The 55,095-nt window shown below is 57.3% G+C and carries 58 protein-coding genes and 1 pseudogene (2 of these 59 only partly in view); 34 read left to right on the forward strand and 25 right to left on the reverse strand.

Translation table 11 applies throughout. The features are described from left to right. Positions 1-934, forward strand: partial view of an aldehyde dehydrogenase family protein gene (locus KW829_RS10665; protein ID WP_218308184.1) — the 3' portion only. The gene continues 566 nt to the left of window position 1, outside the view; only the last 934 of its 1,500 coding nucleotides appear in the window; its start codon lies beyond the left edge, outside the window; its stop codon occupies positions 932-934. A gap of 100 nt (positions 935-1,034) precedes the next feature. Here KW829_RS10665 and KW829_RS10670 read toward each other — a convergent pair whose 3' ends face one another. The 4 genes from KW829_RS10670 to paaZ all read right to left on the reverse strand — a co-directional run bounded on the left by KW829_RS10670 (position 1,035) and on the right by paaZ (position 9,401). Next, positions 1,035-2,141, reverse strand: coding sequence for a GGDEF domain-containing protein (locus KW829_RS10670; RefSeq protein WP_218308185.1), 1,107 nt, complete (start codon positions 2,139-2,141; stop codon positions 1,035-1,037). 72 nt (positions 2,142-2,213) lie between these two features. Next, positions 2,214-4,187, reverse strand: coding sequence for an alkyl/aryl-sulfatase (locus tag KW829_RS10675; RefSeq protein WP_010430717.1), 1,974 nt, complete (start codon positions 4,185-4,187; stop codon positions 2,214-2,216). 168 nt (positions 4,188-4,355) lie between these two features. Then, positions 4,356-6,632 (reverse strand): primary-amine oxidase, encoded by a 2,277-nt coding sequence (gene tynA, locus KW829_RS10680; RefSeq protein ID WP_218308186.1) that lies wholly within the window; start codon positions 6,630-6,632, stop codon positions 4,356-4,358. A gap of 726 nt (positions 6,633-7,358) precedes the next feature. Further along, complete coding sequence (paaZ, locus tag KW829_RS10685) at positions 7,359-9,401, reverse strand: phenylacetic acid degradation bifunctional protein PaaZ (RefSeq protein ID WP_218308187.1); 2,043 nt, start codon at positions 9,399-9,401, stop codon at positions 7,359-7,361. A 284-nt stretch (positions 9,402-9,685) separates the two neighbouring features. Between paaZ and paaA the strand changes: the two genes are divergently transcribed. From paaA to paaY, 13 genes are all read left to right on the forward strand, one after another. Next, on the forward strand, positions 9,686-10,615 hold the full coding sequence (gene paaA, locus KW829_RS10690; protein WP_371317571.1) for a 1,2-phenylacetyl-CoA epoxidase subunit PaaA: 930 nt from the start codon (positions 9,686-9,688) through the stop codon (positions 10,613-10,615). Between the two features lie 12 nt (positions 10,616-10,627). Continuing rightward, on the forward strand, positions 10,628-10,915 hold the full coding sequence (gene paaB / locus KW829_RS10695) for a 1,2-phenylacetyl-CoA epoxidase subunit PaaB (protein WP_108416960.1): 288 nt from the start codon (positions 10,628-10,630) through the stop codon (positions 10,913-10,915). A gap of 8 nt (positions 10,916-10,923) precedes the next feature. Beyond that, positions 10,924-11,670, forward strand: coding sequence for a 1,2-phenylacetyl-CoA epoxidase subunit PaaC (gene paaC / locus KW829_RS10700; RefSeq protein ID WP_218308188.1), 747 nt, complete (start codon positions 10,924-10,926; stop codon positions 11,668-11,670). A gap of 11 nt (positions 11,671-11,681) precedes the next feature. Beyond that, entirely contained in the window at positions 11,682-12,179 is a 498-nt protein-coding gene (gene paaD, locus KW829_RS10705; protein WP_218308189.1) for a 1,2-phenylacetyl-CoA epoxidase subunit PaaD, read from the forward strand. A 7-nt stretch (positions 12,180-12,186) separates the two neighbouring features. Next, a complete protein-coding gene (gene paaE, locus KW829_RS10710) occupies positions 12,187-13,257 on the forward strand; it encodes a 1,2-phenylacetyl-CoA epoxidase subunit PaaE (RefSeq protein WP_218308190.1) in 1,071 nt (356 codons plus the stop codon). Next, a complete protein-coding gene (gene paaF / locus KW829_RS10715) occupies positions 13,254-14,021 on the forward strand; it encodes a 2,3-dehydroadipyl-CoA hydratase PaaF (RefSeq protein ID WP_218308191.1) in 768 nt (255 codons plus the stop codon). Before paaE ends, paaF begins: the two co-directional genes overlap by 4 nt. Next, positions 14,021-14,809, forward strand: a complete 789-nt coding sequence (gene paaG, locus KW829_RS10720) for a 2-(1,2-epoxy-1,2-dihydrophenyl)acetyl-CoA isomerase PaaG (protein ID WP_218308232.1) — start codon at positions 14,021-14,023, stop codon at positions 14,807-14,809. Before paaF ends, paaG begins: the two co-directional genes overlap by 1 nt. A 1-nt stretch (position 14,810) precedes the next feature. Beyond that, complete coding sequence (paaH, locus tag KW829_RS10725) at positions 14,811-16,235, forward strand: 3-hydroxyacyl-CoA dehydrogenase PaaH (protein ID WP_218308192.1); 1,425 nt, start codon at positions 14,811-14,813, stop codon at positions 16,233-16,235. Then, positions 16,225-16,653: a hydroxyphenylacetyl-CoA thioesterase PaaI gene (paaI, locus tag KW829_RS10730; protein WP_108416967.1), complete on the forward strand. Its 429-nt coding sequence runs from the start codon at positions 16,225-16,227 to the stop codon at positions 16,651-16,653. The genes paaH and paaI overlap by 11 nt, the downstream gene beginning before the upstream one ends. Next, on the forward strand, positions 16,646-17,851 hold the full coding sequence (gene pcaF / locus KW829_RS10735; RefSeq protein ID WP_218308193.1) for a 3-oxoadipyl-CoA thiolase: 1,206 nt from the start codon (positions 16,646-16,648) through the stop codon (positions 17,849-17,851). Before paaI ends, pcaF begins: the two co-directional genes overlap by 8 nt. Positions 17,852-17,878: 27 nt before the next feature. Further along, entirely contained in the window at positions 17,879-19,195 is a 1,317-nt protein-coding gene (gene paaK, locus KW829_RS10740) for a phenylacetate--CoA ligase PaaK (RefSeq protein ID WP_089598793.1), read from the forward strand. 133 nt (positions 19,196-19,328) lie between these two features. Then, positions 19,329-20,264, forward strand: coding sequence for a phenylacetic acid degradation operon negative regulatory protein PaaX (paaX, locus tag KW829_RS10745; protein WP_089598794.1), 936 nt, complete (start codon positions 19,329-19,331; stop codon positions 20,262-20,264). 9 nt (positions 20,265-20,273) lie between these two features. Further along, entirely contained in the window at positions 20,274-20,870 is a 597-nt protein-coding gene (gene paaY / locus KW829_RS10750) for a phenylacetic acid degradation protein PaaY (RefSeq protein WP_218308194.1), read from the forward strand. Here paaY and KW829_RS10755 read toward each other — a convergent pair. Further along, positions 20,868-21,134 (reverse strand): annotated as a pseudogene (locus KW829_RS10755) (LysE family translocator); the annotation flags it as partial. The gene paaY and the pseudogene KW829_RS10755 overlap by 3 nt on opposite strands. A 135-nt stretch (positions 21,135-21,269) precedes the next feature. Here KW829_RS10755 and KW829_RS10760 point away from each other — a divergent pair. From KW829_RS10760 to KW829_RS10770, 3 genes are all read left to right on the forward strand, one after another. Further along, positions 21,270-21,758, forward strand: a complete 489-nt coding sequence (locus KW829_RS10760) for a DinB family protein (protein WP_010430762.1) — start codon at positions 21,270-21,272, stop codon at positions 21,756-21,758. A 59-nt stretch (positions 21,759-21,817) separates the two neighbouring features. Continuing rightward, positions 21,818-22,300 carry a glutathione peroxidase gene (locus KW829_RS10765; protein ID WP_218308195.1) on the forward strand — a complete coding sequence of 161 codons (483 nt, stop codon included), beginning with the start codon at positions 21,818-21,820 and terminating at the stop codon, positions 22,298-22,300. A 134-nt stretch (positions 22,301-22,434) separates the two neighbouring features. Then, a complete protein-coding gene (locus KW829_RS10770) occupies positions 22,435-22,752 on the forward strand; it encodes a cupin domain-containing protein (RefSeq protein ID WP_218308196.1) in 318 nt (105 codons plus the stop codon). Between the two features lie 186 nt (positions 22,753-22,938). On the opposite strand, the gene KW829_RS10775 is transcribed toward KW829_RS10770, so the two are convergent. The 3 genes from KW829_RS10775 to KW829_RS10785 form a co-directional block, all read right to left on the reverse strand. Further along, complete coding sequence (locus KW829_RS10775; protein ID WP_218308197.1) at positions 22,939-23,877, reverse strand: omptin family outer membrane protease; 939 nt, start codon at positions 23,875-23,877, stop codon at positions 22,939-22,941. 228 nt (positions 23,878-24,105) lie between these two features. After that, the gene (locus KW829_RS10780; RefSeq protein ID WP_218308198.1) at positions 24,106-24,543 is read right to left on the reverse strand and encodes a VOC family protein; all 438 of its coding nucleotides are present in this window, start codon (positions 24,541-24,543) and stop codon (positions 24,106-24,108) included. Between the two features lie 64 nt (positions 24,544-24,607). Continuing rightward, on the reverse strand, positions 24,608-25,765 hold the full coding sequence (locus tag KW829_RS10785) for an MFS transporter (RefSeq protein ID WP_218308199.1): 1,158 nt from the start codon (positions 25,763-25,765) through the stop codon (positions 24,608-24,610). A 133-nt stretch (positions 25,766-25,898) separates the two neighbouring features. Here KW829_RS10785 and KW829_RS10790 point away from each other — a divergent pair, with 133 nt between their 5' ends. Both KW829_RS10790 and KW829_RS10795 read left to right on the forward strand, forming a co-directional pair. Next, on the forward strand, positions 25,899-26,435 hold the full coding sequence (locus KW829_RS10790; RefSeq protein ID WP_218308200.1) for a MarR family winged helix-turn-helix transcriptional regulator: 537 nt from the start codon (positions 25,899-25,901) through the stop codon (positions 26,433-26,435). A gap of 24 nt (positions 26,436-26,459) precedes the next feature. After that, the gene (locus KW829_RS10795) at positions 26,460-27,386 is read left to right on the forward strand and encodes a LysR substrate-binding domain-containing protein (RefSeq protein WP_218308201.1); all 927 of its coding nucleotides are present in this window, start codon (positions 26,460-26,462) and stop codon (positions 27,384-27,386) included. Between the two features lie 46 nt (positions 27,387-27,432). On the opposite strand, the gene KW829_RS10800 is transcribed toward KW829_RS10795, so the two are convergent. The 9 genes from KW829_RS10800 to KW829_RS10840 form a co-directional block, all read right to left on the reverse strand. Next, a complete protein-coding gene (locus tag KW829_RS10800) occupies positions 27,433-27,903 on the reverse strand; it encodes a hypothetical protein (RefSeq protein ID WP_089598803.1) in 471 nt (156 codons plus the stop codon). 330 nt (positions 27,904-28,233) lie between these two features. Beyond that, positions 28,234-28,776 (reverse strand): cysteine hydrolase family protein, encoded by a 543-nt coding sequence (locus tag KW829_RS10805; protein WP_218308202.1) that lies wholly within the window; start codon positions 28,774-28,776, stop codon positions 28,234-28,236. 336 nt (positions 28,777-29,112) lie between these two features. Further along, positions 29,113-29,712 carry an NAD(P)H-dependent oxidoreductase gene (locus KW829_RS10810; protein WP_218308203.1) on the reverse strand — a complete coding sequence of 200 codons (600 nt, stop codon included), beginning with the start codon at positions 29,710-29,712 and terminating at the stop codon, positions 29,113-29,115. 74 nt (positions 29,713-29,786) lie between these two features. Then, positions 29,787-30,380, reverse strand: a complete 594-nt coding sequence (locus KW829_RS10815; protein ID WP_042716852.1) for a TetR/AcrR family transcriptional regulator — start codon at positions 30,378-30,380, stop codon at positions 29,787-29,789. 35 nt (positions 30,381-30,415) lie between these two features. Beyond that, the gene (locus KW829_RS10820) at positions 30,416-33,505 is read right to left on the reverse strand and encodes an efflux RND transporter permease subunit (protein ID WP_218308204.1); all 3,090 of its coding nucleotides are present in this window, start codon (positions 33,503-33,505) and stop codon (positions 30,416-30,418) included. Beyond that, entirely contained in the window at positions 33,502-34,599 is a 1,098-nt protein-coding gene (locus KW829_RS10825; RefSeq protein ID WP_218308205.1) for an efflux RND transporter periplasmic adaptor subunit, read from the reverse strand. Before KW829_RS10825 ends, KW829_RS10820 begins: the two co-directional genes overlap by 4 nt. Positions 34,600-34,674: 75 nt before the next feature. Next, positions 34,675-35,289, reverse strand: a complete 615-nt coding sequence (locus tag KW829_RS10830) for a TetR/AcrR family transcriptional regulator (protein ID WP_010430809.1) — start codon at positions 35,287-35,289, stop codon at positions 34,675-34,677. A gap of 226 nt (positions 35,290-35,515) precedes the next feature. Then, complete coding sequence (locus KW829_RS10835) at positions 35,516-35,830, reverse strand: PTS sugar transporter subunit IIB (protein ID WP_010430812.1); 315 nt, start codon at positions 35,828-35,830, stop codon at positions 35,516-35,518. Positions 35,831-35,906: 76 nt separating this feature from the next. Continuing rightward, on the reverse strand, positions 35,907-36,374 hold the full coding sequence (locus KW829_RS10840) for a nuclear transport factor 2 family protein (RefSeq protein ID WP_010430814.1): 468 nt from the start codon (positions 36,372-36,374) through the stop codon (positions 35,907-35,909). Between the two features lie 104 nt (positions 36,375-36,478). On the opposite strand from KW829_RS10840, the gene KW829_RS10845 reads away from it, so the two are divergent. Then, positions 36,479-37,057: a TetR/AcrR family transcriptional regulator gene (locus tag KW829_RS10845; RefSeq protein ID WP_218308206.1), complete on the forward strand. Its 579-nt coding sequence runs from the start codon at positions 36,479-36,481 to the stop codon at positions 37,055-37,057. A gap of 51 nt (positions 37,058-37,108) precedes the next feature. On the opposite strand, the gene KW829_RS10850 is transcribed toward KW829_RS10845, so the two are convergent. After that, positions 37,109-37,888 (reverse strand): SDR family oxidoreductase, encoded by a 780-nt coding sequence (locus KW829_RS10850; protein WP_010430819.1) that lies wholly within the window; start codon positions 37,886-37,888, stop codon positions 37,109-37,111. Positions 37,889-37,978: 90 nt separating this feature from the next. On the opposite strand from KW829_RS10850, the gene KW829_RS10855 reads away from it, so the two are divergent. Beyond that, positions 37,979-38,317 carry a helix-turn-helix domain-containing protein gene (locus tag KW829_RS10855; RefSeq protein WP_218308207.1) on the forward strand — a complete coding sequence of 113 codons (339 nt, stop codon included), beginning with the start codon at positions 37,979-37,981 and terminating at the stop codon, positions 38,315-38,317. 62 nt (positions 38,318-38,379) lie between these two features. Here the strand turns inward: KW829_RS10855 and KW829_RS10860 are convergent, their stop codons facing one another. Both KW829_RS10860 and KW829_RS10865 read right to left on the reverse strand, forming a co-directional pair. After that, a complete protein-coding gene (locus KW829_RS10860; protein WP_218308208.1) occupies positions 38,380-39,150 on the reverse strand; it encodes a hypothetical protein in 771 nt (256 codons plus the stop codon). A gap of 1 nt (position 39,151) precedes the next feature. Then, a complete protein-coding gene (locus KW829_RS10865; protein WP_042715285.1) occupies positions 39,152-39,349 on the reverse strand; it encodes a hypothetical protein in 198 nt (65 codons plus the stop codon). A gap of 257 nt (positions 39,350-39,606) precedes the next feature. Between KW829_RS10865 and KW829_RS10870 the strand changes: the two genes are divergently transcribed. Genes KW829_RS10870 through KW829_RS10905 form a run of 8 tightly spaced genes read left to right on the forward strand, consistent with a single transcriptional unit; the run spans position 39,607 to position 45,487 of the window. Then, on the forward strand, positions 39,607-40,041 hold the full coding sequence (locus tag KW829_RS10870; RefSeq protein ID WP_010430831.1) for a nuclear transport factor 2 family protein: 435 nt from the start codon (positions 39,607-39,609) through the stop codon (positions 40,039-40,041). Further along, complete coding sequence (locus KW829_RS10875) at positions 40,038-40,757, forward strand: SDR family NAD(P)-dependent oxidoreductase (RefSeq protein WP_218308209.1); 720 nt, start codon at positions 40,038-40,040, stop codon at positions 40,755-40,757. The genes KW829_RS10870 and KW829_RS10875 overlap by 4 nt, the downstream gene beginning before the upstream one ends. Next, the gene (locus KW829_RS10880; RefSeq protein ID WP_218308210.1) at positions 40,754-42,013 is read left to right on the forward strand and encodes an NAD(P)/FAD-dependent oxidoreductase; all 1,260 of its coding nucleotides are present in this window, start codon (positions 40,754-40,756) and stop codon (positions 42,011-42,013) included. Before KW829_RS10875 ends, KW829_RS10880 begins: the two co-directional genes overlap by 4 nt. A 1-nt stretch (position 42,014) precedes the next feature. Further along, entirely contained in the window at positions 42,015-42,737 is a 723-nt protein-coding gene (locus tag KW829_RS10885; RefSeq protein WP_108416998.1) for a DUF1365 domain-containing protein, read from the forward strand. Next, positions 42,734-43,954, forward strand: a complete 1,221-nt coding sequence (locus tag KW829_RS10890; RefSeq protein WP_218308211.1) for a cyclopropane-fatty-acyl-phospholipid synthase family protein — start codon at positions 42,734-42,736, stop codon at positions 43,952-43,954. Before KW829_RS10885 ends, KW829_RS10890 begins: the two co-directional genes overlap by 4 nt. Then, a complete protein-coding gene (locus KW829_RS10895; protein ID WP_089598817.1) occupies positions 43,951-44,436 on the forward strand; it encodes a DUF2878 domain-containing protein in 486 nt (161 codons plus the stop codon). Before KW829_RS10890 ends, KW829_RS10895 begins: the two co-directional genes overlap by 4 nt. After that, complete coding sequence (locus KW829_RS10900; RefSeq protein ID WP_010430847.1) at positions 44,433-44,957, forward strand: hypothetical protein; 525 nt, start codon at positions 44,433-44,435, stop codon at positions 44,955-44,957. Before KW829_RS10895 ends, KW829_RS10900 begins: the two co-directional genes overlap by 4 nt. Beyond that, on the forward strand, positions 44,954-45,487 hold the full coding sequence (locus KW829_RS10905; protein ID WP_218308212.1) for a DUF3833 domain-containing protein: 534 nt from the start codon (positions 44,954-44,956) through the stop codon (positions 45,485-45,487). The genes KW829_RS10900 and KW829_RS10905 overlap by 4 nt, the downstream gene beginning before the upstream one ends. Here the strand turns inward: KW829_RS10905 and KW829_RS10910 are convergent. Together KW829_RS10910 and KW829_RS10915 are read right to left on the reverse strand one after the other, a co-directional pair. Next, entirely contained in the window at positions 45,484-45,942 is a 459-nt protein-coding gene (locus tag KW829_RS10910) for a DMT family transporter (RefSeq protein ID WP_010430853.1), read from the reverse strand. The genes KW829_RS10905 and KW829_RS10910 overlap by 4 nt on opposite strands. Positions 45,943-45,946: 4 nt before the next feature. Continuing rightward, positions 45,947-46,381 carry a DMT family transporter gene (locus tag KW829_RS10915; RefSeq protein ID WP_010430856.1) on the reverse strand — a complete coding sequence of 145 codons (435 nt, stop codon included), beginning with the start codon at positions 46,379-46,381 and terminating at the stop codon, positions 45,947-45,949. Between the two features lie 97 nt (positions 46,382-46,478). Between KW829_RS10915 and KW829_RS10920 the strand changes: the two genes are divergently transcribed. Both KW829_RS10920 and KW829_RS10925 read left to right on the forward strand, forming a co-directional pair. Further along, positions 46,479-47,411 carry a LysR family transcriptional regulator gene (locus KW829_RS10920; protein ID WP_218308213.1) on the forward strand — a complete coding sequence of 311 codons (933 nt, stop codon included), beginning with the start codon at positions 46,479-46,481 and terminating at the stop codon, positions 47,409-47,411. A gap of 68 nt (positions 47,412-47,479) precedes the next feature. Continuing rightward, entirely contained in the window at positions 47,480-48,424 is a 945-nt protein-coding gene (locus KW829_RS10925; protein WP_218308234.1) for a LysR family transcriptional regulator, read from the forward strand. On the opposite strand, the gene KW829_RS10930 is transcribed toward KW829_RS10925, so the two are convergent. Next, positions 48,421-49,479, reverse strand: coding sequence for an ABC transporter substrate-binding protein (locus KW829_RS10930; protein WP_218308214.1), 1,059 nt, complete (start codon positions 49,477-49,479; stop codon positions 48,421-48,423). The genes KW829_RS10925 and KW829_RS10930 overlap by 4 nt on opposite strands. Positions 49,480-49,700: 221 nt before the next feature. Here KW829_RS10930 and KW829_RS10935 point away from each other — a divergent pair, with 221 nt between their 5' ends. Genes KW829_RS10935 through KW829_RS10945 form a run of 3 tightly spaced genes read left to right on the forward strand, consistent with a single transcriptional unit; the run spans position 49,701 to position 53,820 of the window. Continuing rightward, a complete protein-coding gene (locus KW829_RS10935) occupies positions 49,701-51,269 on the forward strand; it encodes an ABC transporter permease (RefSeq protein WP_010430865.1) in 1,569 nt (522 codons plus the stop codon). Then, the gene (locus KW829_RS10940; RefSeq protein ID WP_218308215.1) at positions 51,266-52,009 is read left to right on the forward strand and encodes an ABC transporter ATP-binding protein; all 744 of its coding nucleotides are present in this window, start codon (positions 51,266-51,268) and stop codon (positions 52,007-52,009) included. Before KW829_RS10935 ends, KW829_RS10940 begins: the two co-directional genes overlap by 4 nt. Positions 52,010-52,032: 23 nt before the next feature. After that, positions 52,033-53,820: an aryl-sulfate sulfotransferase gene (locus KW829_RS10945; protein WP_010430870.1), complete on the forward strand. Its 1,788-nt coding sequence runs from the start codon at positions 52,033-52,035 to the stop codon at positions 53,818-53,820. A gap of 42 nt (positions 53,821-53,862) precedes the next feature. On the opposite strand, the gene KW829_RS10950 is transcribed toward KW829_RS10945, so the two are convergent. Both KW829_RS10950 and KW829_RS10955 read right to left on the reverse strand, forming a co-directional pair. Then, entirely contained in the window at positions 53,863-54,894 is a 1,032-nt protein-coding gene (locus KW829_RS10950) for a methionine synthase (RefSeq protein ID WP_042718542.1), read from the reverse strand. 26 nt (positions 54,895-54,920) lie between these two features. After that, on the reverse strand, positions 54,921-55,095 hold the final stretch of the coding sequence (locus tag KW829_RS10955) for a DUF1852 domain-containing protein (RefSeq protein WP_174339505.1). It continues 800 nt past the right edge of the window; only the last 175 of its 975 coding nucleotides appear in the window; the start codon falls outside the window, past its right edge — the gene reads right to left on this strand; its stop codon occupies positions 54,921-54,923.

Genomic DNA, 55,095 nt, shown 5'->3' on the forward strand with positions numbered 1-55,095 from the left:
GGCGGGCTGTTCCATCGTGATTAAACCTTCAGAGACCACGCCGCTCACCTTGCTGCGCGTTGCGGAGTTAGCGAGTGAGGCGGGTATTCCGGATGGCGTGTTCAACGTGGTGACCGGGAACGGTGCGGTATGTGGCGCCGCGTTAACCTCGCATCCGCATATTGCGAAAGTGAGTTTCACCGGCTCGACCGCGACGGGAAAACAGATTGCGCGCGCGGCGGCGGATACGTTGACGGGCGTTACCCTGGAGCTGGGCGGCAAAAACCCGGCAATCGTGTTGAAAGATGCGGACCCGGCGTGGGTGATCGAAGGCCTGATGACCGGCAGCTTCCTGAATCAGGGGCAGGTCTGCGCGGCAAGCTCGCGTATCTACATTGAAGCGCCGCTGTTCGACACGCTGGTGAGCGGGTTTGAGCAAGCGGTGAAATCCCTGAGCGTCGGCCCGGGCATGTCGCCTGAGGCATTTATTAACCCGCTGGTGTCGCGTGCGCACTGCGACAAGGTGCAGACCTTCCTGGATGAGGCGACAGCACGCAACGCAGAGCTGATCACCGGCAACCGCGGCCCGGATGGCAAAGGGTATTACGTATCGCCGACGCTGGTGGTGAACCCGGATGCCGCGCTGCGGCTAACCCGCGAAGAGGTGTTTGGCCCGGTGGTCAATCTGGTGCGCGTATCCGATGCAGAAGAGGCGCTGCAACTGGCCAACGACACCGAATATGGCCTGACGGCCAGCGTCTGGACGCAGAATATCAGCAAGGCGCTGGAATATACTGACAGGCTGCAGGCGGGCACCGTGTGGGTGAACAGCCATACGCTGATCGACGCCAACCTGCCATTCGGCGGCATGAAACAGTCCGGTACCGGACGTGACTTTGGCCCGGACTGGCTGGACGGCTGGTGTGAAACCAAGTCGGTGTGCGTGCGCTATTAAAAAACAAGCCGGGTGGCGGCTACGCCTTACCCGGCCTACAAATCCAACATATTCCTGAGATCCCGTAGGCCGGGTAAGCGCAGCGCCACCCGGCTTCTATTTAAAGCGACCACCGATCCCGCCCGGCCTCTTTTGCCCGGTACAGCGCGGCATCGGCACGAGCGATGATCTCGGTGCCGGCCAGCCCCTCCGCCATGCTCGCAATCCCCATGCTTACGGTTACATGGTCGCTGACCGTAGAGGCGCCGTGCGGTATGGCTTCCGTACACAGGCCGTCCTGAATACGCAGGGCAACCTTTTCCGCGATGTTTGCCGGGCAGTTAAACAGGATCACCACAAACTCCTCGCCACCATAGCGTGACACCACATCGTCAGGGGTTCGCACCGATTTCTTTAGCACCTCAGCCACGCGTGTGAGGCATTCGTCACCCGCCTGATGGCCATAAGTATCGTTGTAGAGCTTGAAGTAATCGATATCCAGCATAATCACCGAGAAGGTTTTTTTCTGCTCTACCGCGTTTTCCAGCACCACTTCCATTTTCCGGCGATTAGCAGTTTTGGTTAATGGATCCTGATGCGCCAGCGCATCCAGTCTGGAGATCAGCAGCTGGTTTTGCTGGTTACGTCGCCAGGCCTCGTCAAACCAGCTCAACAGGATGAAACGCCCGCAGATCAGGATCAGCGTAAAGACGGTCCAGATAATAATGAAGTGAAGGTTGAGGCCATCGTTTCGTACCCAGCTTGCTATCGGCAGGGTGATCCAGAGCGGCAGCACAAAGGCGAGCAACCCTTTAGGGTAAAAATAGAGCGCCGTTAAGCCGGAGAGTAATAAAATGACGCACAGCGGCCAGACGTGCGGGAGCAGCAGATGGGTGATAAACCAGAAACAGGAGACCGACCAGATGGCACTACAAATAAACAACACCACACTGATACCGGCGATGCGCCGCCAGGCCATGAGGATCAGCGCAGCTGAGAGGAGGGTTATGCCCAGCATGGAGGCATCGACTATTTTCGTCAGCTGCGGTGAGTGGGGATAAAGGGGATCGCCGGCCTTAAGCAGAACGTGTCGCAGCAGAATCATCACCGCGAAGCTGATATTGACGAAGGCCAGCCATGGCAGGTTCATCGCCAGTCCATGCATGACCATGGCATGGCGCGTTGGCCAGGTTGCCCGTTCAAGTGTCGGTTTTTTTCTTTTTTCCATTAACGCTTTTTACCCTTTCTGGCGAACACGTGAAGCAGGAAAGGGCGGACGAGCCGCCCTTTTGCGTGACCGTTACGGTGTCACAATGTTAAACCAGAAATCAAATTTATCCATATATCCAAGCATTGAATCCAGTTTAGCGCCGTCACCGGTGAGTTTCACGTCGCCGCTCTGTTCGGCCTGTTTGAGCGTCACCTCTTTGAGGATAATTTTGTTCAGCGTGTCGCGGTTAAGGGTGAGAGTAGCGTCTGCGTCCTTCGCCTCCGCGTTTGCCGTGTGGTTCAGCACGCCGTTTTCCAGCTCGAGTTTGTATTTCCCGCCATCGCTGCCAAGATCAATGTTAAACACTGATTTGGCGTCACCTGCTTTTTGTCCGTTGATGTGAACGGCAAGGTAGTCAAAGAACATCTCCGGCGTCATCGCCCGCACCGTATCCGGGCTGGCGGTATTCGGCGTTGGACCTTTCACCACACCGTTACGCAATTCCTGCGCGCCGGTCAGATAGAAGTTACGCCACGGGCCGGATTCAGCCTGATAGCCAAGCTGTTCCAGCGCATCCGCTTCCAGGTTGCGCGCCGCCTGGTTGTTCGGATCGGCAAAGACCACTTTGCTCACTACCTGCGCCACCCAGCGGTAGTTACCCTGGTCGAAGTCGGTTTTCGCTTTGCTCAGGATGGCATCCGCGCCGCCCATATACTCCACGAATTTCTTCGCGCCTTCTTCTGGCGGCAGTTCATCCAGCGTCGCCGGGTTGCCGTCAAACCAGCCCAGATACAGCACATAGGTGGCTTTTACGTCATGGCTCACCGAGCCGTAATAGCCGCGGTTAGCCCAGGTATGCGCCAGTGAATCCGGGAGCTTGAAGTTAGCGGCGATCTCGTCGCGCGTCAGCCCTTCATTCGCCATACGCAGCGTCTGGTCGTTGATGTAACGATAGAGGTCACGCTGGCTTTTCAGCAGCTTAACCACGTTTTCATTACCCCAGGTCGGCCAGTGGTGTTGTGCCATGATGATTTCGGCTTTGTCACCCCAGCGTACAATCGCCTGGTTGATGTATTTCGACCACGGCAGCGGCTCGCGGATTTTGGCCCCGCGCAGCGAGTAGGTGTTGTGCAGGGTATGGGTCACGTCCTCAGCGGATTCAATCAGTTTCTTCTCTTCGATATACCAGAGCATCTCGGATGGCGCTTCGGAGCCCGGCGCGAGCATAAAATCGTATGTCAGGCCGTCGATGACCTCTTTCTGCCCATCTTTTTCGATGATGTTGGTCGGGGCAATCAGCGTCACCGTTCCGGCGGAGGTGGTCGTGCCCAGGCCCGCGCCCACCTGACCTTTGGCATCTGGCTTCAGCAGGTTGCCATACATATAGCTAGCGCGGCGGCTCATTACGTTACCCGCCATGATGTTCTCAGCAACGGCCGCTTCCATAAACCCGGCAGGCGCGTAGATTTTCACTTTGCCGGACTTCACGTCGGCTTCATCCACCACGCCGCGCACGCCGCCATAGTGGTCAACGTGGCTGTGGGTATAAATAATGGCGACGACCGGTTTTTTGCCGCGATTTTTAAAATAGAGATCCATCCCGACCTTCGCCGTTTCTGCCGACACCAGCGGGTCAACCACGGTAATACCTTCTTTCCCTTCAATGATGGTCATATTTGACAGGTCAAGATTTCGTATCTGATATACGCCATCGGTCACTTCAAACAGGCCGCTAATATTAATCAGCTGAGATTGACGCCATAAGCTGGGATTAACGGAGTCTGGTGCTTTATCGCCTTCTTTAATAAACGAATATTGCTGTGGATCCCAGATAACATTTCCTTGTTCCCCTTTGATAATGTCCTGAGGAAGAGGCGCAATAAAGCCTTTATGGGCGTCCGTGAAATCGGTATTGTCGGAGAAGGGAAGCTGATTAAACAGGGCGTTATTGGCTTGTTGCGTGGCGGCCGTGGCATCTTTCGGCGCTTCTGCGGCATACGCGGAACTGACGGAAATAAAAAGTCCAGCCAGAGCTAGACTCCTGACGATCAAATTGAATTTCATCCTAAAACCTCTCAATGATGTATTACGTCGCTTGTGGAAAGTTCGCGTCCTGGCAGAAAGTGATTCAAAAAATGAAATGAAAAAAAGGAGGTAGAAATAACTATAATCGGGGAGATGTATTCAGCAAGTAAATAGATGAAAAACCGGGCATTGCGCCCGGTACGTTATTTATTTCTGTTCGTCTTTTTTCTTTCCGAGCGTTGGCGTCTCGTCGAAGAAGTTCCACGGTTTAAGTAGGGTATGCACCCATTCCGTCGGCATGATCGGCCACTCTTCCGCGCGGGCGACGTGGGTAGTCCCGGTGGTCATCCAGACCACGTCATCCTGGTCGTTGAGCGACTCGTTATCCTTGCTGTACTGCCCCAGCCCCGTATCGTGGATGGAGCGGTTCGGGAATTTGCCTTCCGGGTAAAGTTCATCCGGATGGTAGCGCGTCACCCACAGCTGTTTGTCCATAAAGCTCAGGCGATGGTAGATCCACTCGTCCGGGGCAAATTTCGCACCGCTTGCCACCGGGTGCGTACCGCCCGCGTAAGGGATAATCTGATACGAAACCGGGTTGCCCATGCGATTCTCTTTACTTGTGTTGCTCAGCAGCCGAATGGTGCCCGGGTCGAACTTCTGCGCCGCCTGCTGTTCGGTGTCAATGTCGTACTGATTCACCTGCATGGTGCTGGTGCGCGGGCCACCGGCGGTATTCGGCTTCACTTCCGGGTCCATCGCCACCAGCTTGTTGTTGATGCCGTCCACATCCATATCCAGGCGGAAGTTGTAGATGTGCTGGTGGGTGGTGCCGACGATGTTATGGTCGATCAGCGTGCCGTATTTTGTGTCGTCTTTGGCGGTGGCATCATGCATGGTTTTCGCCTGAACGCCTTTTACCGCCTCGATACCCGTTGCACCGGCGTCAATACCAATGGTGCCATTTTCATGGAACACCCAGTCGAAGATGTAATCGTAGTTGCCCACGGTACTTACCCAGCGTACCACCAGTTCACGACGTTCGGTGCTGACGTTCGGTTGGCCCATCTCCTGATGCTTATATTCCGGCCCCGCGTAGCGTTCGAAAATCGCAATCGCGCGCGGGATCTCCATCGGCGCACCGGTATAATCCGGGATGGTTTCATTGAGCATCACGGCGTTAGACGGCACGTCTTTACCGCGCACCAGCGGTGAGGTCAGGGTGCCCATACCGTAGTCGCCGGAGTCGAGATAGGCTTTAAAGTACCAGCCCACGTCCGGATCGCCGTAAGGGACGATCATGCCGCCGAGCGAACCCTGATACATCACCTGGCGTTTTTTGCCGTTGTCGTTATACGTAACGGTTGAAATCATCGGGCCCACGCGGGAGTCCAGGCTCAGGTGGAAATCCCAGTTCTGCCAGTGCACCATATCGCCGGTGATGATGTAGTTCTTGCCTTCCGGCTCGACGATCTCCAGAGGTTTTTTCACCGTTTCTACCCGGTCGCGGCCGTCATACGGGCGCGGGGTGAGCGGAACCGGGATGACCGGGCCTTCTTCGATCTTCTGAATTTTCTTCTGTTCAAGATCGACAACCGCGACCAGGTTCTCAATCGGGTGCGCCCAGTAGTTGCCGTCGCCCACGTCCAGATAGCTCACCACCTTCAGCAGGCGATCTTCCTGCTTCAGACCGTCCTTGCCGTCGAAATAGCCGACGGTCAGCGGGGTGGTAATCACTTTCTTCGTATCGGTGATACCGCGCTTTTTCAGCACTTCGGCAAACTCGGTGCTCTCGTTGATGATCTGCTGTACCGTGGCGAAGTCATCCAGCAGAACCATGCCGTGCGCGTCTTTTACCGGTTCCCAGCGCAGTATTTTTTTATCCTTCAGGCCCACCACGCTTTCGATAACGTGCTTGCCATCGAGCATGACGATCTTCGCCAAGCGGGGGGCATCGACTGCCGTGCCGTTGAGCACAAAGTCCCACACTTTGGCTTTCTCCGGCTCTGCAAGGGCGATCTGGGTAAAGCGGGTATTGGGTTTAAAATCCGCCGAGGTTTTCACAATCTCAACGGCTTGCTTAATTTCGTCCGCCGTTAACGCGTTTAACGGGTGAGGGCGTTTTTCAACCTGGAAGGTCTGATCGAGGCCAGACTGGAAAACATCGTTGATGAAGGTCTCAGAGATAAAGGCTTTGTTGCCTTTCATCACCACCGGCACCTCAAGCTTGAGGGTTTTACCGTTGACGATGGCGGTTTTTGCGCCCGGTTTGACCTTCACAAAGGCACCGTCTTTCGCAATGGTGAACATCTGTGCGTAATCATCCCACTGAACGTCCGCGCCAAAGTCCTGCAGCGTTTTGTCCATTGGGACCATATGCGCCTCGCTGCCGTGGGCGAAAACAGGGGATTGCCAGGCGCAACACAGCGCAACGGCCATGGCCAGCGCCGTTCTACGGGCAGAAAAAGAAGAATTGCTTCCCATCGTAGACCTCATCTTGTTGTGTTTATACCCGTCATACTTCAAGTTGCAGGTGCGTTGGCTGCACTCACTCACCCCAGTCACGTACTTATGTACGCTCCCGGGGATTCGTTCCCTTGCCGCCTTCCTGCAACTCCAATTATTTAGGGTATTTTGTGTTGTGACAGCCTTATCCTGACAGGCCCATGAGAAAAGCGTTTGCCTGCATCTGCCAGGTTATTTGTTGGTCTTGCCAGGTTAAAAAAAGAGCGGGGATACATCACATGCCGGGCCATTTCCTCTCCCCACAAATGATGTCAGCACAGACGACCCCCTCTCCCTTGAGGGAGAGGGCTGGGGTGAGGGGGTACATACGGCTCTGGTGGTCATTCCGTTCACTTTATGTTCCTTGCTACTCTGTAACGGCATGGTCTGTGAACGTGCCAGGGTGGCTCAATCGCCACCACCCTGGCAACCCGGGCTCCCGGCGGTAAATCGCCGCTTCGCGGTTCCCTCAGCTTATTCCTTCAGGCTATCGGGTCGGGCATGAGCCTGCATCCCTGCAGGCCACGCCCTCTCGGCGCATCCCTGCGCCTCGCCCCGGCCTTACGGAAACGCCTCGGCGATTTACAGCCGGACCAGGGCATCGCTGTAAGCCATTAATTTTCCTGAAGCAACATTTATCGCTTCCGGATAAAAAAATTACTGGGATTCCTCTCCCTTTGGGGAGAGGGTCAGGGTGAGGGGAACTTAGCTGAAATCGCCCTGCTGGCGCGCCACCAGCGTCAGAATGGAGTAGAGCGCCACGGCCTGCTGGTGCTGGTTGAAGATCTCAACCGCCCATTCCACCACGCCGGTCGGTTTTTCCTCTGCGGTGCGCTGTTTCTTCAACGTTTTACGCTTGCAGGTCAGACGCACCTGAATGGTATCGCCCGGTTTAACCGGCTCGATAAAGCGCAGGTTTTCCATGCCGTAGTTGGCAATGACTGGCCCGACACCCGCATCAACAAACAGTCCTGCAGCAGCGGAGATCAGGAAGTAGCCGTGCACCACGCGCTCGCCAAAGATCGACTCTGCCGCACCGATCTTATCCATATGGGCGTAGAAGTGGTCGCCGCTCAGGCAGGCAAAGTTCACAATGTCTGCTTCCGTGAGGGTGCGGCGCGGCGTCAGCAGGCTGTCGCCCGGCTGTAGCTCTTCAAAGTATTTGCGGAACGGATGCACGCGATCTTCCTGCACCGTTGCGCCACGCACCCACTGTTTGCCAATGGCGGCCAGCATCGACGGGCTGCCCTGAATCGCGGTGCGCTGCAGGTAGTGCTTCACCGCACGCAGGCCGCCCAGCTCTTCGCCACCGCCCGCGCGGCCCGGGCCGCCGTGCACCAGCTGTGGCAGCGGGGAGCCGTGGCCGGTAGACTCTTTTGATGATTCCTCGTTAAGGATCTGAATACGGCCGTGGGCGCGCGCCGCACCGGCAATAAACTGGCGGGCAATGTCCAGGTCTGCGGTGACCAGCGTACCCGCCAGGCTGCCGCCGCCCGCGCGGGCAAGCTGCATCGCGTGGTGTGCGTTGCGATACGGTATCAGCGTCGCAACCGGGCCGAAGGCTTCCGTCGCATGGACGGCAGGGGTTTCATCCGGCTGCGGGCAGAACAGCAGGGTCGGTGGGAAGAACGCACCCGCGGCCTGCAAATCCGCTTTGCCGCCCAGACGGATCTGGCAGCCTGCGGCGATCAGCAGCTCCACTTTCTCCTGCACGTCCGCACGCTGTTCGGCGTTGACCAGCGCGCCCATCTTCACCCCTTCCTGCGCAGGGTCGCCCACCACCACCTTTTCCAGGCGGGCAATCAGCGCCTGGCTCACGGCGTCAATCTGGTTTTGCGGGACGATAATCCGGCGGATAGCGGTACATTTCTGCCCGGCCTTGGCGGTCATCTCGCGCACCACTTCCCGGATGAACAGGGCAAATTCCGGCTGTTCCGGCGTGACGTCTTCCCCCAGCACGCAGCAGTTCAGGGAGTCCGCCTCCATGGTGAAGGGAATGGAATTCGCCACAATATTCGAGTGCACGCGCAGGCTTTGCCCGGTGCTGGCGGAGCCGGTAAAGGTCACTACGTCCTGGCTGTCGAGCTGGTCGAGCAGGTCACCCGCGCCGCCGCATATCAGGCTGATGGCGCCGTCCGGCACCAGCCCGCTGTCGACGATGGATTTCACCATCGCCTGGGTCACCTGCGCGGTGGCGGTCGCGGGTTTGATAATGGCTGGCATGCCGGCAAGCCAGGTCGGCGCCAGTTTTTCCAGCATGCCCCAGCAGGGGAAGTTAAAGGCGTTGATGTGCACCGCCACGCCGGACTTCGAGGTCAGAACGTGGCGCGCCGCAAAGCCGCCTTCTTTTGACAGGGGGATTAACTCATCTTCCGGCCAAAGCGTGTCGTCCGGCAGCTCGCGGCTACCCAGGCTTGCGTAAGTGAAGAGGGTGCCTATGCCGCCTTCAATATCGACCCAGCTGTCCGCTTTCGTCGCCCCGGTCTGGGCGGACAGGGCATAAAACGTCTCTTTCTCGCCAAGCAGGTGCTTTGCCACCGCCTTCAGCATGGCAGCACGCTCGATAAAGGTCATCTCGTGAAGCGCTTCACCGCCGCGCTCAATCGCATACCGGCGGGCGGCCGCCATGTCCAGCCCTTCGCTGGTCACGCTCCACAGCGCTTCGCCACTGATGGCGTGATGAATAGTGCGTTCGCGGCCCCGACCAGACTGCCAGGTACCGGACACGAAGCTGGCTAACTGCTGCATCGCTTATCTCCAAATGTTTCGTGATTTCACTATTAATAGTTTGATCGTGAATCATAAAAATCAAGCTGTGTTTTTAATGAATTGTTAACGTTGTGATCTGGCTGGATGAATCGCATCGCTAAAAGCCGCCTGGCGCAAGGCTGTCAGTAAAAGCCTTGCGAGCGGCATCACAAAACCGGGAAACAATTCTTGGGGTTATATTTAACCTTTGTGTAACTTTTAAAAACAAAGCGATTCAACATTACGCTTTAATTTGCAAACTAACGAATCATAAAGGTGATGACGTGACGCAAGAACAACGGTTTGAGCAGCGCATAGCGCAGGAGACGGCGATTGAGCCTCAGGACTGGATGCCTGACGCCTACCGTAAGACGTTGATCCGCCAGATTGGTCAGCATGCGCACTCCGAAATTGTCGGCATGCTGCCCGAAGGGAACTGGATCACCCGCGCGCCGACGCTGCGCCGGAAAGCGATCCTGCTGGCGAAAGTGCAGGACGAAGCCGGGCACGGGCTCTACCTCTACAGCGCGGCGGAAACGCTGGGCTGCGCGCGGGAAGACATCTACCAGAAGATGCTCGACGGCAAGATGAAATACTCCTCCATCTTCAACTATCCGACCCTAAGCTGGGCCGACATCGGCGTGATCGGTTGGCTGGTGGACGGTGCCGCCATCGTCAACCAGGTGGCGCTGTGCCGGACCTCCTACGGTCCGTATGCCCGGGCGATGGTGAAAATCTGTAAAGAAGAGAGCTTCCACCAGCGTCAGGGCTTTGAGGCCTGCATGGCACTGGCGCAGGGCAGTGAGGCCCAGCGCCAGATGCTCCAGGACGCCATCAACCGCTTCTGGTGCCCAGCGCTGATGATGTTCGGGCCGAACGACGACAACTCGCCGAACAGCGCCCGCAGCCTGGCCTGGAAAATCAAACGCTTCGGCAATGACGAACTTCGCCAGCGCTTTGTCGATAACACGGTGCCGCAGGTGGAGATGCTGGGCATGACGGTGCCGGATCCCGACCTGCGTTTAGATGAAGAGAGCGGCCACTACCGCTTCGGCGAGATCGACTGGCAGGAGTTTGACGAGGTCATTAACGGGCGCGGCATCTGCAACCACGAACGACTAGCCGCCAAGCGTAAAGCCTGGGAAGAGGGCGCGTGGGTGCGGGAAGCCGCACTGGCGCACGCGGAAAAACAGCGCGCCCGTCAGGCCGCATAAGAGGAAATAACCATGAGCAATGTCTACTGGCCGCTGTACGAAGTATTCGTACGCAGCAAACAAGGGTTGTCCCACCGTCACGTGGGCAGCCTGCATGCCGCCGACGATCGCATGGCGCTGGAAAATGCGCGTGATGCCTACACCCGCCGAAGCGAAGGGTGCTCTATCTGGGTGGTCAGGGCGAGCGAGATTGTCGCCTCCCAGCCGGAAGAGAGCGGTGAGTTCTTCGACCCGGCGGAAAGCAAGGTCTATCGACATCCGACGTTCTACACCATCCCTGACGGCATTGAGCATATGTGAGGCAAAGAATGAATTCAGTGACTGCCTATGCCCTGCGTCTGGGCGACAACGGTTTGGTGCTTTCCCAGCGTCTGGGCGCCTGGTGCGGCCACGCGCCGGAGCTGGAAATTGACCTCGCGCTCGCCAATATCGGTCTCGACCTGCTGGGCCAGGCGCGCAATTTCCTGACCTATGCCGCGGAGCGGGAAGGCCAGGGCGATGAAGACACCCTGGCGTTTGGTCGCGACGAGCGCCAGTTCCGCAACGTCCTGCTGGTGGAGCAGCCGAACGGCAGCTTCGCCGACACCCTTGCCCGCCAGTACCTGATGGATGCCTGGAACGTGGCGCTGTACGAACGGCTAACCCAAAGCAGCGACGGTCAGCTTGCCGCCATTGCCGCCAAAGCCATCAAAGAGGCGCGCTACCACCTGCGCTTCAGCCGCGGCTGGCTGGTGCGTCTGGGCGACGGGACCGAAACGTCCGCGCAAAAAATGCAGCAGGCCATCGACAGCCTGTGGCGTTTTACGGCCGAGCTGTTTGAGGCGGATGACGTTGAGCTGGAATTGATTGACGCCGGCGTGGCGGTTGACCCACGCCTCCTGCGCCAGCCGTGGGAAAGCGAAGTCTTTGCCGGTCTGAATGAAGCCTGCCTGCAGGTGCCCGAAGAGATGGCGTACCGCACCGGGGGCAAGCAGGGGCTGCACACCGAACATCTGGGCCCGATGCTGGCGGAAATGCAGTATCTCCAGCGCGCGTACCCCGGCCAGCAGTGGTAAAGGAGAACGCTATGCAACGCCTCGTCGACATCGCGCCTGCGCAAATTCCTGAAATCTGGTCGCTGTTAAGCCAGATCCCGGACCCGGAAGTGCCGGTGTTAACCATCACCGATTTAGGCATGGTGCGCAGCGTGAAGGCGCAGGGGGAAGGCTGGGTTATCGGCTTCACGCCTACCTACTCGGGCTGTCCGGCAACGGAACACCTGCTGGGGGCGATCCGCGACGCGATGACCGCGCACGGCTTTACCCCGGTGCACATTGTGCTCCAGCTTGAACCCGCCTGGACCACCGACTGGATGACCGCCGACGCGCGCGAGCGCCTGCGGGCCTACGGCATCAGTCCGCCCGTGGGGCATAGCTGTCACGTGCACGCACCTTTGGAGGTGAGCTGCCCGCGCTGCGCCAGCACCGACACCTCGCTTATCAGTGAATTTGGTTCGACGGCCTGCAAAGCGCTCTACCGCTGCAACACCTGCCGTGAGCCCTTCGACTATTTCAAATGCATTTGAGGCTGGCATGACAACGTTTCATTCATTAACAGTGGCAAAAGTGGAACCCGAAACCCGCGACGCGGTGACCATCACGTTCGCGGTGCCGCAGGCGCTGCAGGACGCCTACCGTTTCCGCCCCGGCCAGCACCTGACGTTAAAAACGAAGCTTGACGGGGACGAGCTGCGCCGCTGCTACTCCATCTGCCGGAGTACCGCCCCGGATGAGATCAGCGTGGCGGTCAAAGCCATCGACGGCGGGCGTTTTTCCCGCTATGCCCGGGATGAGATCAAAGCGGGTATGGCGCTGGAGGTGATGGTTCCTCAGGGGCAGTTTGGCTACCAGCCGCGGGCCGAACGCGAAGGCCACTACCTGGCGATTGCAGCAGGCTCCGGGATCACCCCGATGCTGGCGATTATCTCCGCAACGCTTGCGACCGAACCGAACAGCCATTTCACCCTGATCTACGGCAACCGCAGCAGCCAGAGCATGATGTTCCGTCAGGCGCTGGCGGACCTGAAGGACAAATACCCGCAGCGGCTGCAGCTGGTCTCCATCTTCAGCCAGGAGCGGCTGGACAGCGACCTGCTCTACGGCCGCATCGACGGGGAAAAACTGCAGGCGCTGGCGAAAACCCTGATCAACTTCCGCCAGTACGACGAGGCGTTTATCTGCGGCCCGTCGGCGATGATGGACGACGCCGAAACTGCGTTGAAAGCGCTGGGGATGCCGGACAAAGCGATTCACCTTGAGCGCTTTAACACCCCGGGAACCACCGCTAAACGCGCGGTGCACGTCCAGGCGGAAGGGCAGAAAGTGACCGTGCGCCAGGACGGACGCGACCGTGAAATCACCCTGACGGCGGAGGATGAAAGCATTCTAGATGCCGCCCTGCGTCAGGGAGCGGATCTCCCGTATGCCTGCAAGGGCGGCGTATGTGCCACCTGTAAATGCAGAGTGCTGCGCGGGAAGGTGGATATGGCGACCAACTACAGCCTGGAGCCGGACGAGCTTGCCGCCGGGTATGTGCTGAGCTGTCAGTCGTTGCCGTTAACCGCCGACGTGATAGTCGACTTCGACGCTAAGGGGATGGCATGAGCGAACTGATTGTTACCCGTCATAGCCGTGTGCTCCAGCTGACGCTGAACCGTCCGGCGGCACGCAACGCCCTCAACAATGCGCTGCTGACGCAGATTGCTGAGCAGCTTGAGGCCGCGGCTTCTGACATCGAGATTTCCGTCTGCGTGATTTACGGCAGCGATCGCTGCTTTGCCGCCGGGGCCGATCTCAACGAAATGGCGGAGAAAGACCTGTCTGCCACCCTGAACGATATCCGCCCCCTGCTGTGGGCGCGCATTAACGCGTTCAGCAAACCGCTGATTGCCGCCGTGAACGGCTTCGCGCTGGGCGCGGGCTGCGAGCTGGCGCTGCTGTGCGACGTGGTGATTGCGGGCGATAACGCCCGTTTTGGCCTGCCGGAAATCACGCTGGGCATTATGCCCGGCGCGGGTGGCACCCAGCGTCTGATTCGCAGCGTCGGTAAATCGCTTGCCAGCAAAATGGTGCTTACCGGAGAGAGTATCTCCGCGCAGCAGGCGCTGAGTGCGGGGCTGGTGAGCGATGTGTTTCCAGCATCCCTTACACTGGAGTATGCCCTGAAGCAGGCGGCGCTGATGGCGCGCCACTCTCCGCTGGCGCTGCAGGCTGCGAAACAGGCGCTGCGTCAGTCTCAGGAGGTGCCGCTGCAGGCCGGGCTGGCGCAGGAGCGTCAGCTTTTTACGCTGCTTTCTGCCACCGAAGACCGCCGGGAAGGCATCGACGCCTTCTTACAAAAACGCACCCCAGACTTTAAAGGACGCTAATTGTGGAATGTATTCTCAGTCATGTTGAGCAAGGCGTAATGACCATTACGCTGAACCGTCCGGAGCGTCTGAACAGCTTTAACGACGTGATGCACCAGCAGCTTGCCGAGTGCCTGAAACAGGCCGAGCGTGATGACACCATCCGCTGTCTGCTGATCACCGGGGCGGGACGCGGCTTTTGTGCCGGTCAGGATCTGAACGACCGTAACGTCGACCCCAACGGCCCGGCGCCGGATCTGGGGATGTCCGTTGAAACCTTCTATAACCCGCTGGTGCGCCGCCTGGCAAAGCTGCCGAAGCCGGTCATTTGTGCCGTTAACGGCGTGGCGGCTGGCGCGGGGGCTACGCTGGCGCTCGGCTGCGACATGGTCATTGCCGCTCGTTCCGCCAACTTTGTGATGGCCTTCAGCAAGCTCGGGCTGGTACCGGACTGCGGCGGCACCTGGCTGCTGCCGCGCGTGGCCGGACGCGCACGCGCCATGGGGCTGGCGCTGCTCGGCGACAAACTCAGCGCCGAACAGGCGCAGGCGTGGGGGATGATCTGGCAGGTGGTGGATGACGAGCAGCTCTCCGCTACCGCGCAGCAGATGGCGCTGCATTTTGCCTCTCAGCCCACCTTCGGGCTGGGGCTGATCAAGCAGGCGATCAATGCCGCAGAAACCAACAGCCTGGACGCGCAGCTCGATCTCGAGCGCGACTATCAGCGCCTGGCCGGGCGCAGCGACGATTACCGCGAGGGCGTCAGCGCCTTCCTGGCGAAGCGCGCGCCGAACTTTACGGGGAAATAAGATGCTGAACATACGCACTGTCGCCGTGATTGGCAGCGGCACGATGGGGGCCGGGATTGCCGAAGTGGCGGCCAGCCACGGTCATCAGGTTCTGATTTACGACATTTCTGCCGACGCCATTTCCCGCGCGATTGACGGCATTCGTCAACGCCTCGCGTCCCGGGTAACGCGCGGAAAGCTTTCTGCGGACGCGAGCGGACAGATCCTCGCCCGACTGGTTCCGGTGACGGATATCGATGCGCTGGCATCGGCAGATTTGGTTATTGAGGCGGCCTCCGAACGCCTTGACGTCAAAAAAACGCTGTTTGCGAAACTGGCGGAAGTCTGTCCGCCGCAGACGCTGTTGACCAGTAACACTTCCTCTATCTCCGTCACGGCGATTGCGGCGGACATCCTCCATCCGGAGCGCGTCGCAGGGCTGCATTTCTTTAACCCCGCACCGGTGATGAAGCTGGTGGAGGTGGTCAGCGGGCTGGGGACCTCGCCGGAAGTGGCCGACGCGCTGTGCGAGCTGGCGCTGAACTGGGGGAAACAGCCGGTTCGCTGCCAGTCCACGCCTGGGTTCATCGTCAACCGCGTCGCGCGTCCGTTCTATTCCGAAGCCTGGCGCGCGCTGGAAGAGCAGGTCGCCCCACCGGAGGTGATTGATGCCGCCCTGCGCGAAGGCGGCGGGTTCCCGATGGGGCCGCTGGAGCTGACCGACATGATTGGTCAGGACGTGAACTTTGCGGTGACCTGCTCAGTATTTAACGCCTTCTGGCAGGAGCGTCGTTTTCTGCCTTCGCTGGTCCAGCAGGAGCTGGTGCTGGCAGGGCGGCTGGGCAAAAAGAGCGGGAAGGGCGTCTACAACTGGCTGGGTGACAAACCCGAGGTGCAATGGATGGCAGCCGTGAACGACAGCTACAGCCCGATGCGCGTGGAGAAAAGACGTGACGGCGTCACCGAAATTGATGATGTGTATCTGATTGAAACGCAGGGGGAAACCGCTCAGGCGCTGGCGCTGCGGCTCAACGGCCCGGTGGTGGTGATCGACCGCATTGAACGTGATGTGGCGGTGATTGCCGCGGCGGCAAGCAACCCGCATACCGCGACGCAAAAAGCCATCCGCTACCTGCAGCAGCAGGGTAACCGGGTGGTGCAAATTGCCGATTATCCCGGCCTGCTGGTCTGGCGGACGCTGGCAATGATTGCCAACGAAGCGCTGGATGCCATGCAAAAAGGGGTCGCTAGCGAGAAGGACATCGATACCGCCATGCGCCTGGGCGTGAACTACCCGAGCGGACCGATCGCCTGGGGCGAGCGTCTGGGCTGGCAGCGCCTGCTGACGCTGCTGGAGAACCTGCAGCGCCATTACGGCGAAGAGCGCTATCGCCCCTGTTCACTGCTGCGCCAGCGCGCGCTTCTGGAGAGTAGCTATGAGTCTTAACGCCTGGCATAACGCCCGAGCGATGTACGAACGGGACGCCTGCGCGCAGGCGATGGGGATGGACATTGTCGAGATGGACGAGGGCTACGCGGTGGTGACCATGACCATCACTCCGCAGATGCTTAACGGCCACAAAACCTGCCACGGTGGACAGCTTTTTTCGCTGGCAGATACCGCCTTTGCCTACGCCTGCAACAGCCAGGGGCTGGCAGCGGTGGCCTCAGGTTGTTCGATTGATTTTCTGCGTCCGGGCTTTGCCGGGGACACGCTCACCGCCACCGCGCGCGTGATGCATCAGGGCAAGCTGACCGGCGTGTATGACATTGAAATCCAGAACCAACAACAGAAAACCGTCGCCCTTTTTCGCGGAAAATCTCACCGCATCGGCGGCAGCGTGACAGGAGAGGCAGATGCGTGACGCATTTATTTGTGATGGTGTTCGAACCCCTGTGGGGCGCTACGGCGGCGCGCTTGCCGCAGTCCGAACCGACGATCTCGGTGCCGTGCCGCTGCGCGCGCTGCTGGCCCGCTATCCCCAGCTCGACCTCGAGCGGATCGATGATGTGATCTTCGGCTGCGCCAACCAGGCGGGGGAAGATAACCGCAACGTAGCGCGTATGTCGTCCCTGCTGGCTGGACTGCCTCAGACGGTGTCTGGAACCACCCTTAACCGCCTGTGCGGGTCGGGGCTGGACGCGATTGGTTTCGCAGCGCGCGCCATTAAGGCAGGCGACGGCGACCTGCTGATCGCGGGCGGCGTGGAGTCGATGTCACGCGCACCGTTTGTGATGGGCAAAGCCACCGCCGCGTTTCAGCGTCAGGCGGACGTCTTTGATACCACCATCGGCTGGCGATTTGTGAATCCGCTCATGCATCAGCAATTCGGAACTGACAGTATGCCGGAAACGGCAGAGAATGTAGCTGAATTGTTAAATATCAGTCGTGCCGATCAGGACGCGTTCGCGCTGCGCAGCCAGCAGCGTACCGCGCAGGCGCAGCAGAACGGTATTCTGGCGCAGGAGATTGTGCCGGTGCGGGTGCCGGGCAAAAAAGGGGCGGTCACAGAGTTCAGCGTGGATGAACATCCGCGCGCGGACACCACGCTCGAGCAGCTCGCCGGGCTAAAAACGCCGTTCCGTAAGAACGGAGTGGTGACGGCGGGAAATGCCTCCGGCGTCAACGACGGCGCGGCGGCACTGATTGTCGCCAGCGAGAAGATGGCGCTGGCGCAGGGGTTAGTCCCGCGCACGCGGATCGTGGCGATGGCGACGGCGGGCGTGGAGCCACGTCTGATGGGACTCGGCCCGATACCTGCCACCCGCAAGGTGCTGGAGCGCGCCGGACTCAGTATTAACGATATGGACGTGATTGAGCTTAACGAAGCGTTCGCCTCGCAGGCGCTGGGCGTGCTGCGTCAGCTAGGCCTTCCGGATGATGCCGCGCACGTCAACCCGAACGGTGGCGCGATTGCGCTGGGCCACCCGCTGGGAATGAGCGGTGCCAGACTGGCGCTGGCCGCGAGCAATGAATTGCACCGACGCGGCGGGCGCTACGCGCTGTGTACGATGTGCATCGGTGTGGGTCAGGGCATTGCCATGATCCTTGAGCGTGTTTGAGCATAAAAACAATGTGAGTACCCTACAATGACAAATACAACAAAGCTTGATCCGATTGAAACGGCCTCCCTTGACGAGCTACAGGCGCTGCAGACCGCGCGTCTGAAATGGACGCTGCACCATGCCTACAACAACGTGCCGATGTACAAACGCAAGTTTGACGCCGCGGGCGTTCACCCTGACGATTTCAACGAACTGGCGGATATCCGCAAATTCCCGTGCACCACCAAGCAGGACCTGCGTGATAACTATCCGTTCGATACCTTTGCCGTGCCGATGGAGCAGGTGGTGCGCATTCATGCATCATCCGGCACCACCGGCAAACCGACCGTGGTGGGCTACACGCAGGGTGATATCGACAACTGGGCCAACCTGGTGGCCCGCTCCCTGCGCGCCGCGGGTGGCAGCGCGAAGGACAAAATTCACGTGGCGTATGGCTATGGCCTGTTTACCGGTGGGCTGGGGGCGCACTACGGCGCCGAGCGTTTAGGGGCGACGGTGATCCCGATGTCCGGCGGTCAGACGGAGAAACAGGCGCAGCTGATTCGTGATTTCCAGCCGGACATGATCATGGTGACGCCATCCTACTGCCTCAACCTGATTGAAGAGCTGGAGCGCCAGATGGGCGGCGATGCCAGCGGCTGTTCCCTGCGCGTGGGCGTCTTCGGTGCCGAGCCCTGGACGCAGGCCATGCGTCGCGAAATTGAAAAACGCTTAGGCATTACGGCGCTGGATATTTATGGCCTTTCCGAAGTGATGGGACCGGGCGTGGCGATGGAGTGTATCGAAACCGTCGACGGCCCAACCATCTGGGAAGATCACTTCTACCCGGAGATCGTCAACCCGAACGACGGCACGCCGCTGGATGACGGTCAGCAGGGCGAGCTGCTGTTCACCACGCTGACCAAAGAGGCGCTGCCGGTGATCCGCTACCGCACCCGCGACCTGACGCGTCTGCTGCCGGCAACTGCGCGCAGCATGCGTCGTATGGACCGGATCAGCGGGCGCAGTGACGATATGCTGATCATCCGCGGCGTCAACGTCTTCCCGTCACAGCTGGAAGAGGAGATCGTGAAGTTCGAACACCTTTCTCCGCACTACCAGCTGGAGGTGAACCGCCGCGGGCATCTTGATTCACTTTCGGTGAAGGTCGAGCTAAAAGAGAGCAGCTTAATCCTGACGCACGAGCAGCGCTGCCAGGTGTGCCACCAGCTTCGCCACCGCATTAAGTCGATGGTGGGGATTTCCACCGACGTGACGATCGTGAACTGCGGCAGCATTCCGCGCTCGGAGGGTAAAGCCTGCCGGGTATTTGATTTGCGTAAAGTGGCTGCCAACGGTTGAATTTCCCTCACCCCAGCCCTCTCCCATAGGGAGAGGGTGTATTGCGTTCCCTCTCCCTTTGGGAGAGGATTAGGGTGAGGGTCGATCCCAGATTCCTATGCTATGATTCATCCAGGACAAAAATTACAACAGAATGAATCACATGAATAAACTCGACGCCTTTATCCAGCACGCGGTTAGCTCCGTTCCCGTCAGCGGGACTTCGCTTATTTCTTCGTTATACGGTGACGCGCTTTCCCATCGCGGCGGTGAGATTTGGCTCGGCAGCCTTGCCGCTCTGCTGGAAGGCATGGGGTTTGGCGAGCGCTTCGTGCGCACCGCGCTGTTTCGCCTCAACAAAGAGGGCTGGCTGGACGTTTCCCGCATCGGGCGTCGCAGCTTTTACCGCCTGAGCGATAAAGGGCTGCGTCTGACGCGTCGCGCGGAGAATAAGATCTACCGCGCGGAACTGCCCGCCTGGGACGGAAAATGGTTATTGCTGCTCTCCGAAGGGCTGGATAAAACCACCCTTGCCGACGTCAAAAAACAGCTGATCTGGCAGGGGTTTGGCACGCTGGCACCGAGCCTGATGGCCTCGCCGTCACAGCATCTGGCGGACGTGCAGTCATTGCTTCACGATGCCGGGGTGGCGGAAAACGTGATTTTCTTTGAAGCCCACTCGCCGCTGGCGCTTTCGCGCGCGGCGCTGCGTTCGCGAGTGGAAGAGTGCTGGCAGTTGACCGAGCAAAACGCGATGTACGAGACGTTTATCAGCTCGTTCCGCCCGCTGCTGCCGCTGCTGAAAGAGGCCGCGCCGGAGGAGCTGACGCCGGAACGCTGCTTCCAGATCCAATTGCTGCTGATTCACTTTTATCGTCGTGTGGTGCTGAAAGACCCGCTGTTGCCGGAAGAGTTACTGCCCGCGCACTGGGCGGGACAAAGCGCCCGACAGCTTTGCATCAATATCTACCAGCGCGTCGCGCCGGGGGCGCTGGCGTTTGTCAGCGAAAAAGGTGAAACCTCGGTTGGGGAACTGCCCGTGCCCGGCACGCTTTACTATCAACGTTTTGGTGGTCTGAATACTGCGTAAGGAGAGGGTATGCCTGTTTATCAAATTGATGGTCTGACGCCAGTGGTACCTGACGAGAGCTACGTTCACCCAACGGCAGTGCTGATTGGCGACGTGATTCTGGGCAAAGGCGTTTATGTCGGCCCAAACGCCAGCCTGCGCGGCGACTTTGGTCGCATCGTAGTGAAAGACGGGGCGAACATTCAGGATAACTGCGTGATGCACGGCTTCCCGGAACAGGACACGGTGGTGGAAGAGAATGGGCATATCGGCCACAGCGCCATTTTGCACGGCTGCATTATCCGCCGCAATGCGCTGGTGGGCATGAACGCGGTGGTAATGGACGGAGCCGTCATCGGTGAAAACAGCATCGTCGGCGCGGCGGCGTTCGTGAAGGCGAAAGCGGAGATGCCCGCCAACCATTTGATTATAGGCAGCCCGGCCAAAGCGATTCGCGAGCTGAGCGAGCAGGAGCTCGCCTGGAAGCAGCAGGGCACGCGGGAGTATCAGGTGCTGGTGGAGCGCTGCAAGTTGACAATGCATCAGGTAGAGCCGCTGCGTGAGGTTGAGCCTGAGCGGAAACGACTGTCGTTTGACGAGAATTTAAGGCCAAAGTCGGCGGTGTAGGGCGGAAGGTCCGCTTCGCGGGAGAAGCGGACGTAAAGAGACATAGAAAATACCCATTTTGGGATTAAGCACATTCCGAAGCATCCCTCTGATAAACCAGTTTCCCCGGGAAGCGGCATTGCTATCGCTGTGACTGAAGGACGACCGGGGGCGTATCAGCAACTGCCAGCCCAGCCAGCTTAAGTAGGCGGCACCACAAACTTTCAGCACCGTGTAAGCCAGTTCTGAAACCGCCAGCAGAGCACCCAGACCTAGCGCAACCAGGGTGGTTGTTTCTCAATCAGCCTGACGTCGCAACTCTTAATTATTATCAAGGAACGCGTCAGGCCCCATCCCGTGAAGTTCTGAAATATCAGGCCTGAACTGATATGATAATTTTGAATTAATCTGGAGGGATAAATGAACGCAGACACGATTGTCACGTTATTTAAGTTCAAACGCTGGGCAGACGCAGAAACACTACGGGCAATGCAGAAGGTCGATATCCTGGAGAATGCTAAGAAGCACCATCTGATGCTCAGGCTTATGAACCATATATATGTTGTGGATATGATTTTCAGAGCAAATATTACCGGTCAAAAACACCAGTACACAGCGTTAAATACGCCAGAAACTCCATCTTCAGACGAACTTCTTTTAAAGATGTCTGAATGCGCTGACTGGTATATACAACACGCCGGCGCAATGAGTGCCGCTGATTTTCAGGAAACGATAAAATTTCGTTTTGTCGATGGCGGATACGGAGAGATGAAAGCGATGGATATGCTTAATCATGTCTTATTTCATGGCTCATATCATCGTGGTGCAGTGGGCTGGATGCTTTCAGAAACGGGAATTACCCCGCCTAAGGATGTACTCACTGTTTTTCTGAGGGATCATAATCATTAACAGGCCAACGTTAGAAACAATCGTCGAATTAGAACAGGTTCTGTTTTGAGGATGCCAGTATGACTCATTTTTACCAACTTACAGCGACCAGCCTGGATGGCCAACCAATCTCTATGGCCGACTACGCGGGTAAAGTGGTTTTGGTCGTGAATACGGCAAGCCAGTGCGGCTTCACGCCTCAGTACGCCGGGCTTGAAGCGCTATACAAGAAATACGCGACTCAAGGGCTGGTGGTTCTTGGCTTCCCCTGCAACCAGTTCGGTAAGCAGGAACCCGGTGGTGCCGATGATATTTCAAAAACCTGTTACATCAACTACGGCGTCAGTTTCCCGATGTTTGAGAAAGTAGAGGTAAATGGAACTGCAGCGCACCCGCTGTTTCGTTATTTGAAAAACGAACTGCCCGGCGTGCTGGGCGGTCGGATCAAATGGAACTTTACTAAGTTTTTGATCGGACGCGACGGTAAACCACTCAAGCGTTTTGCACCGATGACTACGCCCGAGAAAATGGACGCTGCGATCCTTGCGGCGCTGGAAAGCTAAGCGTCTTTGATTGGCGCGGGCCAGAGGGCCTTTCTTTAGTCTGTTTTTCGACTTGTTTTCCCCGATTTGTTGTATAGCGAAAGAGAATTTATATGGCATAAATGCTCCATACGAATATCAAAGGGAACGACCGTATGTCGCTTTATGACCTTAAGACTGAAGCAAATACATTAAATGAGGCCTGGCGCTCTCACGTATTAGGCCGCGTTGGGGAAACAAATCTCAAAATTCTGCGAATGGATGAGCGCTCGGTCACTGAAGAGGTGCATGAGTATGACGAGGGGTTACTGGTTATTGACGGGCGTCTGGAACTGAGTGTTAACGGAAAAAAAATCTCTGTAAGCTCGGGCGAGCTTTATATAGCCAAAGCTGGTGTTCCTCATACTGTGGAAATCGGCAGCTTTGGCACACTGGTTATCATCGATCTACCCGAAACCGAAAAAGCCCTATAAGGGAACTCAGACCGCTGACAACGTGCGTTTCGCCCGGCGGCGCTACGCTTGCACGGGCCTACGTTGCGAAATGTAGGCCGGGTAAGCGCAGCGCCACCCGGCAAAAAAGACGGTTAAAATGTTGATGGCGGTGTTTGTCATCAATCCCAGGCCCCGTGAGGGGCCTGGTCTGTTTTAACGTCTGAATCAGAAGCGATATTGCAGACCCGCTGTAATGGTATAGTTGTGGTTAGAAATACCTGCTGCATCCCCGCCAATAGACCCGGATTCGCCAGTATTGGTATCAATAATCTGCGTACCGCCTTTACCTTCTTCGTAACTGCTATAGGTAAATTCAGCAAAAACTTTGGCGTGCGGCGTCACGTAATATCCGGCATCAACGGATGCGCCATAATAACGGGAATCCGTTGTCTTCTCGCGGAAGGTTAAATCGCGCATATAGTGCTCGTCGTTATCATGCGCGCGGACCCAGTCACTGAATTTGAACAGGGCGTTAAATTCAAAGTCATTAAAGCGGTACTGTCCTGCAAGGCCAATATACGGCATAGAGAAGCGCTGGCTATAACCAATACCGCGCTCGCCTGCCGGGAAATTACCCTGATAAGCACCATTGTCGTAATTGTAAGAACCCCCGGTTGCCGTCCAACTGAAGCGGGTTTCCTGATAACCTACGGTGACGCCCGCTTTATAGTTATCGCCCTGGAAGATCCAGCCTTTTACGTTGAGATCATATTCATTGGCATAGTTAACATTCGTCGAAGGATGGCTTGAATGATCTGTCCAGGAGGATTGTTTTGCATTCATCCAGTCATAGTCATCCATATGACCTGAGCCTGAAGCCATGGACGTCCAGCCGCGGGCGTTCAGTGTCAAAAATGAGTATGCATCCCAGGAGATATCGCCTTTCAGAATGGCAACATTTTTTATTTTCCAGTCCAGTTGGCTAATTTTTCTTCCGGTGACGTCGTCATAAACCATTTCGTGAGATTTTCCGCTCAGCATCCCGGCAGAGGCTGAAACCGTTAAACTTTCCGGTGAAAAATCCGGTGTGACTTGTGAGGTACCTGCATATACCGCCCCTGAAAATGCGGCCATCATCATTCCCGCAACAATATTTCTTGTCATTTTTATTTCCCTAAAACAAATTAATCAATGAGTTGCAGGGGGATATTAAAATTCATACAAATAAGAATCAACTGCCAGTTTTGGTAATTTTTTATAATTTGACGTAAGGAGCGATATTTAACTTTGGGCCGCCTGAAGGAGGCGGCCGATAATATTTAAATCATTACTGGCTCGATGCAAAATAGCAGTAACTTGATTCACTGTAACCGGCGCCACAATAAATTCCGTTTACCCACGCAGCCACGGCGTGATCGTAAGTCCTGTCAGCAGGCCCTCCGGGCTGAGCAGGCGAGTAACGGTCTGTCCCCACGGTTCGACGCGGTTGGCCACCAGCAGACGATAGCCTTTTTCACTCAGAATGCGGGTAGCCGAATCCAGGTCCTGCACCTCGTATTCAATCCATCCCTGCGGTATCGGGTATTCAGAGGGCCACTGCGCTTCGCCAAAACAGGAGGTTGCCGCCTGTGAGAGCGGCCAGACGGCAAAATGCTTCGCGCCTGGCAACTGGCTCTCTTCAGTGAGCAGATAGTCGGCATTTCCTTCCATCGGCTTCAGCGGCAAACCGAGCGTCTGCACATAAAACGCGGTGCTGGCGTCGCTGCTCTGCGAAACAGGCCCGAAGCCGGCGATAAATAAGACATCAATTCCCGGTAACGTCTGCGGCATATCCACTCCTTAATGGGTTGAAACTCCAGAATTTATAGTATGGCTCTCAAAACGGGTTCTGCATTCACCGCACCTGCGCTTTCACGACGGGTTTAAACTTCAGCGCGATGACGATCAGCAGGATAACACCCGCACTCATGACCAGCCATGCGCTGGTCAGTGAAACAGCGCTGTCGCTAACGATCCCTGCAATTAATGGCATTAGCGCGGCAATCATATATCCACCTCCCTGCACTTTAGACAATAGCTTCCCGGCCTGCGCGGGCGTGCGGGCGTGATCGAAGGTGACGATGAGCGACAGCGGGAAGAGGGCACCGATCCCGGTACCCAGCAGCAACGTGGATAACACCGGCGTTGTACCCGGCGCAAAGACCAGACACAGTAATCCCGCCAGCAGCAGCAACAACACCGTAATCAGCGGAACGCGGCGGTCGGGGAATTTACCGATCAGCGCGGAGACGGCAAACCCAGCGACAACCTCGGTTAACGTCAGCCAGGCCAGCATGTAGCCGCTGCTGCGTGCGGACCATCCCGCCTGAATATAGAGCGGAGGCAGCCAGGCCAATACCAGCGTATAGGCTCCTGTTCCCACGCCGAAAAAGAGCAACAGTAGCCCTGTGCGAGAGGACGAGAGCGTAACGGTTTCGTGTGCTGTTTTTTCCCCTTGAGGATGCTTAACCAGAGTCAACCACAGTATCAGCGCCAGCAGCGCTAACAGCCCGGCCATTGCCAGTGCGGGTTTCAGCGTGAGCCATGAAAACAACGGCTCGGCGCTGGCGGCGGCGACTGCCGCACCGGCCATAATGCCCGTGCTGAATAGCGACATCACTGTGCTGGCCGTTTGCGTATATTCCTTTTTAATCAGGGCAGGCATTAACGCCTGGATCGTGCCTATGCTGGCCCCGCCCAGTAACGCGGTGCCCATAAGACTCGCTGGTGAGGCGCTAAAACCGCGCAATAAACAGGCCACAAGCAGGATGAGGAGCCCGAACATAATTCCCCGTACGGCGCCGACTCTGGCTAAAAGCCAGGGCCCACATAAGGCGGCCAGCCCCATCATCGCGACAGGCAGGGTAGTCAGCAGGCTGAATTGCGTAGCCGTTAGCCCCGCTTCGCGCTGAAGTACGGAAAACAACGGTCCGACAGAAGCCAGAATAGGGCGCAGGTTCAGCCCAACGATAAAAGCGATAACGGCGAAGAGTAATGGCGACGTGCGTTTCAACAGGGAATCCTTTTCAGTTATGAATGGCTCGGGCAAATTGCCGCGAGCATTTATCTTAACGTTAAGATAAAATATGTTTTTGCGTAAGATGTACCGCACAACAGGATAAATACCCACGACATCAGGGGTGAAAATGAAAGACCATGTAGACTTCGTTGTCGACCAGTGGAGCCGTGCCATGCCGGAGCTGGACGCCTCGTCGATGAAAATTTTTGGCCGCATGCTCCGGCTGATGAAGCATCTGGGAAAAGAATGGGCGGAGGCCATGTCCCAGTTTGGTTTTCGCGAGGGGGAGTTTGACGTGCTCGCCACGCTGCGTCGCGCCGGTGAGCCGTACTGCCTTTCGCCCACGCAGCTGTATAAATCGCTGTTGATCACTTCAGGGGCGATGACGAACCGGCTCAGCCATCTCGAACAGCAAGGGCTTATCAGGCGTATTGCCGATCCGGACGATAAGCGCAGCACCCTTGTAAGCCTGACACCGCACGGGCAAGAGCTTATCGAGGAGGCGCTGATCGTGCATACACAAACGCAAAATGCGCTGCTGAGCAACTTATCTGACGCGCAGCGCGCGCAGCTTGAGTCCCTGCTCAGGGAGCTGCTGCTGACGTTTCCGCCCGAGGGGCTGGGTGACAAGCCACAGAGTGCCGATAAAACAGAAACTGCATAGCCAAACCTCACAGAAAGGGAACGTATGTCTTTACCACCACTGTATGCCCTGCGCGCCTTTGAAGTTGCCGCGCGGCTGAACTCCTTCAGCAAGGCTGCTGAGGCACTGAATATCACGCCGGGCGCGGTCAGCAGGCATGTCCGGACGCTTGAAATGTGGTTCGACTGCGAGCTGTTTAAACGGCAAGGGCCGAGAGTTGAAGTCAGTGAGGCCGGGCGTATTCTGGCCGGACTGCTTAGCGAAAGCTTCTCTAACATCGAGTGGGCCTGCCGCGCGTTCAGAAGTGAAAATCACCTTCTGCGCCTCAAGGCTCCCAGCACCCTGACAATGAGATGGCTTCTTAACGTCCTGAAATCGTTTCGTGAAAACCATGCGAAACCGAAAGTAGAAATTGCCAGCGTCTGGATGGACTTCGACACCGTTGACTTCAGCCGTGAGCCCTACGATTGCGCGATCCTCCTCGGTAATGGCTATTTCGGCGAGTCAACAGAAAGCAGGCTGCTCTTCAGCGAATGGCTCATTCCGGTTTGTACCCCGTCTTTGCTTGAGTCTGCCCGGCATCAGCTACCGCAGTGCGACCTTATTCACCCCTCTCCGGACAGACGGGACTGGCGACGCTGGCTGAAAAGATCGGGGCTATTTCCCGGTCTCGACATGAGCGGCGGGATTGTGTTTGACACCCTGGAGCAGGGAAGTCTCGCCGCCATGCACGGACACGGCGTGGCGATGGCCGATCTGCGGCTCACGCTGGAAGCGTTGAAAAGCGGCCTGCTCGCGCTGCCCTTCAGGGAGGCGATTGCAACAGGGGATGGCTACTACCTGGTCTGGCCGAAAAATTCGCTCAGAAGACAGAGTATTGAACGTTTGCTGGCCTGGCTAAACCTGAACTCGCCGGTAGTGCCTTCTCTGGATATCGTCTGTCTTGAGTACGATGAAAAACGGCTTTCTTAAATTAAGCAGGATATTCCTGACGGGATATCCCGCATAGTTAATGCGTTTATGCGTAGGGGATATTTGCCATCTTCTTATATCTTTCCGGCAGGGCGCTATTCAGGTTGAGTAATTTATCCAGAATATAAAGCGCAGGCGTACCCTTTGCGCGCTCTGCATCGATCAGCGCAGCGCGTAATACATTGGCAGCCGCGGTCATTTTATAAAAGTACGCTTCTGATTCAGGCGTCTGCGCTTCGCCTGACGTGGCGTACCGCACCTGGGGCCACTCGGCGAAGTCAAGCAGGGGAAGCGTTCCATCTTCTTTTGGTAAATGGGCAGCGAGCAGCTCCTCGGCGTTACCCGGATTGCTTTGGGCGAAAGACAGGAGATGTAGTCGATGTATAAAGGGCGAAAGCGTATCGGTTCGATGGTTTTCTGACGACAGTCGCGTAATTAGCGCATGGATTTTTTCATCCGTGGTGTTTATTTCCGGTGAACGTATTTTCATTAAATGAAATAAAACATCGAGTGTCATAGGTGCTCCATATACGCACATTATTATTTATTGTTTTAACGTCGCTATCTACTATCGACAGCACTATACCAGGGGTGAATGGATGGTATTTCATCGCGATAACGGTTGAAAAACGATAAATAGTGGGCGTCAATGTGAGTTTTACTCAAAATAGGATTTGTTATCGCGTGAGTATCTTAGAGCCTGCTGATTACATGTGTTCGTCCCCATACGTTTGAACTGCTTACGGCTCTGAGAAGTTGCTTGTTGGTTTTGAATTTTGATGGCAGCAGTAATGTGACCCGGCACCCGGAAAGGCGCGCCGGACAAGATAGACAAGATCCCGCCAACTCAACCGGTCGTATTAAAATGCCAGTCGCTGGCAGTGGACAGCGCCACGAACGGACCGGCCAGCGTGCTGTTGTGATGACGAATAATGTCACTGGCGAATAAATGTTCATTGTCCATTGTGGTATGTGCATCTGAAATCAATACCGTCCTGAAGCCAAGATCCGGCGCAGCCCGGCAGGTGGTATCGACACAAAATTCTGTTTTCATCCCGGCAATGACCAGCTGCTTGATGCCCCTCTGATTAAGTTCATGCTGCAATTCGGTATTCCGAAAACAGCTGGGATAGCGCTTTGTGAAAACAACATCCTGCTTCTTCACGTCCAGCTCGGGTATCAGTTGTGTTAATGGGCCTTTCTCTGAGAAGGGAGAGTCGTCTGGCCCGATATGTCGGGCAAAAAAAACGGGCACCTCTGCTTGCCGCGCGTTGGCGATTAACAAACGGATATTTGCCAGCACGGCGTCCGCGGACCAGGGGGAAACCGGGCCCCGGAAGAGGCCTTGCTGCATGTCGATAATTAAGAGAGCACTGTCAGATGACATCATTTCTTTCTCCATTCAGAGGGCGGTGAACGGAGAACGATTTCCCCGTCCAGGCCGGCGGGGATTGAGGTTCTGTTAGTCAGTAGTTCGCTACAGATACGCTCACGCCGCCGAAGGTCTCGGTGGTCGTGAGAGTGGTTGTTGGCTTAACTGACAGATACATGGAATGACCTTTGTTTATTCAGTCCGCTATATGCGGAACGATCACGTTAGTTATAGTGTTGCTTAACGCATTTCTTCAATCCACCAACTTGGGTAGGGGTCTGATGCAGCGGCAGGAAGCTGTCAGCAAAGGCGCGTAGCCTGCGGGGCACGCCTTTGCTGACGAGATAGCCAGAATTATCTCAGGCTCTTGAGCCCTTTCAGGAAATCCTCCACCTGGGCAGGTGTTGCCGTGTCTGCCTGGTAAAGGATATCGAGCTTCACGTTCTTCAACCCGCAGAAGCCAAATACACCTTCGATTATCTGCGTCTGAATCGCCGTCGAATAGCCATGTTTGTCGAATCCGGTGAGATCGCTGCCGCCGGTGGCAATCAGGCGGACGGGAACATCGCGTAAATTGCCCACAATCCGGCCATCGTCGGCCACTTTATACGCCCAGTTCAGGGTCAACACCCGATCGAACCAGCCTTTTAACAGTGCGGGGACTGACCACCAGTACACCGGGAAGACAAATACCAGCATATCTGCGCGTTCAACGCGCTGCTGCTCGCGCAAAATATCCTCGGGAAGCGCAGTGGGATCGCCGTGATACAAATCAAGGTCGGGACGAGACATGGTCGGATTAAAGCCTTCAGCATGAAGATCGGCAATTTCTACCTGCGTCCCTTGCTCGCGTAACGTCGCGGCAATGCGATCCGCCAGCGAATGGGATAATGAATGTTCGACAGGGTGAGCCGTCACGATCAGTGCATTATTGATGACATGTGTAACAGACATAGCAACCTCAGCAGGGGAGTGAATTGACACCTATATTACTATTGGTAACTTAGGTGTCAATCCGCCAACAACGATCATTTTGTGCTGTTGGCGTAGGTATCCAGAACGCCAGACATGGCGCCGCTGAGCATATCTTCTGCGACGTTGCGAGCGAGTATCCCGTTACCCGCGGCAGTACTGAGCGCGTCCGCGGCACCGATGATGGCTGTCAGTACCGCTTCACCCTGAACGCCTTTTAGCACGATAAACGGAGAAAGCGCCGTGCGAAGACAGTCGGCACATTCGGCAACGCACGCCTCGCGGAACGTCTGCAACGCGCGGGAGCCGGACAGCGCTGCGGCTATCGGACCCGTTTCCGGGCCGGCGGTAATGGCGCAGTCGATATAGGCAGCGCTGAAAAAGCGGATCGTCTTCTCCAGCGTTTTGCTGTCGACCGCCAGCGTCTCGCGGAATTTTGCCAGCTGACTATCGCTATAATCCTGGTACAGTGCCATCAGCAAGCCTTCACGATCGCCAAAGTGGTCGTAGGGAATAGGCTTTGTCACGTTAGCCCGCTCGGCAAGATAGCCCAGGGTGAGCGCCTCGGTGCCTTGCTGGCGAACAATGCCGCGAGCAACCTCCAGCAACTGCACCCGGCGATCCTCTTTTCTTAAGCGCTTAACAACCATGATGTCCCTCGTATCGATTATCTACTGATAGTAGTTTACACGCTTTCTGCCAGAGGCTGAACGCTTTGTGTCGCAGGACGGATCCTGAACCAGATCGCATACATCGCGGGCAGGAAGACCAGCGTAATGATGGTTCCCCCTAACGTTCCGCCGATCAGCGTCCAGGCGAGCGTTCCCCAGAATACGGAATGCGTCAGGGGAATAAAGGCCAGAACGGCGGCCAACGCCGTCAGTAAGACCGGTCTGGCACGCTGTACTGTCGCTTCGACAACCGCATGGAACGGATCGAGCCCATCTTTCTGGTTATGATCGATTTGACCAATAAGAATCAGCGTATTGCGCATCAGAATGCCCGAAAGGGCGATCAATCCGACGAGGGCGTTGATGCCAAACGGCTGATTGAACAGCAGCAAGGTTGGCACTACGCCGATAAGCCCCAGCGGCGCGGTAAGAAAGACCATGACCATGGCCGACATGGAACGCACCTGCAGAATGATGATCAGTAGCGTCAGGGCAATCATAATGGGGAACAACGGCAACATTGCCCGGGTGGCTTTGCCTGATTCCTCAATCGATCCGGCCATTTCTATACGGTATCCTGGCGGCAGCGAATCCACGATCGGCTGGAGCTGCTTCATGATGGCTGTAGACACGTCCGGTGGCTGAAGTGATTCGTCGATATCGCCCCGCACGGTGATAGTCGGCGTTCGATCGCGACGACGCAGCAGCGGATCTTCCATTCTCACCTCAACATCGCCAATTTGTGACAGTGGGATGCGCTGACCCGCATTGCCGACCAGGGTAAAGCCCGCTATTTTTGCCGGATCCAGGCGAATGTCACCTGCGGCGCGGCCAATCACCTGAACGGCGCGAATGTCCTCTCGTACAGACGTGATAGGAACACCGGACAGCAGGAACTGCAGCTGCTGAGCAACGGCATTCGAGGTTAAACCAGTGGCCTGCAGGCGGTCCTGATCGAGCGTGAAATGCAGTGTGGGTACGCGCGTTCCCCAGTCCGTGTTGACGGTCCGCATCATCGGGCTTGCCTCGAGCACGCCTTTCACTTTGTCAGCGATGCCGCGTAGCGTATCGACATCGGGTCCCGTGACTCGCCAGGCGACCGGGAAGGGAGAATAGGGACCAAACACCAGCTGCGTGACGCGCACGCGCGCTTCGGACGCAAGGCCTTCGGCAACCGCTTTACGTAGTCGGAGCTTGAGTGCCTCACGTGATGCCGGGCTATCCGTCAACACCACTATCTTCGCAAATGACGGATCGGGTAACTCAGGTGCCATGGCCAGATAAAAGCGCGGTGAACCCTGACCAATGTACGATGTGACGATGTTGGCTTCTGGCTGTTTCTTCAACCAGTCTTCTATTTTTGCTGCGGCGGCGCTGGTCTGCTCGATTGACGTGCCGTAGGGCATCTGCACTTCAACCAGCACTTCGGGGCGATCCGACGTCGGGAAAAATTGTTTTTTCACCAGCCCCATGCCCAGGATCGCCAGGATAAAAATGGTGACAACCGACCCCGCCACAATCCATTTTCTGGCGATGACGCGGGTTAAGAGATGGCGAAAACGGTTATAGCGAGGCGTGCCATAGATGGCGGCATGGCCTCCTTCCACTTTGGGCAGATCCGGCAGCATTTTCACGCCGAGATAGGGGGTGAAAACCACGGCGACGACCCACGACGCAATCAGCGCCAGGCCGACAATCCAGAACATATTGCTGGTGTATTCTCCCGCCGTTGATTGGGCGAAACCATTCGGCATAAAGCCAATGGCCGTTACCAGCGTACCGGCGAGCATCGGGGCAGCGGTATGGCTCCAGGCGTAGGCGGAGGCTTTGATTCTGTCGTAGCCTTCCTCCATTTTTACCACCATCATTTCGATGGCGATAATGGCATCATCAACCAGCAAGCCCAGGGCAAGAATGAGGGAGCCCAGCGTGATGCGGTCAAAGTTAATGCCGCTGGCTTCCATTACCACAAAGACCACGGCCAGTGTCAGAGGAACCGCCGCCGCGACGACCACGCCCACGCGCCAGCCCATGCTGACAAAACAGACCACCATTACAACCAGCAGGGCGACGAAGAATTTGATCATGAACTCATCCACCGACGAGCGGATGTTCACGGACTGATCGGTGACTTTCGTCAGGGTCATTCCCAGAGGCAGACCGTCATTGATTCTCGTCGTTTCGGCATCCAGCGCTTTCCCCAGCGCCAGCCCGTTCCAGCCTTCGCGCATCACAACACCCAGCAGCAGAGCCGGTTCATGCTGGTTACGAATTTGCAGAACAGGCGGGTCTTCATAACCACGTTCCACCGTGGCGACGTCGGAGAGCTTGAGCGTTTTGCCCTGCGCAATAAACGGCGTATCGCGGATTTTCCGCAGGGTATCGAAGGCCCCGTCGAGGCGGATAAAGATCTGTGCGCCACGCGTCTCAATTGAACCCGCAGCCGTCAATACGTTCTGATTGTTCAGCGCATTGAAAATATCCTGAGGCGACAGGCCCAGCGTCGCGAGACGCTCGTGAGAGAAGGAGATATAAATCCGCTCAGCCTGCTCCCCGATGATATTGACTTTCTTCACGCCGGGGACGTGCAGGAGCTGCTGGCGCATGGTTTCGGCATCGCGCACGAGCAAACGCTGCGGCTCTCCTTTTGCTTTGAGCGCAAAGAGAGCAAATGTCACATCGGCGAACTCGTCATTGATCATCGGTCCCGTTACGCCTGCGGGAAGATTTCGGCTCTCATCCCCAAGCTTTTTTCTGGCCTGATAGAACTCTTCCTGCACCTCAGAAGGTGGCGTATTGTCCTGTAATGACAGCGTGATAAAGGCCATGCCGGGGCGGGTATAGGTTTCCGTACGGTCATACCATTTGAGCTCCTGCAGGCGTTTTTCCAGCGGTTCGGCCACCTGATCCTGGATCTCCTGCGCGGTCGCGCCGGGCCACACGGCGATTGCGGTCATCTGCTTCACCGTGAAAGGCGGATCTTCTGCACGTCCGAGCCCAAAAAACGAGAGAATACCGGCAATCGTCACCAGAATAATCAAAAACAGCGTGACCGAGCGCTCGCGTACGGCAAGCGCTGACAGGTTAAAGCGTCTTTCGCTCATGGCTGACTCCCCGTGCGCTGTTGAGCGAGGCGGACCACTTCGCCTTCATGCAGAAGATGCACCCCTAACGCGACAATTTTTTCTCCAGGCCTGACACCTCCTGTTACCTGTGCGGAATCATCACTCACGCTAAGCACTCTGACGGGTTGCCAGGTCACTTTGGCGGGTTGAGTCGAGATCCGCCAGACGCCAGGCCCTTTGCCCGCATCGTAGAGCGACGCAAGGGGAACCTGCATGACCTGGTTTTTCTCTTTACTGTTCCCTATGTTCAGCGTGACAGTCGCACCCAGCGGCGCGTCTGCCAGCGCGCCTGCCAGAACATAGCGCGCCTCATAGGTGCGGGTGGTGGCATCGGCGGAATCGGAAAGCAGACGAAGCGTTGCGGTTACGGGCTGTTGTTCGTTGCCATAGCGAGTCGCCTGCGCTTCGCTACCGACGACGGGACGCAGGGTTTCAGGAAGTTGCACCAGCGCCTCACGTTGTCCCGCGCGGGCCAGGCGGATCACCGCTTGTCCGGCGCTCACGACCTGACCTGGCTCAGCGAAGGTCTCCATCACCACGCCGTCTGAATCGGCCAACAGTACGGCATAGCCTGTCGCGTTTTGCGCTACGCTGGCCTGCGCCCTGGCGGCACTAAGCTCCGCTCTGGCGGTATCGGCCGCCGCTTTAATTTGGTCGTACTCGGAGGCAGACACAGCGCCCGTAGCCACAAGGCCCCGATAGCGCGTTTCGTCAGCGATCGCTTTTCTTGCACGCGCCTGGGCGGCATCCACCGTCCGTTGCTGAGCCTGCGCCTGTAACGTCAGGTCAACGGGATCGAGGCGCATTAAAGGCTGGCCTTTTTTTACGCTCTGGCCTGTATCAACAAGGCGCTCAAGGACTTTGCCCTGAACCCTGAAACCGAGATCGCTTTGCGTTCTGGCAACCACCACGCCGGTAAATGCGCGAGACGTCGCGTTCGCGAATTCAACGGACGCGGATCTGACGAGAGGTGGGTGCGTGCGCGGATCGTCACTCGCCGCGTTATCGCCGCAGGCCACGAGGGCCAGCGGCAGGAGAGAAACGAGACAACGGGCTGAAGTAAGCCTGAGCATGGGAAACCCTTATTAAAATAACAGGACAGTTTCCGCATTCTCTGACTAGTGACCAATAATGTCAATGGTCACAAATCAGGGAGCCAGACTTCTTAAAATGAGTGAGGGGAGAAGGATCGCTGCGGTGGGGGCGGTTTCGAGATTGTATTGCAGTTGAATGGGGTTAATGAAAGGGCACATCACCAGATATATCGCGAGCGTAGCCTCATCGAGCGGGGTTTTCCTTTCGAACTCCCCGGCCTGCCTGCCTTCGACAATAATGCTCTCAATCAGTTTTAACAGGTGTTCTGAATACCTTTCTGCTGAAGGCCATTTTTCCCGCGCGGCAACGGCGGCGATGTCGTAAAGCTTACGATCGTGGAAAAACAGTTCGCTTCCTGCCTCGGTGAGCGCCCTGAAGAGACGACGTATTTTTTCGCTGGCGGAGGGCGCATCTGCGAGTGCTGAATACACTGCGGTCATGATCAGCTCCAGGCGGTTAGCACAGATCACCTCGCCGATAGCCTGTTTGGAGTCAAAAAATTTATAAATGTAGGCCTTTGAAAAACCGATGGATTTAGCAAGCTCTGCCACGGTGGTTTTTTCATAGCCGTAGTGACCGAAGTGCTCAAATGCCGCTTCGACGATCTGCTCTCGGACGGAGTGGTCAAGTGGACCACGTGTAACTGGGACGTTCAAATTTTTAGTCATTTTTTAAGCTTAGCGTGACAGGCTTCGAATGACAACGAGTGACCATTTCGTAATTTGGTTACATGCGTTTTCGTCATGAACCCTTCAGACGGGACGATAAATCAGATGGGGTAAGTGTATCACTGTTTTTCGCGCGCAATGGCATCTATATGACAGTGCCAGCCTTGTGTCGATGCGTTCTAATCGGCGGGTGAGAGGAGGCCGCTAAAAAATGCGGCCTTATATATCAGGCAGCCAGTTCAGGCATCTGTTCCTTCACGAAATTTAACACCTTACTCGCGTCCAGAGACGCATAGGGTAAACTCTCAATAATGGCGATCGAACGCGTATTACCCACCGTTTCTTTTATCTCATCGAGTTTGTACTGAATGTGCGGCGCGATGAGGAAACCATCGAAAGCGGGAGCAACGCTGGCGAAGTTATCCAGCCCTACAGCGCTAATCATCAGCGGATAACCTTCGCGTTCTGCCAGAGACTGCATCTTTTTGGCGAGCGAGTTTGCGGTATTACCAAACAAACAACAGATCAGAAGCTTTTTCATATTTTGTACCTCCTGAAAACCGCTCACAGGGTAGTCCTGAGGCCACGCCTGAAATGTGCGCTATCTCTTAATAAAGCTATAAACCCAGATCGCTCAGAGAGGGGTGATCGTCCGGACGTCTTCCCAACGGCCAGTGGAACAGTCGCTCTGATTCTTTTATCGGCATATCGTTTACGCAGGCAAAACGGCGCTTCATTAACCCGTCCGGCTCAAACTCCCAGTTTTCATTACCGTATGAACGGAACCAGTTGCCGGAATCATCATGCCATTCATAGGCATAGCGCACCGCGATTCGGTTATCCGTAAATGCCCAGAGCTCTTTAATCAGACGATACTCCAGCTCTTTTTTCCATTTCCGTGCCAGAAACGCCTGGGCTTCTTCACGGTTGGTCGCGAATTCTGCGCGGTTGCGCCATTGGGTATCGAGCGTATAGGCAAGCGCGACTTTCGCCGGGTCGCGACTGTTCCAGCCATCTTCTGCCAGTCTGACTTTTTCGATAGCGCTTTCACGAGTGAAGGGCGGTAAAGGAGGACGTGTGTTCATTGCGATTACCTCTGGGTTATATGATGTAGACAGGTCTGTCTACTTACGGTAATCTATGCCTGTAAAATAACGCTGTCAACCTCCGTTTTGAGGCTACTAAAAAAATGAAAACAGAACCCGCAGGCAACGATACTAAAATTAGCGTCAGAGATAAGATATTACTCACGGCGCACGATCTATTTTATTCCACAGGCTTCAGGGCGACGGGGGTGGATACGCTGATTAAAGCATCAAAAGTGACCAAGGTGACTTTCTATCGTCATTTTCCGAGTAAAAGTTTACTTATTCTCGCCTATTTACACTATCGGCATGAAATATGGATTAGCTGGTTTGTGGCTACGCTGCGTCGACATTTTGACGAAGGCGAAATACCTTCTGATGCGATATCTGCAACGCTTTACGAATGGTTTATTTCGCCCGAGTTCCACGGCTGCGCGTTTATTAATGCCAGCGCAGAGGCTAAATCGGAAGATATTGAAAGTGAAATAAAAGAGATATGCCGGGACCATAAATCAGAGACAAAGAAAACAATCGTCACGCTCACCGGTATAAATGATGAAGAGACCGTCAATGACATGATGATGCTCATTGACGGCGCTATTATTCATGCGCAAATGGGTATGGATCCAGAAAGGGTGGTTAAAGCGTTAAAAACGGGCTTAGAGAAACTGACCGGTCAGTGATATTTCCCTGCGCTTAATCAGCTCTCGTACCGAGCCGATCACGCACCCGCGTTATACTGTCGGAATGGTGCCGCCATCAATCACGTATTCTGTCCCTGTGATACTTGAAGCATGAGATGACGCGAGGAAGACGATGAGGTTAGCCACCTCAATCGGTTTGGCAGGGCGTCCGAGCGGTATTCCACCTAACGCCTTCATAATGATCTGTTTGCCACCTTCGTAGTCTGTTCCTGCCTGCTCTGCCAGCCTCTCCGCCAGTGCAACCGCGGCTTCGGTTTCGATCCAGCCGGGTGCAACGCGCACGACCCGAACACCCTTCGGCGAGACTTCCTTTGACAGGCTCTTGCTGTAGGTCGAGAGGGCTGCTTTAGCCGCCGCGTAGCCCGTGGTTGATTCCGGTAACGGCAGTTCGCGCTGAATAGACGTCACGTGAATAATCACCCCGTTTCCCTGCGCAACCATTCCGGGGAGCAGGGCGCGATCTAAGCGTACGGCGGGCAACAGGTTAAGACTTAGCTCCTGCTGCCACTCGGCTTCACCAAGCGCAGCGAAACCGCCACCGGGTGCGGTTGAACCACCTGCGACATGGACAATCACGTCGACACCGCCCATCTGTTCCTGCACCGCCGATGCGACGGAGGCACATCCTGCAACTGTCGTCAGGTCAGCGGCGACGAATGTATCGGCGATATTTACCTCAGGCGCGTGGCGCGCCGTGGTTAATACCGTTGCACCGAGCTGTTTTAAAAGTCCGACCACTGCTTTTCCAAGCCCTTTTGTTCCAGCGGTAACAAGCACGCGCTTACCTGTGAAATGAATATCTAATGACATGACCTTTAACTCCCGTTATTTACAGTACAGGTATATTCAACATAGACTGAGAAATTGACAAGTACGCACGAAAAAGTGAGTGACTGAATTATGAGTAAGTTATATAGCCCGGAATCTGCCGCAAGCGGCGTGGAAAAGGTATTACGGCTGCTGGAAGGTCGCTGGAAATTAATTATTCTTTTTCATCTGTTCGACGGAAAAGTGCAGCGCTACTCTGATTTCGAAAAACTGATCCCCGGTATTTCCCAGAAAATGCTGGCGCAGCAGCTGCGGCAACTGGAATCCGACGGAATTGTTTCGCGGATGGTCTACCCTCAGGTGCCGCCAAAAGTAGAATATCGACTCACCGAATGGGGGCAGGCATTATGCCCGGCGCTCGATGCCATGCTGAAATGGGCTGAAAAACGTGAGGCTTACGCCGGGCAGTAAATCCTGTGCCCGGTAAGCCTCGGATGGCTAATCGTGGCGATCTCTGCCAGAAAGGAACGCGTTCACTCCGGTGTCTCTTCTGCCTGCGCCATCTCAAGCGCGCTGGCACTGGCGGGATCGAACAGCGAGATGCTCTCAATCTGATTGAGTAAAATTACCTTCCGGAATGACATGGCGCTGCGGGGTTCAGAGTCGAGCGTAATGTCATGCTCCGCATACCACCTGCTGTAGTTATTCTCGATGCGCAGATTCATCGTCTTTGCATCTCTGTACCCGCTCAGCATCGGGATCAGCACGATATTGGCCGTTTTTTCGTACTCCAGCGTGGCGGTGTGGATCATGCCGACGTAAATCCGCCCCGACCGAAGCGATACCTGCGCCAGCTCTCCTTCCTCCATGCACTGATACAGCACCTGTTCAATACCGCTCGACTGCGCCAGACGTTTGTAGAGCTTTTTCCGGCTTTCACCGTCCAGCCTGGCACTGCCTGCCCAGTTAGAGCGGTAGAGGCAAAACAGGATGGCAAACGCCAGCATCACGACCACCGGCGCCTGGATCCCTAAAAAGCTCCAGTTCATAAAGTCGATTTGCCAGTCGGTATATTTCGGTGAGGCAAAGTGAAATGCGTTGTTGGCGGCGGAAAGGGAGAGCAGGAGTAGCCAGAGCAAACCGGTGGCAATCACGCCCTGAAGAACAAAAATACAGCCATAAAGCGCCACGAGAAAATAGACGTCCCAGCCAAAGGAACGCTTGATTTTAAAGCGGGTGGACAGGTCGCGGCTGGTATACCAGTACCCGCACACCATCAGCACCATAAAGATTGCCGTTCCCATATCAGGCCCTCTTCAGCGCGTCGACGTGACGCAGAAAATCCTGCCGTACCTCATTGCTTTTGTAGTTCACCGAGGCGTTCCCGTCCTGGTCGATAATGATGCGATCGCCATCTTCTACGGCTTCAATGATTTCCTGCTGGCTCATTACCTGGAGCAATGACTCAGGGCTGGAGAAAAGGGAGAGAAAGAAGCGTTTCATGTCAGGCATCCTTATGAATAAAAAGGATAAGCCTGGAAGAAGGGCGGCGAGTTTGCCTTAAGGATATCCTGAAAGTTAAAGCCGGGTGGTGGCTACGCCTTATTCGGCCTACAAAACCCATTCTTTCTTATGGATTTAACTTATTGATATAGAAAAAAAATAAAAAATAGATCAACACAAACTTGGACAAATAACTATGATTGTGTAAGTTTTAATTATGCGATTACGCCACGTTATTTACAGCCAGGATGTGACCCATGAGCACGTTGCCGCCCGTTGTCAGTCGGTTTGTTGATTACTACGCCACGCTTGACGCTCAGCCGCCGTCGGCGCTGGTGGGGCTTTATCACCCTGATGCCACGCTTGTCGATCCGTTTGGCGAACACAACGGGCTTTTTGCGCTCCAGCGCTATTTCACCCATTTGCTGGCGAATGTCGAAAACTGCCGTTTTACCATTGATGCCCCCCTTCTGAGCGAACGCCGGTTTGTCGTCACCTGGACAATGCACTGGTCGCACCCGCGCATTGCCGGGGGGGAGCCGCTTGACCTGCCGGGGTGTTCAGTGGTGGACACGGAAAACGATCTCATCACGCGTCAGCGCGACTACTACGACGCGGGGGAGATGATCTACGAACACCTTCCTCTGCTGGGCTGGGCGGTACGCGGCGTGAAGCGGAGGGTCAAATCATGAAAACGGTGCTCATTACCGGCGCCAGCTCGGGCATTGGGGCCGGGCTGGCGAAATCCTTTGCCGCTGATGGCTACCAGGTAATTGCCTGCGGGCGTGATGCGTCGCGTCTGGACGCCCTCCAGCTGCACAGTCCGAACATCACGGTGCGCCGCTTCGATATGACAGACAGGGACGCCAGTTGCCAGGCATTGAAGGACTGTAATGCCGAACTGGCGATCCTCTGCGCCGGGACGTGTGAATACCTCGATCGTGGCGTGGTGGATGCCGCGCTGGTAGAGCGGGTGATGAAGACCAATTTCCTCGGCCCGGTGAACTGTCTCGCCGCGCTTCAGCCGCAGCTGGCTGCAGGTCATCGCGTGGTATTGGTCAGTTCGATGGCGCACTGGCTTCATTTTCCGCGAGCCGAAGCCTACGGAGCGTCCAAAGCCGCGCTCACCTGGTTCGCCGACACGCTGCGTCTGGACTGGGAGCCGAAAGGGATTGGTGTAACCGTGGTTTCTCCGGGGTTTGTGGATACGCCGCTGACCCAAAAAAATGATTTTGCCATGCCGGGCAGAGTGACCGTTGACGAGGCCGTGAATGCAATACGCGCCGGGCTGGCGAAGAATAAAAGCCATATCGCGTTTCCTTCCGGTTTCGGCCTGATCCTGCGGCTGCTCTCATGGCTTCCGACCCTGATCCAGAACGCGCTGCTGCGAAGGATGGTGCGCTCATGAAGATCGCGATTATCGGCAGCGGTATTGCCGGGCTAACCTGCGCCTGGCGTCTGGCGGGCCATCATCAGGTCACCCTGTTTGAAGCGGGTGCAACGCCGGGCGGACACACCGCGACGGTAGACGTCTCCACGTCGCAGGGGACCTGGGCCATCGACACCGGGTTTATCGTCTATAACGACCGCACTTATCCGCGCTTCATGGGCCTGCTTAGCGAGCTGGGCATCAGCGGACAAAAAACGCAGATGAGCTTTTCTGTGCGCAACCCGGCGACGGGGCTGGAGTATAACGGACACACGCTGACGTCGCTGTTTGCCCAACGCCGAAACCTGGTGAATCCGACATTCTGGCGGCTGCTTCGGGAGATCGTCCGCTTCAATCGTCTGGCAAAACAGGCGCTGGACGGGGAGGTGGACCCGAACGCCACGCTTGAGATGTTTCTTGAACAGCACGGTTTCACCCCGTTTTTTGCACGCCACTACATTCTGCCGATGGGGGCCGCGATCTGGTCCTCATCGCTGCAGGAGATGAGGCGCTTTCCGCTGCCGCTGTTCCTGCGCTTCTTTGAGCATCACGGCCTGCTGGATATTACCCATCGCCCGCAGTGGTACGTTGTCCCCGGCGGCTCGCGGGAGTATATCCGCGCCATGCTCGACAAGCTGGGCGCCCGTCTGAACTTGCATCTCAATTCGCCGGTGCAGCGGGTGAGCCGCCACGAGCACGGGGTCACGCTTCAGCTTGAAAACGGCATTTATACCTTCGATCAGGTGATTTTTGCCTGCCATTCCGGGCAGGCGCTGGCGATGCTGGACGAGCCGACGCCTGCAGAACGTGACGTGCTGGGCGATATCGGCTGGCAGCGCAACGAGGTGGTGTTACACAGCGACAGACGCTGGCTGCCGGTGTGCGAGCGCGCGTGGGCGAGCTGGAACTATCGCCTGAGTGAACGTGACCAGGCCAGCGCCTGCGTCACTTACAACATGAACATTTTGCAGGGGCTGCCCGAGGGGAGTCCGCTGTTCTGCGTCACTCTGAATCCTGAAACGCCGGTTGATGAGCGTTTCGTTCTGAAGCGCTTTATTTATGAACACCCGCTGTTCAACCCTAAAAGCTGGCGCGCGCAGGCGCGTCGCGGGGAGATTAACGGTCATCACCGGAGCTGGTTCTGCGGGGCGTACTGGTATAACGGTTTTCATGAGGACGGGGTGCGCAGCGCGCTGGATGTGGTCAATGCGCTAGCCGCCGGGGAGGGGAACTGAGATGAACAGCTGCCTCTACCACGGCGTATTGCGCCACCGACGCCTCCAGCCGAAAACCCACACATTCAGCTACAGCGTCTTTATGGCCTGGCTGGATCTCGATGAGCTGGAAACATTGCCCTCGGTGGGCGTACGCCGTAACCGCGTGGCCGCCGCCTCGTTCCACGACGCGGACTATCCGCTGGGCACGCCGCTCAAAGAGAACGTGCTGAGCAGGCTGGAGAGCCTGACCGGGGAACGTCCGCAGGGGCGAGTCATGCTCCTGACACAGCTGCGCTATTTCGGGTTCCATTTTAATCCGGTCAATTTTTACTACTGCTATGACCAGCACAATGCGCTTCGCTGGGTGCTCGCCGAAGTGCGCAACACGCCGTGGAACGAGCGGCACTACTACGCGGTAGACGGGCAGAATGCCCGGCCTACGGAGAAAGCGTTTCACGTTTCGCCCTTCAACCCGATGGACATGGTCTACCACTGGCGCTTCAACAACCCGGACAACACGCTGCATATGCACATTGAAAATCATCAGGAAGCGAAGGTCTTTGACGCTACGCTGGCGCTGCGTCGGGAGCCGCTGACCCGCCCGGCGCTGCGTTCGCTGCTGCTGCGTATCCCGCTGATGACCCTGAAAACCGTTTTCGCCATTTACTGGCAGGCGCTGCGGCTGTGGCTCAAGCGCGTGCCGCTGTATAACCATCCCGTCAGCAGGAGTGAACGCTCATGACCGATCCCGTCTTTGCGCTTGAACCCGATATCCCGCGCAACGTCCGCATCGCGCGCTGGCTGCTTTTTCGGCTGTTAAGCGGCATTCGCGGCGGCTCGCTGACGCTGCGTGAAGGGGCGCAAACCTTTCATTTTGGTGAGACATCTGCCGCACTGCATGCCGACGTGCAGATCCTCACGCCAGGGCTTTACTGGCGCATCTTAACGGGCGGCAGCCTGGCGGCGGCAGAAGCCTGGATGGACGGCGAATGGGAGACCACGCACCTGACGCCGCTTCTGGAGCTGCTGGCGCTCAACGGCAAGGTGCTTGGCCGTCTGGAGAATGGTTTCCGCCTGCTCGGCAGGCCGCTGGAGCGGCTGCGCCACTGGACGCGGCGTAACTCCCGCGCGCAGGCGCGCGAAAATATTGCCGCCCATTACGATCTGGGCAACACCTTTTATGCCCACTTTCTGGATAAGGAGCTGCTCTATTCCAGCGCGCTGTTTACCGCTGACGAGCAGGATCTTACTGCAGCTCAGCAGGCTAAAATGGCGCGTCTGTGCGACCAGCTGGCGCTAAACCCGGGTGACCACCTGCTGGAAATTGGCACCGGCTGGGGAGCGATGGCGGAATACGCCGCCCGTCACTACGGCTGTCGGGTCACCACCACCACGCTGTCGCAGGAGCAATATATTTGGGCGACCGAGCGCATCGCCCGCGCCGGGTTGCAGGATCGCGTTGAGGTGCTGCTCTGCGACTATCGCGACCTTACCGGGCAGTACGACAAGCTGGTGTCGATAGAGATGATTGAAGCCGTCGGGCAACGCTATCTGCCCACGTTCTTCCGTACCTGCCAGGCGCGGCTGCGCCCGGGGGGACGGATGGCGATTCAGGCCATCACCATTCAGGACCAGCGCTACCGCGACTACAGCAAAAGCGTCGACTTTATTCAGCGCTACATTTTCCCCGGCGGCTTTTTGCCGAGCGTCACCGCCATGAACGAATTGATGACGCGCCACACCGATTTTGTGGTGCGCAACCTCTTCGACATGGGGCCGGACTACGCCCGCACGCTGGCTCACTGGCGGCAGCGCTTTGTCCACGCCTGGCAGGAGATTGAAACGCTCGGCTTTGACGAACGTTTCCGCCGGATGTGGCTCTACTACTTCGGCTACTGCGAAGCCGGGTTTAACGCCCGCACCATCAGCGTGGTGCAGCTGACAGCGGAACGCGTATGAGACGTTACGTGCAGGTGTTCCTGATGGCGATTGCGTTCGATCTCTACTGGACGCTGGTAGTGCTGTTTCGCGAGCGGGGGCTGGTCGTTTGGCTCGCGCTGGCGATCCTTGCTTGCCTGATGCTATCGCCTGCACACCGTATTTACGCCATTTTGCTGGCGGCCGCAGGCAGCGTGCTGGACGCCCTCTGGGCGGTGACGGGGCTTATTACCTTCACGGGCGACTCGCTGATGCCCCTGTGGATGGTGGCGCTGTGGCTGATGTTCGCCACCGTCTGGACCCGACTGACGTGCACCACTACCTTGCCGGGCTGGATCTTAACGCTGCTGGCGACCGTCGGCGGGCCCGTGGCCTACCTTATCGGCGAGCGGCTGGGGGCAATTACGTTCCTGGAACCTGGTTTTATCGTCGTCAGCTGGATGGTGCCGGGCTGGCTGGTATTAATGCTGTTTTTCCACCTGCTGATGGGGAGACAACAATGAAAACCCTGCTGATGTTAATCTGTCTGACCCTTACCGTACCGGTCGCGAACGCCGCTGACTGGCTAAGCTGGCGCAAAGTAGGCAGCGCCACGCTCACCTGGGGGCCCTTCACCGTCTACACCTCGCAACTGCTGACGCCCGATGGACGCTACACCGGCGAAAACAGGGATCAGGCGCTGGTCATTACCTATGCGCGCGACATCGACCGTAAGGATCTGGTTGAAGCGACGCGCGATCAGTGGCAGGCGCAGGGAATTTTGCAGCAGGAGCCGCTGAGCGAAGCATGGCTTCGCAGGCTGGAATCGCTCTGGCCAGACGTCAAGGCAGGCGCGCAGTTGGCGTTTGTGCTTAAAAATCAGCAGGGACAGTTCTGGTACCGCGCGCCTGACGCGCAGACAGGTTTCACTCCACTGGGGCCAGCGCAGCCAGCGGCGTTCAGTACGCGCTTTCTGGCCATATGGCTCGATCCCCGCACGCAATACCCTGAACTGCGTCAGCAGTTAATCGGAGGCCAAAAATGAAACGTTTCCTGACCCTGGCGCTGGCGCTCACGATGCTGCTGGCAGGCTGCAGCACGGAGGTAACGGAGTACCGTCAGCAGCAGCCGCGGCTTGACATGTTCACGTATTTCCAAGGGAAAACCGAAGCGTGGGGCATGGTGCAGGATCGCAGCGGCAAGCAGATCCGCCGTTTCCACGTTGAGATCGCCGGGGATGTGATTGGCGATACGCTAACGCTCAACGAACACTTTGTTTACGACGATGGTGAAAAACAGCAGCGCGTCTGGCACATCCGCCGCGTCGGGAACGATCGCTACGAGGGAACGGCGGGGGATATTGAAGGGGTTGCCTCGGGGCAGGCCGCAGGCAACGCCTTTAACTGGCATTACAGCATGAACGTGAAGGCCAACGGCAAAACCTGGCTGCTGCACTTCGACGACTGGATGTACCTGCAGGATGAGACCCATCTGTTCAATAAAACCGAGATGAAGAAATTTGGCGTCACCGTCGCCACGGTGACGCTGTTCTTTACCCGTAAGGCCTCGGCTTAGTCGCGGATGCTGCCGGTTTTGCTGCTGGAGTAGATGAAGTACAGGGCAATCCCCAGGCAAACTACCGCGCCCAGGCGGCTCAGCGAAAACGGAATGGCGGGATTGCCCAGCCAGCCAAAGTTATCAATCAGCATACTCATGGTGAGCTGGCCGAAGATCACCGCTACCGTGGCGACGGCGGTGCCGATCCGCTGTACGGCGAGCACCATTATCACGATATAGGGCACGCCAAACATCGCGCCGAGGAGCTGCCATTTTGGCACGTCCAGCAGCGTGACCGCCTGCTTAGGCTCAAAGAAGAAAATGAGCAGGGCGGTCACCAGCGCGCCGACGGAAAACGTCAGAAACGCGCTTTTAAATACGCCCACGCTGCCGCCGAGCTGCCCGTTGATCGCGGCCTGAATGCTCAGCGTCGCGCCGCCGCAGACGGCCAGTAGAATCATCATCAGTGTCATGCGTTTACCCCTGTGCCACCAGAACCAGTGCGGCAATAATAAAAACCAGCGCCACGATGCGTTTCGCGTTTATCTTCCTGTGTGGCGTACCCAGCAGACCAAAGTGATCGATGATCAGGCTCTTAAACACCTGACCGGCCAGAATACCAATCATGGTCATCGCGATGCCGATAGCGGGTGTTGCAACGGTCAGAATGACCACGTACACGGGGCCGAGCACTCCGCCAAGCAGTTGCCAGGACGGCTGTGTAAAAAATGACGGGCTGTTGCGCGGGCTGAAAAACAGCATCAGTAGAAACGTCAGCGCGGCACCCACGCCGAAGATGCTGAACGTGGCCCACAAATCACCCACTTCGCCGCCTAGCGGTCCCAGCAGTCCCGCCTCTACGGACAGCCCCATCCCGCCAGCAATCACCAGGAAAATTAAAATAAGTTGCATAGCTCACTCTCTTGTTGTCCAGGCGACGAAGAATACGGGGTATCAGCAGTGAGAAAAATGCCATAATGCAGGAAACACCATTGCAGGAAATGCACTAATGATTGATGCCGGAAATATCAGCATTCGCGCGCTGCTGATCTTTATCGCGGTTTATGAATCGCAGAATTTCTCCGTGGTTGCGCGGCGGGAAGGGATCTCCGCCTCGCAGGTTTCACGCGTGATCCACCAGCTTGAGGACGCGCTCGGCCAGCAGCTTTTTTATCGCAATACGCGGGCCGTGATCCCGACGGAAAGCGGGCATCTCTTTATCCGCTACGCCCGGGCGATGGCAGGAAGTCTTGATGAGGCGCGACGGGAGCTGGATGAGCGATCCATCGAGCCAACGGGGCTCATTCGCATTAACTGCCCGGTATTTTTTGGACAGCGGCACGTAGCCCCTGGCCTGGCGGGGCTGTCGGCGCGCTACCCCCGGCTCAACCTGGAATTGACCCTCACCGACGATTTTATCGATCCTCACCGGGATGCCGCCGACGTGTTGTTCCGCATCGGCACACTGACGGACTCCTCGTTTCACGCGCGGGTGCTCGGGCAGCAGCTGTATCATCTGGCGGCATCGCCGTCCTATCTGCAAAAGCACGGCGTGCCTGAGAAGCCGGAGGATTTTGCGCATCACAGCTGCCTTGTCTATCGCGGATCGTCCGGGCCTAACCGCTGGCTCATTCGCCGTCCAAATGCGGCGTGGGTTCACTATCCCGTTGCGCCGCTGATGACCTCCAACAACGCTGAAACGCTGCTGATTGCCGCGCTGGGCGGAATGGGGATCGTGCTGTTCCCCGACTGGCTGGTGAGCGAAAGGCTAAACAGCGGCGAGCTGGTGTCGCTTCTGCCGGATCATGAATGTTCGATCAACACCGAGCCGCAAACCATTGCGGCGATCTATCCGAACGCGCGTCATCCGCCCCTTAATGTCAGGGCGGTGATTGATTATTACGTAGAGCGGTTCGGCACGCCGCCGCACTGGCAAAGATGAACCCGAGATTGCGCGATCTGGCCGCTATCCCGTACTGTAGCGAAAACGTAAAAGGAAAATCCGGGCCTATGCATCTTGATTTTCGCCAACTGCGCAACTTCGTCGCGCTGGTTGAATACGGCAGTTTTAATCGCGCGGCAGAGGCGGTGTGCCTCTCGCAGTCGGCTTTTAGCCGCAGCATTCAGGCGCTGGAGCAGAGCGTCGGACATCCCTTATTTGACCGGCAAAGCAAGCTGGCCACCCTGACGCTGCATGGCCAAACGCTGCTGCCCTACGCCCGACGGTTTCAGGAGCTGAACGTTGAGCTCAGCAGCCAGATGCGCGAAGCGGAGGAGGCGCAGACCGGCGAAGTGACATTCGGCTGCGGTCCGGCCCCGGCAGCCCGCCTGATCCCCGCCGCGGTGGGAGCGTTTCATCGCAGCATGCCGCAGGCGAAGGTACGCTTTCAGATCGATAACTGGTTTACGCTGCATCAGGCGCTGACCACGCAGCATTATCCATTTGTCGTGGCCGATAGCTGGCAGGCGGAGCTGGATCCCCAGCTGCGGGTGCAGCCGCTCAGCCCGCAGCGCTGCTTTTTTATCTGCCATGCCGACCACCCGCTGGCGCAACAGGGCACTGTATCCGTGCAGGCGCTGTTGCGTTACCCCTTTGCAGCACCCTATTTACCGCCAGGCGTACGCAAGGTGCTGGCTACCCTCAGCCAGCAGCAGGATTTTACCCCCGCGATCCAGTGCGATCACGTCTATGCGCTGCTCTCAACGCTCGCCTATACCCACGCGATAAGCTTCGCCAGCGAGGATGGCTTTGCGCTGTGCCAGCACAGCCATCGGCTGGTGAAGCTGGAGATAAGTGACCTGCCGGAAGAGTGGCGGCTGATGCAGACCCGGTTTGCCATTATTTCTCAGGTCCATGCTACCCAGCCGCCGCTGGTGGAAAAGATGATTGAGACGATCCTCCATGCCGACCGCCAGCATCAGAATCAGCTGCTGGCGCAGGAGGAGGGGAGTTAAAGCGGCTGGCCCTCAGGCGAGTACTGCGGCCAGTGATTTTCCAGCTTTTGCGCCTTGAGAGCCTGCTCGACGAAGGAGCCGTCAACCCACTCTTTGGCACTAAAGGCGCTGCGGATCAGGCGGCCCGAATGCGCCTGTTCAACGCTGTTGGTAAAGCTGTCGGTCAGGAAGGGATCGATGCGCGGTGATGTGGTGAAGTTAAGATCCTGCGGCTGCAGCTCCTCCAGGAACAGCGCCCTGGGGATTTGGCTTTGCTGTGCCATTTCTGCCGACCAGGCTTCACGGTTGTTCGGATCGCTGATTTCTGCCGCGTTCTTCACCAGCACGTCGATAATCTGCTGCGTCGCCTGCGGCCAGGCGTCAATAAAGGTTTGTGTCCCAAGGAACCCCGCCTGCGTGGTGTTCTGGCGACCGGAATCGCCGCTCTTCACCACCACATCGATCTTATCGCCCCGCAACGCCAGAAGAGACACGCCGCCCCAGACGGCATCCACGCGGCCCGCCGCCAGCGCCGCTTTTCCGGCATTCCAGTCGAGATTAATGACCTGCAGGTTTCTTTCCGTGAGCCCGGCGGTTTGCAGGGCGCGGTCGAACGCCAGTTGGTCCGCCGTACCGCGATAGACCGCGACCCGTTTACCCTTTAAATCCGCCAGCGTTTTAATGCCCGAAGCGCGGGTGACCGCCAGGTAAGACTCCGACCCGCGGCTGCCCAGCAGCAGGCGCGTGGGAAGGCCGTTCGCTTTGCCGATGATGGCTGCCAGATCGCCAAGGTAGACAAAATCAAGCTGTTGGTTAGCCAGCGCTTCATTCACCGCCGGGCCCGCGCCCTTAAAGAACTGCCACTGGATTTCTACGCCCTGAGGTTTGAACACCGCCTCAAGCTGGTGGCGGATGTACGCCATGCCGACCGGGCCTTCAATAAAGGGCTTACTGCCCGCACTTTGATCCGGCACGCCGATGCGAATGGCGTGCAGCGCTTCGGCGCTGGCGTTCCCCATCAGGGCGAAGGCGGCCACCAGCGACAGCAGGGCACGCCTAAAAAATGCTTTCATCATAACAAGTTACTCCGAGGTTTTTTTCTCACCCTAATGAGCCGCCCGGCCCGCTGTTAAATGCTTTTATTAGCAAAGAACAGGTGAAAATGAGCTAAATCAGCGCCAGCGAGTCCGGCAGGCTGAAATGCATTTGTTGCATCGGGATTATTCGCGTAACGCAATGACGAAGTGGAACGGGGCGAGGTTTTATAGCGGCATGACGGGTTTAAACGTGAAGCACTATGTCGCAGATAATTTTAAAAACGGGCTCATCCGGAAGGCAGAAAGTACGACTTAACGGCTGGCCGTGGATATTGCCCGCGCTACTGCTGCTGCTGTGGTCCATCGCCGTAGAGCGCCACTGGATGCCGGAACAAATTTTACCCGCGCCTTCGGTGGTCGCCGACACGGCGCTCTCGCTCCTGGCCGGAGACCTTCTCTCCCAGTGGGCATTTAGCCTGCGGCATCTGCTGCTGGGCCTGCTGGCAGGCGCGTTCGCCGGCACGCTGTTAGGCGCGCTGTTCGGCCTGGTTCCCGGTGTGGCGCGTCGCGTGGAGCCGCTGTTTTACGCGCTGGCGCAAATCCCGACCCTGGGGTGGATCCCGCTGTTTATGGTGCTGTTCGGGATCGATAACGGCCTGAAGCTGGCGGTTATCATCAAAACCACCATCGTGCCGATGACGATCAACACGCAGCAGGCGGTAACCAGCGTGCCCCATACCCTGAGCGAGGCCGCCAGGGTGATGAATTTTTCCCGCTGGCAGCGTCTTCGCTGGCTGGTGATCCCCGCGAGCCTGCCGGGCTGGTTCACCGGCCTGCGGCTGGCGCTCTCTCAGGCATGGGTGTCGCTGATCGTTGTTGAACTGCTCGCCTCGTCGGAGGGCATTGGCTACCTGATGGTCTGGGGGCGTCAGCTTTTTCAGCTGGATATCGTTTTCGTCACCATTGCGGTGGTGGGCTTCAGCGGCATGCTGATGGAGTGGGCGGCGAATCGGGCCTTTTCCCGACTGGTGTTCTGGCCCCAGCCCGCCGTCGGGCGTCTTGCCTGGAAACCGCAGGCCAGCTGGCAGGCGCTGCAGCTGCCGATCCTGCTGCTGGCGCTGTGGCAGCTGGCTAGCCGATGGGGATGGATTGACGGGGCGCTGTTCTCTTCGCCGCTGGCGGTCGCCGGGCGCTTTATGCAGGGCGCGGCAAGCGGGGAGCTGGCGACGGCGATGCTGGCAAGCCTCGGGCGCGCCTTTGCGGGCGGGGCGGCGGGTATTGCCGGTGGCCTGCTCTGCGGATTACTGCTGGCGCTGCGGCCTCGCGCCGGGCAGATCGTGACGCCATCGCTCAACGTGCTGCGCCATATTGCCCTTTTTGCGTGGCTACCGCTGCTGACCGCGTGGGTGGGCAACGATAACGTCGGTAAAATCGTCTTTATCGCCCTGGCCTCGTTCTTTCCGATGTTCTTTAGCACCCTTCAGGCCGTGCTGCAGCGTAACCCGCAGCTGGACGAAGTGGCGCGCGTGCTGCGTTTAGGCGGCCTGACGCGCCTGCGGATGCTGATCCTTCCCGGCGCGGCGCCCGGTATTTTCGCCGGGCTGCGGCTGGCGATGATCTACGCCTGGCTTGGCAACATTGGCGCGGAATACTTCATGTCCTCGGGCGCCGGGATCGGCAGCCTGATGATTAACGCCCAGCAACTGCTGGATATGCCCACCATTCTCTGCGGCATGGTGCTGGTCGGTCTCACCGGCGCAGCGCTGGATAAAGCCGGACGTTTACTGGAACTTCGCGCCACCCGCTGGCGCCAACAGGAGCCATCATGACCGCTCAAACTCTGGTCTCATTTCAACATGTGCGTAAAACCTGGCAGCAGGTCACGGCGCTGCAAAATTTTAGTCTCGACATCGCTGCCGGTGAACTGGTGGTGCTGGTGGGCAGCAGCGGCTGCGGTAAGTCGACGCTTCTGCGCATGCTGGTCGGCCTTGAAGAGGCGACGCAGGGGGAAATCCGCATCAGCGGCGAGCGGGTCACCGGCGTGGGCAAAGAGCGCGGCATCGTGTTCCAGGAACCCCGGCTGTTCCCCTGGCTGAGTGTGATCGACAACGTCATGCTGGGGCTGGCGGATGAAAAACTGAGCCGTGCCGCCAAATGCCAGCGCGCGCGGGAGATGCTGGCGCGGGTGCAGCTCACCGAGTTCGAGGGCGCGCTACCCGCGCAGCTTTCCGGCGGGATGGCCCAGCGCGTCGCCATTGCTCGCGGCCTGGTTGCCCGCCCACAAATTCTGATGCTGGACGAGCCGTTCGGCGCGCTCGACGCCCTGACGCGGCACACCCTGCAGCAGGCGCTTTTGCAGATTCACAGAAGCGAGGGAACCACCACGCTGCTGGTGACCCATGACGTCGAAGAGGCGGTCGCCCTGGCCGACCGTGTCGTGGTGCTTTCCCCACGTCCCGGCCGCATACGCGAAGTGGTGAGCCTTACGCTGCCGCACCCGCGACAGCGTGACGACGCCGCGTTTGCCGACGCCTGCCGCCATATTCGCACTCTTATTACCTCTGCCTGATGACCTTCACTAAGGAGCAATACATGGGACATCCTTCCGTTTTCCCCACCGGCGCGACGCTTTACGATCCTGCGCGCGCGTGGAGCGGCTATACCCTTTTCCAGGCCACCGAGCATGGCGCGGTGCTGGTCGACATGAACGGCACCGTGGTCCGCGAATGGCCTGAGCTTCACGGCTTTCCCAACAAAATTCTGCCCGGCGGGGCGATCCTCGGACACAGCGGCGAGCGCGACCCGCGCTACGGCATGCAGGATATGCTCGACCTGATCCAGGTGGACTGGGAAGGCAATGTGACATGGTCCTTCGATCGCTATGAGAACGTGAGCGACCCCGGCAATGAAACCCGCTGGATGGCGCGGGCGCACCACGACTATCAGCGCGCGGGCAATCCGGTTGGCTACTACGCGCCGGGGCTGGAGCCGCAGGTCGAAGGGGGGAATACCCTGATTCTCGCCCACACCAACCTGGTCAACGAGGCGATATCGGACAAGGTTCTGCTGGACGACACCATTATTGAGGTCGACTGGCAGGGAAACGTGGTTTGGGAATGGCGCTGCAGCGATCATTTTGAGGAGCTGGGCTTCGACGATGCGGCGCGCACCGCGCTTTACAATAACCCCAACATGCGCGCCAGCGGCGGCGGAATGGGCGACTGGATGCATATCAACTCGATGTCCACGCTGGGGCCGAATAAATGGTATGACGCCGGAGACAGCCGCTTCCACCCTGACAACATCATCTGGGACGCCCGCGAGTCCAACATCATCGCCATCATCGATAAGCAGAGCGGCAACATCGTCTGGCAGCTTGGCCCGGATTACAGCACGCCAGCGCTAAAACACATCGGCTGGATCATCGGCCAGCACCACGCGCACATGATCCCGCAGGGGCTGCCCGGCGCAGGCAATATCCTTATTTTCGATAACGGGGGCTGGGCCGGATACGGCGCGCCGAACCCGGCCTCGGCGGACGGGGTGAAAAACGCCTGGCGTGACTATTCGCGGATCCTCGAAATTAACCCTGTGACGCTGGATATCGAGTGGCGCTACTCGCCGTATGAAGCGGATCTGCCCCAGCCAACCGATTCATACCGTTTTTATAGCCCGTACATCAGCAATATGCAGCGCCTCGAAAACGGCAATACCCTGATTAATGAAGGCTCCAACGGGCGCATTTTTGAAGTGACCCGCAATCATGAAATCGTCTGGGAGTACGTGTCGCCGTTCTGGGGCAAGACGCTCAACAACAACATGGTTTACCGCGCGTACCGCATTCCTTATGCCTGGATCCCACAGCTTCCTCAGCCGCTGGAAACGCCAATAGTCCCGGTGGATGTTCGGACCTTACGCCAGCCTGGCGCGGCGGCGGCTGGCCCGGCGCAAAGCGTGGTGCGGGTCGCAGGCGTGAAGCCCTACAGTAAAAGCGCCGATGCGCTGTGCGTCGCGACGGATAACGACACCCTTCGCCGCAGTCCAAAACTGTTCCGCGTGGCAGAAGGCGCGTTTAAAACGGTGAGCGCGTCGAGCGAGCTGGAAAGCGATGGCCCGATACTGCTGTTTGTCGGGGCGGAGCGCTGCGTGCACTGCCGCAGGCTCTGGCAGCTGCTGGAGAACGAGAAGCTGATTCCGCTGACGGCGCGGTTTGATACCCGCTATCTGGACGCCGATCTGAACACGGAACTGGCAAGCCAGCTTGGCGTGCGCGGTCTGCCCACGTTGCTGGTGCTCAGGCAGGGTCAGCCGGTCTCGCGTGCGCCTGCGCAGCAATCGGTAGAAAGCGTTGGTGAGTGGTTGCAAGGCGTGAGTGAATAATGCGATACCCGGGAGAGTGAGCCTCTCCCGGGAAGGGCGGGATTATTTTGCCAAAATCTCACGGCGAACGATCTCTGCGCCCGCGCTCAGCGCCCTGAGCTTGCCGTTAGCAACCTGACGGGAAAGGGGAGCCATTCCGCAGTTGGTGGACGGATAAAGCTTGTCGGCATCGACAAACTGCAGCGCTTTACGCAGCGTATCGGCGACTTCCTCCGGCGTTTCGATATGGTTCGTCGCCACGTCAATCGCGCCCACCATCACTTTTTTGCCGCGGATCAGCTCCAGTAGATCCATCGGCACGCGCGAGTTGTGGCACTCCAGCGAAATGATGTCGATGTTTGAGGTCTGCAGCTTAGGGAAAGCCTCTTCGTACTGGCGCCACTCGGAGCCGAGCGTCTTTTTCCAGTCGGTATTGGCCTTGATGCCATATCCGTAGCAGATGTGTACCGCGGTTTCGCACTTCAGCCCTTCAACGGCGCGTTCCAGCGCGGCGATACCCCAGTCGTTGACCTCGTCGAAAAAGACGTTAAAGGCAGGTTCATCAAACTGGATGATATCGACGCCTGCGGCTTCCAGCTCGCGCGCTTCCTGGTTAAGAATTTTGGCAAATTCCCAGGCCAGCTTTTCGCGGCTTTTGTAGTGGGCGTCGTAAAGCGTGTCGATCATGGTCATCGGGCCCGGCAGCGCCCATTTGATCGGCTTGTCCGTCAGCTGGCGCAGGTACTTCGCATCGTCCACGAATACCGGCTTTTGACGCGCAACGGCTGAAACCACGGTCGGCACGCTCGCGTCATAGCGGTTGCGAATGCGCACCGTCTGGCGGTTCTCAAAATCGACGCCGCTCAGGTGCTCAATAAAGGTGGTAACAAAGTGCTGACGGGTCTGCTCGCCGTCGCTGACGATATCAATGCCCGCGCGTAGCTGCTCGTCAAGGGATAAACGCAGCGCATCCTGCTTACCCGCCAGTAATTCATCATCCTGAAGTTTCCACGGGGACCACAGCGTTTCAGGTTGTGCTAGCCAGGTTGGTTTAGGTAAGCTGCCAGCCGTTGATGTCGGGAGCAATGTTTTCATAATAGAAGACCTTTATTATCGGTTAATTAAAGCGTGAAGTTATGAGACCACTGCTCAAGACGTTGTTTGTAAGGCTTAATAAACTGTTCTTCCGTAAATTTGCCCTGCTGAATCGCTAACTGGCTGCGCTCTTCACGGTCATAAACAATTTTCGTTAATGAATGATCCTGCTGATTCAGATCCGGCTGATAGCACTGTCCG

The organism is Enterobacter sp. ENT02 (assembly GCF_019219165.1).
In the GTDB taxonomy this organism is placed as follows: domain Bacteria; phylum Pseudomonadota; class Gammaproteobacteria; order Enterobacterales; family Enterobacteriaceae; genus Enterobacter; species Enterobacter mori.

Excerpts from the sequence above, each read along its gene's own strand:
- KW829_RS10670 (WP_218308185.1), bottom strand. The coding sequence starts at position 2,141 with ATGGAAAAAAGAAAAAAACCGACACTTGAACGGGCAACCTGGCCAACG.
- KW829_RS10675 (WP_010430717.1), bottom strand. The coding sequence starts at position 4,187 with ATGAAATTCAATTTGATCGTCAGGAGTCTAGCTCTGGCTGGACTTTTT.
- tynA (WP_218308186.1), bottom strand. The coding sequence starts at position 6,632 with ATGGGAAGCAATTCTTCTTTTTCTGCCCGTAGAACGGCGCTGGCCATG.
- paaZ (WP_218308187.1), bottom strand. The coding sequence starts at position 9,401 with ATGCAGCAGTTAGCCAGCTTCGTGTCCGGTACCTGGCAGTCTGGTCGG.
- paaB (WP_108416960.1), top strand. The coding sequence starts at position 10,628 with ATGAGCAATGTCTACTGGCCGCTGTACGAAGTATTCGTACGCAGCAAA.
- paaC (WP_218308188.1), top strand. The coding sequence starts at position 10,924 with ATGAATTCAGTGACTGCCTATGCCCTGCGTCTGGGCGACAACGGTTTG.
- paaD (WP_218308189.1), top strand. The coding sequence starts at position 11,682 with ATGCAACGCCTCGTCGACATCGCGCCTGCGCAAATTCCTGAAATCTGG.
- paaE (WP_218308190.1), top strand. The coding sequence starts at position 12,187 with ATGACAACGTTTCATTCATTAACAGTGGCAAAAGTGGAACCCGAAACC.
- paaF (WP_218308191.1), top strand. The coding sequence starts at position 13,254 with ATGAGCGAACTGATTGTTACCCGTCATAGCCGTGTGCTCCAGCTGACG.
- paaH (WP_218308192.1), top strand. The coding sequence starts at position 14,811 with ATGCTGAACATACGCACTGTCGCCGTGATTGGCAGCGGCACGATGGGG.
- paaI (WP_108416967.1), top strand. The coding sequence starts at position 16,225 with ATGAGTCTTAACGCCTGGCATAACGCCCGAGCGATGTACGAACGGGAC.
- pcaF (WP_218308193.1), top strand. The coding sequence starts at position 16,646 with ATGCGTGACGCATTTATTTGTGATGGTGTTCGAACCCCTGTGGGGCGC.
- paaK (WP_089598793.1), top strand. The coding sequence starts at position 17,879 with ATGACAAATACAACAAAGCTTGATCCGATTGAAACGGCCTCCCTTGAC.
- paaX (WP_089598794.1), top strand. The coding sequence starts at position 19,329 with ATGAATCACATGAATAAACTCGACGCCTTTATCCAGCACGCGGTTAGC.
- paaY (WP_218308194.1), top strand. The coding sequence starts at position 20,274 with ATGCCTGTTTATCAAATTGATGGTCTGACGCCAGTGGTACCTGACGAG.
- KW829_RS10760 (WP_010430762.1), top strand. The coding sequence starts at position 21,270 with ATGAACGCAGACACGATTGTCACGTTATTTAAGTTCAAACGCTGGGCA.
- KW829_RS10765 (WP_218308195.1), top strand. The coding sequence starts at position 21,818 with ATGACTCATTTTTACCAACTTACAGCGACCAGCCTGGATGGCCAACCA.
- KW829_RS10770 (WP_218308196.1), top strand. The coding sequence starts at position 22,435 with ATGTCGCTTTATGACCTTAAGACTGAAGCAAATACATTAAATGAGGCC.
- KW829_RS10775 (WP_218308197.1), bottom strand. The coding sequence starts at position 23,877 with ATGACAAGAAATATTGTTGCGGGAATGATGATGGCCGCATTTTCAGGG.
- KW829_RS10780 (WP_218308198.1), bottom strand. The coding sequence starts at position 24,543 with ATGCCGCAGACGTTACCGGGAATTGATGTCTTATTTATCGCCGGCTTC.
- KW829_RS10790 (WP_218308200.1), top strand. The coding sequence starts at position 25,899 with ATGAAAGACCATGTAGACTTCGTTGTCGACCAGTGGAGCCGTGCCATG.
- KW829_RS10795 (WP_218308201.1), top strand. The coding sequence starts at position 26,460 with ATGTCTTTACCACCACTGTATGCCCTGCGCGCCTTTGAAGTTGCCGCG.
- KW829_RS10800 (WP_089598803.1), bottom strand. The coding sequence starts at position 27,903 with ATGACACTCGATGTTTTATTTCATTTAATGAAAATACGTTCACCGGAA.
- KW829_RS10805 (WP_218308202.1), bottom strand. The coding sequence starts at position 28,776 with ATGATGTCATCTGACAGTGCTCTCTTAATTATCGACATGCAGCAAGGC.
- KW829_RS10810 (WP_218308203.1), bottom strand. The coding sequence starts at position 29,712 with ATGTCTGTTACACATGTCATCAATAATGCACTGATCGTGACGGCTCAC.
- KW829_RS10815 (WP_042716852.1), bottom strand. The coding sequence starts at position 30,380 with ATGGTTGTTAAGCGCTTAAGAAAAGAGGATCGCCGGGTGCAGTTGCTG.
- KW829_RS10820 (WP_218308204.1), bottom strand. The coding sequence starts at position 33,505 with ATGAGCGAAAGACGCTTTAACCTGTCAGCGCTTGCCGTACGCGAGCGC.
- KW829_RS10825 (WP_218308205.1), bottom strand. The coding sequence starts at position 34,599 with ATGCTCAGGCTTACTTCAGCCCGTTGTCTCGTTTCTCTCCTGCCGCTG.
- KW829_RS10830 (WP_010430809.1), bottom strand. The coding sequence starts at position 35,289 with ATGACTAAAAATTTGAACGTCCCAGTTACACGTGGTCCACTTGACCAC.
- KW829_RS10835 (WP_010430812.1), bottom strand. The coding sequence starts at position 35,830 with ATGAAAAAGCTTCTGATCTGTTGTTTGTTTGGTAATACCGCAAACTCG.
- KW829_RS10840 (WP_010430814.1), bottom strand. The coding sequence starts at position 36,374 with ATGAACACACGTCCTCCTTTACCGCCCTTCACTCGTGAAAGCGCTATC.
- KW829_RS10845 (WP_218308206.1), top strand. The coding sequence starts at position 36,479 with ATGAAAACAGAACCCGCAGGCAACGATACTAAAATTAGCGTCAGAGAT.
- KW829_RS10850 (WP_010430819.1), bottom strand. The coding sequence starts at position 37,888 with ATGTCATTAGATATTCATTTCACAGGTAAGCGCGTGCTTGTTACCGCT.
- KW829_RS10855 (WP_218308207.1), top strand. The coding sequence starts at position 37,979 with ATGAGTAAGTTATATAGCCCGGAATCTGCCGCAAGCGGCGTGGAAAAG.
- KW829_RS10860 (WP_218308208.1), bottom strand. The coding sequence starts at position 39,150 with ATGGGAACGGCAATCTTTATGGTGCTGATGGTGTGCGGGTACTGGTAT.
- KW829_RS10865 (WP_042715285.1), bottom strand. The coding sequence starts at position 39,349 with ATGAAACGCTTCTTTCTCTCCCTTTTCTCCAGCCCTGAGTCATTGCTC.
- KW829_RS10870 (WP_010430831.1), top strand. The coding sequence starts at position 39,607 with ATGAGCACGTTGCCGCCCGTTGTCAGTCGGTTTGTTGATTACTACGCC.
- KW829_RS10875 (WP_218308209.1), top strand. The coding sequence starts at position 40,038 with ATGAAAACGGTGCTCATTACCGGCGCCAGCTCGGGCATTGGGGCCGGG.
- KW829_RS10880 (WP_218308210.1), top strand. The coding sequence starts at position 40,754 with ATGAAGATCGCGATTATCGGCAGCGGTATTGCCGGGCTAACCTGCGCC.
- KW829_RS10885 (WP_108416998.1), top strand. The coding sequence starts at position 42,015 with ATGAACAGCTGCCTCTACCACGGCGTATTGCGCCACCGACGCCTCCAG.
- KW829_RS10890 (WP_218308211.1), top strand. The coding sequence starts at position 42,734 with ATGACCGATCCCGTCTTTGCGCTTGAACCCGATATCCCGCGCAACGTC.
- KW829_RS10895 (WP_089598817.1), top strand. The coding sequence starts at position 43,951 with ATGAGACGTTACGTGCAGGTGTTCCTGATGGCGATTGCGTTCGATCTC.
- KW829_RS10900 (WP_010430847.1), top strand. The coding sequence starts at position 44,433 with ATGAAAACCCTGCTGATGTTAATCTGTCTGACCCTTACCGTACCGGTC.
- KW829_RS10905 (WP_218308212.1), top strand. The coding sequence starts at position 44,954 with ATGAAACGTTTCCTGACCCTGGCGCTGGCGCTCACGATGCTGCTGGCA.
- KW829_RS10910 (WP_010430853.1), bottom strand. The coding sequence starts at position 45,942 with ATGACACTGATGATGATTCTACTGGCCGTCTGCGGCGGCGCGACGCTG.
- KW829_RS10915 (WP_010430856.1), bottom strand. The coding sequence starts at position 46,381 with ATGCAACTTATTTTAATTTTCCTGGTGATTGCTGGCGGGATGGGGCTG.
- KW829_RS10920 (WP_218308213.1), top strand. The coding sequence starts at position 46,479 with ATGATTGATGCCGGAAATATCAGCATTCGCGCGCTGCTGATCTTTATC.
- KW829_RS10925 (WP_218308234.1), top strand. The coding sequence starts at position 47,480 with ATGCATCTTGATTTTCGCCAACTGCGCAACTTCGTCGCGCTGGTTGAA.
- KW829_RS10930 (WP_218308214.1), bottom strand. The coding sequence starts at position 49,479 with ATGATGAAAGCATTTTTTAGGCGTGCCCTGCTGTCGCTGGTGGCCGCC.
- KW829_RS10935 (WP_010430865.1), top strand. The coding sequence starts at position 49,701 with ATGTCGCAGATAATTTTAAAAACGGGCTCATCCGGAAGGCAGAAAGTA.
- KW829_RS10940 (WP_218308215.1), top strand. The coding sequence starts at position 51,266 with ATGACCGCTCAAACTCTGGTCTCATTTCAACATGTGCGTAAAACCTGG.
- KW829_RS10945 (WP_010430870.1), top strand. The coding sequence starts at position 52,033 with ATGGGACATCCTTCCGTTTTCCCCACCGGCGCGACGCTTTACGATCCT.
- KW829_RS10950 (WP_042718542.1), bottom strand. The coding sequence starts at position 54,894 with ATGAAAACATTGCTCCCGACATCAACGGCTGGCAGCTTACCTAAACCA.